Below are 41,167 nucleotides of genomic sequence, written 5' to 3' on the forward strand. Positions count from 1 at the left end.
GGCATCTCGATGCGCGTGTTGCTCTCGTGCTGCCCGTCCACAAAGAGCACCTCACCGGTGGTCCCGTCGAGGATGTAGAAGTTCTGCTCATCGGCGTAGACAACCTCGGCTTTGCCGTCGCCCTCGAAGTCGAAGACGCTGGAGGCGGTCGCGCGGCTGGAGCAGTCCTGGTTGGCCGTCTTCCAGAGGATGCCGCGATCGGAGCAGCCCAGATCTTGCCAGTCGTCGACGTCGCACTCCCGCTTGGCCACCACGTAGAAGTCTGCGCCGGCGGTGCCGATCTCGGGGATCCCGTCGCCGTCGAAGTCGGCGATCGTGGGCGGGCCGGCCTCATTGCCGTTGGTGCAGTTGTCCAGCGGCACGCCGATCTTCCAGACCTCCTGGCCCTGGTGATCGAGCACGATGATCTCTCCGCGACGCACCAGCACGATGTTAGGGTGGGGGCCGTCTTCAAAACGCGCCACGGCGTTGAACCCGTCGCAGCTTAAAGGCCCCTGACAGCTGGAGTTCTGCGAGGTGAAGGCGTAGGTCCACAACACCTCTCCGCGGTGGTTGTAGAGGGTGTTGCCGGCGATGACCTCCTGGGTGTCGTCGAGGGTCACGTCGGCCACCGTGGCCGCCGGTCCCAGAAACGCGTTGTTGCCGATGCCCCCCGGGCCGCCGGCGTGATCGGCGCTGGTGACCACGCCGTCCCATTTGAGCACGCCGCTCTGGCCGTTGAGCACGACGTTGCCGATGATGACCTCGGGTTGCCCGTCGGCGTCGAGATCGGCCACCGAGGCGTTGGCACCTCCACGGGTATGAACATCCCAGGTGGGATAGTCCTCATTATGCCACATCGGCTCCCACTGGCTGCCATCGTCGCTGATGCGCCGAAACGCCACGGTGCCCTGGGGACGCCCGGCGGCGTTGCGCGTCACGCCGATGATCTCGGCGACCTCGTCGCCATCCAGGTCCGCCAGCGCCAGGCCGGAGTCGTTGTTGATCGGCGGCTCGCTGATCGAGGCGATGGTGCGCATGGTGCCGTCTTCTGCGCAGCGCCCCTCCACCACGCGCACCGTGGCGTCGACGTTGCAGCAGCCCTGGCTGTTGCGGTTGAACGAGGGGAAGACGATGTCGGGGATGTCGTCGGTGTCGGTGACGCCGTCGCCATTATCATCGCTGAGGTTTGCGACAACCGGCACCGCCACCACATCGCCTCGATTTGCAAACTCCAGCCCGTCGGGCACCCAGGTGCAGCCGGGCGCAGGCTCCAGTTCACCGACCGGGGGTCGGTACTCGCAGACGGCAACCTGGTCGCGGGGAAGGCACTGCCCGATGGAAGGCTCGCAGATCTCGTCGAGCGCGCACTCTTCTGTGCGCTCACACGCCCCGCGCGTATCGACGCACGCCTCGCCAAGGCAGACCTGCGCGGCAGTGCAGCAGACGCCGGCGCAAGCGCTCTCCTCGGCGCCGCATTCCAGCGTGGCGTCGGCGTCATCCTGCGCGTCGACGCCGCTGTCTTCTCCACCGTCCAGGAAATCTGTGTCGCCACCGACGTCGGCATCCACGCAGCGATCGGCCACGCAACGCCCCGCCCCCTCGCAGTCTTCGTCGGCCACGCACGCGTGCGTCCCGCTGAGACCCTCATCATCACAGCCCGAGCAGGCCGTGGCCCCCAGGGCAAAAAGCAGCGAGAGGGCGCTGCCGGCGAGTCGAGTAGATAAAGATGCACGTCGAACCATAGAAACCTCGGAGAGCTACAGCGGTCGGTGAACGCTCTCAGAAGTAGCGAATGGTGGGGCTCGCGTCTAGCGCTGGTGAGATGCGTCACGTCGCGACAGCAAGACGAAGCGATCACTGCGGCACAAGCGCTGAAGATCGTCCAACCGAGGGTCGAGCATCCCCCGCATCGTTACTGAAGATCGTCCAACCGAGGGTCGAGCATCCCCCGCATCGTTACTGAAGATCGTCCAACCGAGGGTCGAGCATCCCCCGCATCGTTACTGAAGATCGTCCAACCGAGGGTCGAGCATCCCCCGCATCGTTACTGAAGATCGTCCAACCGAGGGTCGAGCATCCCCCGCATCGTTACTGAAGATCGTCCAACCGAGGGTCGAGCATCCCCCGCATCGTTACTGAAGATCGTCCAACCGAGGGTCGAACATCCCCCGCATCGTTACTGAAGATCGTCCAACCGAGGGTCGAGCATCCCCCGCATCGTTACTGAAGATCGTCCAACCGAGGGTCGAGCATCCCCCGCATCATCCCTGAAGATCGTCCAACCGAGGATCGGCCTCCCAACCGCATGATCGCTGAAAAACGTTCGACCGAGGGATGGTCAAATCACCTCAACTTCCCGGCACTTCCACCCAGAACCAACCCCGCAGATCGCCCTCGGCATAGCCGGTGGCCCGGTCTTCGGGATAGTAGGTCTCGATCGCCCGGGCGACCTGCGGCGCCAGCGACTCTCGCTCTCCGTGGCAGGTAAGACACGGCGCGGCGATGCGAATCGGGCTGAGCACCGCAAGCTCCTGCTGTGGCCCCACGCCCACCCGCTCCTCACCCGCCTCGTTGGCCATCGCGGCGGCCCACTGCGGCGGCTGGTTGTCGGCGTTTCGCAGCTTTTCGGAAAAACGTCCGATGCGCACCCCGTGCTCGCGGCCCACCTCCGCAGTCAGCACCCCCGCCTCACGATGACAGACCTCCACCGCCGCCGGCGCGCCCTTCTCCTGCACCACCCCCATCACTCGCCCCATCAGGGTGCTCGCCAGGGCCTGACGCGCTTGCCGGGCCCGCTCCAGCTGCGACTGCTGGTCGGGGCTCAGGCGCTCCGCTTCCAGCTGACTCCAGCCCGCGGGCAGCGTCTCGCCCCCCTCATCGCCCGCTTCTTGCGTGGTGGCCGGCGCAGAAGCGCCCTGCTGCTGTGCTTCACCCTCGGCGATCTCGGTCCCGGGAGCCTCCTCACCCTCCTGCGTTGATGCTGGCGAGCGCTCGCACGCGCCCAGCAGCAGCGCGCCTGCCAGCATCGCCACGCTCAAAAGCGACGATCGTTTCCACGCGTTTCCCGAACTTCCGCCAGCACGCTTCACGGGCATCTCCTCATAAAAATCCATCCCACACACCGTTCAAGAACTCGCCGACGTCACTCGCCAGGCAGCGCATGCCACCTAAAGCGCGCAGCCTCCGATCTCTTATAAGAAATAGAATGAAAAAGATCAGACGCCATGCAGGTCCCGTCGCATCCCTGGCCGGCCCACAACCTCAGCTCGCCAGCATCGCGGCAGCGGGCCTCAACGACCTCACCCGCCAAAGAGCTTTTTGAAAAATCCCGGCGGACGGTCCGGGTTGATGCGCTGCGCCAGAGACACGATCTGCGCGGCGCTCTTCGCCCCGATCGAGACCTCCTGGATCTGTCCCTCCCGCACCGCGATGAGTGTCGGAAGGCTGCGCACGTTAAACGCCCGGGCAAGCGCCGGGTAGGTCTCGGTATCGAGCTTGTAAAACGCCACCGGCTGGTCGGCCATCTGCTCGGCGGCCGCCTCAAACTGCGGGGCCATCATCTTGCAGGGGCCGCACCATCCCGCCCAGAAGTCGATCAGCGCGGCCGGACCGCCTGGCTCCATGATCGCCTCAACCTCGGCCTGCGTCGTCAGTTCTTTCACCGTCATGGCGTACTCTCCTTAAGGGGGATGAAGCTCAAGGCTTTTGAACTCAAGGATAGCGTTGAGCAAACTTCATACCACGACGCTCTTGAGCAGATCGCTCACCGGCGAGGGTCAAACACCTCGCCAGGTGAAAAAAGATGTGTGCGGGACGCAAAATCCCGTCAACACTCACGATACTAAGAGTACGGGCTCGTGATGGAACCACCTCTTATGCAGAAGAGGTGGAAGAGCGAGGACCGGAGAGCACCATCTGTAGCGCGCAGTTTTGAAACGTATGTCGCAGAATTGAAACAGTTTTGCGACGTGCGGGGCCTTCCACGGGGCTCTTGAAACAGGCCCGTTTCGGCCGACCTTCCCACCGCCTTCACCCACTCGGGGCAGGGGGTAGGCCGATGTAGGTAACATGTTGCAATTTCAGCGGGCTTTTGATTATGGTGCCCGGCACTTCGATGGACATCGACGCGCGGCGTCATGGCGTACCGCCGAGTCTGCGCGTTCCACGATAACCTGCGTTTTTTGCATCTTCTTTTGAGAGACTCTTTATGGCGATGAACACCAAGCAGTGGTGGTTGCTGGCGATCGGCGCGAGCCTCGTGCTGGCGAGCTGTGGCGAAGGCACCGAGGTCGAGGGGCCGAACACCGACAACGGCGCCGTCTTCGCGCCGCCGCTCGAAAACCTCGACACCCTCCTCGATGGCGCGCCCGAGAACGCCTCGCTTCAAAACGAAGCCAAGGGCGATGAGGTTTTTGCGCCGACCAACTACGATCTGATCGCGCTGCAGTCGCCCACCGCCAACCAGGGAAGCCGAGGGGTCTGCTCGATCTTTGCGGCCGTCGCCCTGATGGAGCACCTCTACATCAAGGAAGGCACCTACCCCGACAAAGACTTCTCCGAGCAGTACCTGCAGTGGTCGGCGAAGTTCGAGGTTAACTCCTTCCCCAACACCTCCGGCTCCAGCTCCACCTACAACCTGCGCGCGATCAGCGACTTCGGGATCGTCGAAGAGGCCTTCTGGCCCTACGAGTCGCGTCCCTGGGGCGCCTCCGACGATGAGCGCTGCGTGGGCGATGAGGCCGAGCGCCCCACCGAGTGCCACACCAACGGGCACCCGCCTCAGGAGGCCGTCGACGCCGAGAAGTGGAAGCTTCCCTCGAGTCGCTGGATCTCCACGCGTGAGCGCGACATCAAAGCGATCATGAAGAATAAGGGCACCGCGGTGGTCGCCGGCGGTGACTTCTTCTACCAGTCGTGGAACCACGGTGCCTCCTCGCTTCCGACCAACAGCGAGTACGCCCGCAAAGGCTACGTCCTCTACCCCAATGAGGCCGACAAGGCCGACAGCCGCGAGCGGCCGGCCGGTCACGCCTTCCTGCTGGTGGGCTGGGACGACACCCTGACCGTGGAGCGCCTCGATGAGAATGGCGAGGTGATGCTCGATGAGAATGGCGAGCCGCTCACCGAGACGGGCTTCTTCATCTTCAAAAACAGCTGGGGCACCGGCAGCTGGGGCACCGATCACGCCGACGAGCGCATGCCCGACGGCTACGGCTACATCTCCTACCGCTACGTCGAAGAGTTCTTGAGCGCTCGCGCCACCGACATCCCGGTGTTTGAAGAGCCGGAGCCCGAGCCCGAGCCCAACCCCGATGATGTCTGTGGCGAGACCCTCAGCTGCCGGGAGGATAGTTGCGTTGACTCTCCGCTCTGTGATGGGGAATGGGAGAGCTTCTCGAACCTTGATGAGTTCGAGATTCCCGACAACGATCCCAACGGCGTGATCAGCACCATCGAAGTTCCCGGCGAAGGTCCCGCTATGGAAGTTCAGGTCGATTACATCATCGAGCACTCCTACGCCGGGGATCTGGAAGTTCGTCTCTTCATCCCCAGTGGTGAGCATGTCGTTCTGCAGGAAGCCGACCAGGCTGCGGGTACCGAGCTTGAGGGCAGCTTTATTGTCACGAGTCTGCAAGGTGAGGAGACCGGAGGAAACTGGTCGTTGCAGGTGGTCGATAGCTTCGGCGCCGATACCGGCGTGGTTCTGGGATGGCAGTTGACCATCCTCCGCTAAACCCTGCTACGATCGTAGAATCGAAAACCCCGGAGCGGCTCGCCGCTCCGGGGTTTTTTATTGGGATTTTGGTGGGTTTGCACAACCGAGGGTTGGTCATCTCCGTCGCAGCATCGGGTCGAGATGCACGACCGGGGGTCGGTCATCTTCGTCGCAGCATCGGGTTGAAATGCACGACCGAGGGTTGGTCATCTCCGCCGCAGCATCACGTCGAAATGCACGACCGAGGGTTGGTCATCTTCGTCGCAGCATCGGGTCGAAATGCACGACCGAGGGGCGGTCATCTTCGTCGCAGCATCGCGTCGAAATGCACGACCGAGGGTCGTGCAACATCGCGAAAAATCACCGAAACGTCCGACCGAGGGACGGACATCTTCGCGGACGCTGGCGCGCGCGAGTCGGGCGATTTACACTCCCCCTATACGACACGCACCACAGCCCGGCTCGTTTGCAACCCCCGCCCCATCTGGAGGACGAAGATGCGCGACACGGTGATCGATCGCTTCTTTCAGCAAGTGGACCGTCGAGGTGACTCGCCGGCGATGTATTTCAACGAGAGGGGCGTCTGGCGGGCCATCTCGTGGGCGGAGTATGGCCGCCGCGCCCGAGACTTCGCCGGGGCGCTGGTCGCGCTGGGGGTTGAGGCCGGGGAGCGCATCAACATCTGTGGCTTCAACTGCCCGGAGTGGGTACTCGCGGATGTCGGCGCGATGATCGCCGGCGTGGTCCCCGCGGGCATCTACCACACCGACAGCGCCGAGCAGATGGCGTACATCGCCGACCACTGCCGCGCGCGGGTGCTCGTGCTTGAAGACAAGGTCCAGTGGGAGAAGGCCGCCGGGATCATCGACGAGCTGGAGCATCTTCTGCAGGTCGTGATGATCCGCGACGCCGAGTTGGTTGACGATGGGCGAGTGATCAGTTTCGACGCCTTTTTGAAGCGCGGGCGCGATTTTCAGGACGAGGTCGACCGCCGCATGGAGGCCCTGGTCGGCCAGGAACTGGCGACGTTGATCTACACCAGCGGCACAACCGGAGCGCCCAAGGGGGTGATGCTCAGCCACGACAACCTGGCCTCCACCGCCAACATGGCCTTTGAGGTCGTGGGCGACGCGCTCATCGGTGAGACCGGCGCCGGACCGGGCGACTGCGTCGTCTCCTACCTTCCGCTCTCGCACATCGCCGAGCAGATGTTCACCATTCACCTGGCCATAACCCTGGGCTACCCGGTCTACTTTGCCGAGAGCGTCGAGAAGTTGCGCGACGCGCTGGTGGAGGCGCGCCCCACGCTCTTCTTTGCCGTGCCGCGGGTCTGGGAGAAGTTCCGCGCGGTGCTCGAGAACCGCCTCAATGAGGCCACCGGGCTCAAGGCCTCGATCGTGCGCTGGTCGCGCGAGGCGGGCGTGGAGGCCGGGCACGACATTATCGAGCACGGCGCCCCCCGCGGCGTCACCGCGCTTCGCTACGCGGTGGCCCGAAAGCTCTTCTTCGACAAGGTCGCCGAGCCCATCGGGCTTGACCGCCTGCGCCTGGCGATCAGCGCGGCGGCCCCCATCGGCGCCGATGTGCTGGAGTTTTTTATGGGCCTGGGCATCGTCATCCGCGAGATCTACGGCCAGTCCGAGGGCACCGGCCCCACCACCATGAACTACCCCCGCGCCGGCCTGAGCAAGCTCGGCACGGTGGGGCGCGCGATGCCGCGGGTCGACATCGCGATCGCCGACGATGGCGAGATCCTTTTTCGCGGCCCCAACGTCTTCATGGGCTATTTTGAAGATCCCGAAAACACCGCCGAGACCCTCGTCGATGGCTGGCTGCACTCCGGCGACATCGGCAGCCTCGACGCCGACGGCTTTTTGAAAGTCACCGACCGAAAGAAGAACATCATCATCACCTCCGGCGGCAAGAACATCGCACCCGCCCCCCTGGAGGCTCGCCTCAAAGAGCTCGATGTGATCAGTCAGGCAGTCGTCATCGGCGACCAGCGCAAGTATCTAAGCGCTCTTCTGACCCTGGACCCCGATCTCGCACCGGCCTTTGCCAGAAAGCACGACCTCCCCACCGACCTCCGCCAGCTGGCCGACGACCCCGAGTTTCAAGCCCACATTCAGGGGCATATCGACCGCATCAACCGCAAGGTCGCCCGGGTGGAGACCATCAAACGCTTCACGCTGCTGCCCGATGATTTTGATGAGGCCCGCGGCGAGCTGACGCCGACGCGGAAGTTGAAACGTCGGGTGATCTCGGAGCGTTACGCGGCCCAGATCGACGCGATGTACGGGTAGAACGTCGAGGCGCGGCGTGGCAGATGCACGACCGAGGGTCGGACATCATCGCCACACAGCGCGGGCAAAGTGCACGACCGAGGGTCGGACATCATCGCGCATCATAGTACCGAGATGCACGACCGAGGGTCGGACATCATCGCGCTCAGATGAAGCGGTTGGCCCCTTTGACCTTGCCCTCATGACCTTCCAGGCGCTGGTGGCGCTCGTCGAGCAGGTCGTTGATGCGATCCATCACCAGATCGGTCATCCCCCGGAACGCCTCGGCGTGGTCGCGCTCGGCTTCCAGGGTGAAGGGGGTGTAGTCCTCCTCGATCGCAAAGGGCTTAAGATCGCCCTCGGGCGTCATCGGCTCGCCCAGGCGATACACGATCGTGCCGCCGCTGGAGAGGGGGCTGTTGCCCGGGTAGGCCAGGTCGGAGCCGTTGCAGCCCACCGGCACCACGGTCGCCTTCATGCGCAGCGCCATCTGCGCAAGACCGGTGCGGCCCTGCTGCAGGCGCACCGAGCGGGTGCCCTCGGGGAAGACGAGCACGTGCAGGCCGATGTCGAAGGCCTCTTCGTTCAGCTCAACGAAGCGATCCATCATCTGCTTAAACAGCTCCGCGATGCGTTCGAGGTAGTTGTGGGTCTGCGGATCGAAGTTCAGCCCGAGCAGGTCGCGGGGCGTATCGAGCAGGGCCACCACATCGGAGAGGACGCCTTCCTCGGCGGCCTTCTCACGCAGCGCGCGGGTGTCGGTGCTGCCGCTGTCCACCGCCTTACGCACCATGCGGTAGGCGCGCTCGGCCGGCGGCCTCCCCAGCAGGCGCACGGCGTCGGCGGTGATCAGGTAGCCGCGGGAGGGCACCGCCAGGTTGTTCATCTTGATCATGAAGGTCTGAATCGCCGGGTTGTTGTAGTACTTCCCCTTGACCCAGGTCGTGGTAAACATCCCCTCATCGCGCCAGAGCCGCCACTGGAAGGGCCAGTAGTTGTAGCGGTCGGTATGGTTCATCGCGAAAATCACCGGCCGGTCGCGCGGCAACTTCTCCATGCCCTCAATGCGGATGTCGGTGCGCGTCAGGGGATTTTTGAAGTTCGGCGTGAGCACGCCAGACGCAAAGATCACCTGGCCCATCGGTCGGCGAGTCAGGGAGATGGCGTTGAGGGTATCGAGGGTGAGCATGGGAACCGTGCGAAGGGGGAGGGGTAAATCGGGGGTGGACCCACGGGGGGAAAACGCGCGAAAGGTAGCACAGCCCCCGGCGCAAAAGTAGCCGCGCGAGGGCCATTCGGACCACCTTTGCCTCAACGAAAAGGAGCGGTATGCGAGCATTGATTCAACGCGTTCATCAGGCCCGGGTCGAGGTCGATGACGAGACGATCGGCCAGTGTGGGCGCGGACTTCTCGTCCTTCTGGGCTGTGGCGAGGGCGACACCGAGGAGGATCTCGATTACGTCTTTGAGAAGGTCATCAACCTGCGCATCTTCGAGGATGAGGCCGGCAAGATGAACCTCTCCTTGCTCGACATCGGCGGCGAACTTCTGGTGGTGAGCCAGTTTACGCTCTACGCCGACACTCGCCGCGGGCGCCGCCCCAGCTTCGTGGAGGCGATGAAGCCGGAGCCGGCCGAGGCGATGTACGAGGACTTCGTGGCCCGCGCTCGCCAGCGCGGCATCACCACCGGCACCGGGAAGTTCGGCGCGATGATGAACGTCTCGCTGACCAACGCCGGGCCGGTCACGATCATGATCGACAGCCGCGCGCGCTGAGTTTTTTCAACGCCAGCCTGGTCGCATCTCAGAAGGGGAGTTCCACCCGCAGACCGGCGCGCCAGGTCCCGAAGAAGGGGCTCTGGCCGGTCTCAAGCGGGCGGTAGTCGCGGGTGGTGTAGAGGGCGTCGATAAAGGGGCCGGCGACAAGCGGCGTTTCGCCAAAGGTGGCGAGTTTAAGATCGGCAGCGACTCCCCCGCGCACCTCATAGCGCCAACCCCCGGGCAGGCTCGCGAGCTGGGCGCTGGAGGCCCACAGGCGCAGCACGTTGGCGTAGCTTCCAAAAAGATGCACCTGCCCGCGAAGTTGCAGATCGGCGCCGAGCAGCGCGGTGTTTTCGCGGTGCGCGTCAAAGCCCAGGTAGGCTCCCAGGCCCACGACCAGGTGGTTGACGTCGTTACTGTCGCGCCACACCGGCATCAAGAGGGTGGGCGTGGCGGTGAGCGCAAAGTAGAGGTCGCGCCGACCATCGTGGCTGACCCGAAGATCAAGTCCCCAGCCGGCCGCATCGAGGAAGCTGCGCCGCACCGCCCCGTAGGTGCGCTGGAGGCTGGCGTAGCGGAAGATCACCAGATCGGCCTGCAGGCTCTCGGCCGTTTTGCGCAGGTCCGGCCCGATCTCGGCGGCCAGGTCCAGCCCGAAGACCCGCGACTCAATGTCGCCCCGGTAGCCGCGCTGGCGAACCTCTCCCAGACGATCTTCGATGGGCGAGTAGGAGAGCTCCAGGTGCGTGCGGAGCTGGTCGGTGGCGCCGCCCCCCAGGGTGAGGCGGTGGCGGCCTGAGGGGGCCTTGGAGCGCGCGTCCAGGGCCTGCATCCGCTCCAGATAGCGTTGCGCACGCGTGTCCAGGTAGGCCACGCCGTCCCAGTCGGGAAGATGCGCGTCGATGAGCGAGGATTGGGCCTGCAGCGCGCGCAGGTAACTTGCGCGGGTCTGAGCCTCGTGGTCGAGCACGGCCTGCTGATCGGGGTTCCACGTGACGGTGGCCGGATCGATGTTGATGGTGGTTTGCGCCGCCCAGTGCGCCTGAGCCTCGGCGCGGGCGACCAGATCTTCGTGGCGGTAGAGCTCTCGCCGGCGCGCGATCAGCTCCTGCGCGCTTAAGCGGGGGCGCGGCCCCTGGGCGGCGAAGAGCAGCGCGCGGCGCGCGTAGTGGGCGTTGTCCATGAAGAAGCGCTCGACGAGCACGCTGTTGTAGAGCGTGTCGACGAGCAGCTGTGCCTGGTCGGGATGCTCGGCGGCCAACCCCGAGAAGATCGCTTCGGCGTTGGCGTAGGCGCGCTCGCGCACGGTCGGTTCGGGATCTTCGAGCGCCTCAAGCAGCGCGTCAAAGCTTGCGCGGGTGGGGCGGTCGGCGTCGATGGCGTCAGCCAGGCTGAGCAGCAGCGCGCGTCGTTTGCGCGCGCCTTCCTGCGCAACCTCTCGCCCGCTGCGAAGCGTGTCGGGGCGCTTGATCAGAAGTCGCCCCTGCTCGCCATTGTCGACCGACGCCAGCAGATCGAGCACGTCGGTGGGCATGATGATCGCCGCGTCGCGCTCGGGAAGCTCCAGCCCCAGCGCCGGCTCCATCAGGTCGACCAGAAAAGACGCGCAGTTCGCGTTGAGGAATCGGTACGGGTAGAGCGTTCGCCGTTCGCTCTCCCAGAGCCGCTCCAGCAGCCGCTGGGATTGCTCCCGGTTAAGCTGCAGCGTGTAGCGGCGCAGGTTGCGCTGCTCATACTGCAAAAAGAGCCGGTCGACGCCGCGGAAGGTGTTGAGCTCCAGCACCGTCGGAAAGCCCCCGACGACGCCCTTGATCAGGTAGTCGATGGGGTCGACGTCGCTGTCGGTGAGCGCGCCGAACTGGTAGACAGGCTCAAAGCCCACCCCGCGCACAAGGCCACCGCCGCGGTATTTGACGTGCAGGAGCAGGTGCCCGTAGAGCGACTGCGGGCGAGAGGTTGCCGCCGCAAGAAGCACATCGAAGCCATCGAGGTCGTCGAGGCGCGCCCAGGTTTCAAAGGCCGGGCAGCGCGCGCCCGCCATCGCCGCCTGCGGCAGCACGCGCGCCGGCTCCTCCCACTCCGGCGAACTCTCGGACAGAAAACTCCGCAGCGCGCGCGAGGCGGTAAAGGACTGGCAGCCCAACGTGGTGTTCGGGTCGAGCTCTTCGAGCCGGCGCGCCACCGGGGGCTGATCCTGGCGCTCCAGCAGAAGATCTTCGGGGCGCACAAAGTAGGCCTCGGCAAAGGTCACCAGATCCAGGTGCGCGCTGCGCATGCCCATCGGCCGCGCATAGCCCCAGACGTCCTGGTTGTGCGGGCCGCGCAGCGCCAGGTGCCAGCCGTTAACCTGCTGCCAGCGCGCATCCTCCGACCAGCCCCGCGCCCGATCTTCGAGCGTCATCGCCAGGTGCACCACCGCTCGTCGAAGTTGCAGCTCGCGCTGCTCCTCGCGAGTGAGCACGGCGTACTCCTCCACCGGACCTTCTCCCAGGAGGGGCGGGCTCTCGTAGATATAAAATTCGCGGTGTTTTTTACCGAAGGTCGGACAGCTCTCGCTGTATCGCCCCACGCCGTAAAGACAGGCGGTGTTGCGACGCACCAGTCGGACCGGCTTCTGGCGAAGCTGCGCGAAGAGGGCACGGGGCAGGGCGTCTGCTCCCTTAAGAAGGATCGCGAGTTCTCCGGGGTGCCAGGCGTCGGGTGCGGCGACGATCATCCCAAACTCGCGACGAAGTCGCTCGACGATCGCCTCGGAGCGGCGAGGTTCCTCACGCGGCCCGTCGTCAACGACGATTACAGAGGTGGCCTCGCCGGCCTCAGACTCACTGGCCTGCGCGGGCGTGCTCGCCATCAACGTGATTGTGAGCGCCATCAGCGCGCCGAGCCGGCACGCGCGCGTGCGCTCCCTGATTAGAATCCACGACTTCAACGTCACGTCGCCTGCGTCCGGGGAAAGAGTTCAAAATTCCGCGGAACCTTAGCATCGATGGCGTGGGCTCGCAGCAGCAGTCTGCATTCTGGATTCGACCGAGTTGGGATGAAGGCTGTGATCAGGCTCCGGCGACGACGCCCGCATCGCTCAGTGTGCTCAGAAATCGCGTGGCCTCTTCGACGCCCACACGCTCTCCGGAGAGGGCTTCTTGAAGTGAGGTCCGTTGTTCAAAGAGCGCGCGGCTAAACGCCTGACGATTTTCGGAGGGAATCTCCATCATCGCGGCCAGCGCGTCGATCGCGGCGCCGCCGCCTAACGCCAGGTCTTGCTGGAGGTCGCGCTGGTGGTCGTCGAGAAAGGCCACCATCACATCGGACGCTTCACCGTTGTCGGCAAAGAGTTTTACCGTGGTGAACATCGGCGCGAAAAACGCCGCGCTGACCGTCGAGGTCGATGAGGTCAGCGTCATAAAAGGGCCGGGGAAAAAGATGACCGAGGTCGTGGTCGACGAGTGGCCGTGGTCCGCACTGGCCACCGAGGGCAGCGCCAGGCTCAGCGCCACCATTCCCACCATCATCACGTATGTTGCACTGCGTGCGCGTAACAATCGCATCATAAACCTCCCAGGGGGCATTCATCGGTGAATGTCGGGAAGTTAGTCGCGAACGCGCGAAGTTTTTGTGCATTTTTTATTCAGAATAGTTTTTTGATGGAAAAAACAGCTCCAGGCTCAGCTGTTCGCCGGGCCGTATCTAAGTCGCGGCACCACGCGCTCCCCCATCCGCACACACGAATCGACCCACGCCGGCCAAGCCCCACAACCACCTAGCCACATAACCACCCAACCACCCCCGCACACCTCCATCCCCCCACCCGAAGCTCCCCACTCCGCACACCCCCCACGTCGCACAGCCCCTTACTTCCCCACGCAAAACTCCGAAAAAATGCGCTGCAGAATATCGTCGGTGCGCACCTTCCCGGTGATATCACCCAGCGCGTCGAGGGCTTCGCGAAGATCGATGGCGATGAGCTCGTGCTCCATCTCCATCTCCAGGGCCTGGCGGGCGCGGGCCAGGGCGTCGATCGCGGCGATGACGCCCTGAAGATGGCGTGCGCGGCTGAGCAGCACGCCCTCGCCAGAGGTCAGCTCGCGTGCCAGGGCCGCCAGGCTGTCGATGAGCGCGTCGGTGCCCAGGGCCGGCGAGGCACCCAGGGCGCAGTCGACGCGATGGTCGAAGCGGGCGCAGAGCGTGTGGTCTTCGTCGCTTCGCCCGTCCGGAAGATCGCTCTTGTTGCAGATCAGCAGCACCGGACGCCCCGAGCGAAGATCGCCCTTCAGGGCCTCGCGCTCCTCGGCGCGCAGCGGGCGGCTGCGGTCGATGACGCGCAGGAGAAGATCGGCCCGTTCGCCAAGCTCCCGGCTTCGCTCGATGCCGATGGCCTCCACGCGATCTTCGGTCTCGCGCAGCCCGGCGGTGTCGATCAGCCGCAGCGCGACGCCCTCAAGCTGGATCTCCTCTTCGAGGAAGTCGCGGGTCGTGCCCTCAATCTCGGTGACGATGGCGCGGTCGGTGCCGTGTAAGGTGTTGAAAAGAGTGGACTTTCCGGCGTTTGTGGCGCCCAGGATCACCACGCGCACGCCCTCGCGCTGGCGGCGTCCCTGATCGAATTTTGCGCGCAGCTGGCGAAGTCGCGCGCTGGCCCCGTCGATACGCTGGCCGATCTCGTCGCGCTCGATCTGGTAGACGTGCTCCTCGTGGCTGAAGTCGAGCGCGGCCTCAATGAGCACCGCCGCCACGGTGAGGCTCTCGACGATGCCGCGGATCTCCTCGCCAAGCGATCCCTGCAGATGCTCCAGCGCCAGGCGGTGGGCCGCATCGGTGGTGGCGTTGACCAGGTCGGCCACCGCCTCGGCCTGCGTGAGATCGAGGCGCCCGTTCAAAAACGCTCGTCGCGTAAACTCCCCGGGCTCAGCGATACGCGCGCCCAGCTCCAGCGCTCGGTCGAGCACGCGCCGCAACACAATCGGCCCCCCGTGGCATTGCAGCTCCACGACGTCTTCGCCGGTGTAGCTGCGCGGCCCGCGCATAATCACCGCCAGCGCCTCATCGATCAGCTGGCCATCACCATCGACCAGGCGGCTTAAGCGCATCAGGTGGGTGGGGTGGGCCTGAGGCCAGCCAGGCACCATCTGCTCAAGAATCGCCTCGGCCTTTCCCCCGCTGATGCGCACAATCCCCACGCCTCCGCTGCCCGCGGGTGTGGCGATCGCGGCGATGGTCGGCGCGTTGCCTGTCATCGTCTTTCCTCAAAGTAAAAAGCGCCCCCCGCAGGGGGCGCTCATAAGATCGTTTGGTTAGCTCGGGTCGATCTTCAGCTTGCGGAAGATCCCAAAGTCGGTGCTCTCGCTTTTGACGCCGTCCATATCGTCGATGCGCTTGTGGATCACGCGGCGATCAAAGGCGCTGAGTCCGGCCACCAGCAGCGGGCGACCCACCTTGATGGCGGCCTCACCGAGACGCGCACCCACATGGCTCAAGTGCGACTGGCGCTTCTGCTTGAACCCGCCGATGTCCACCACGACGTTGCCGCGCGCCTCGCGTCCCAGGTACTCCGAGAGCATCGTCTGCATCCCGGTCAGCACCCGCGGCGACTGGCTGGAACGCCCCACCATCAGCTCGGTGTCCGCGCCGCTGATGTTGAAGATGTAGTTGTCGCCATCAAAACTTCCCGAGGCGCTCAGATCCAGCTGCATCTTCTCAAAAAGTTCGGCAAGCCAGGTTTCGCCACGCGTGACAATGGGATCTTCGACGTCGCCGCGACGAGTAGCCGTGGGCTCTTCGTCCTTCTTGGACTTTTTGGACTTCTTCTCGTCCTTGTCGTCGTCCTTCTTAGATTTCTTGGACTTAGACTTCTTCTCGTCTTTGTCGTCGTCCTTCTTGTCGGACTTCTTCTTGGACTTCTTCTCGTCTTTGTCGTCGTCCTTCTTGTCGGACTTCTTCTTGGACTTCTTGTCGTCTTTGTCGTCGTCCTTTTTGTCGGACTTCTTCTTGGACTTCTTCTCGTCCTTGTCGTCGTCCTTGTCGTCGTCCTTGTCGTCGTCCTTTTTGTCGGACTTCTTCTTGGACTTCTTCTCGTCTTTGTCGTCGTCCTTCTTGGACTTCTTGGACTTCTTCTCGTCCTTGTCGTCCTTGTCGGACTTCTTCGCCTTCGGGGCCTCTTCTGCCGCCGCGCTCACCTCTTCTTTCTTTTTAGAGCGGGTGCGACGGGGCTTTTTCTCGGTGGCCTCGGCCTTCTCCGCGGCAGCGGTGTCGGCGCTGGCCTCCACGCTGGTCTCGTCCTTCTTTTTGGAGCGGGTGCGGCGGGGCTTTTTCTCGGTGGCCTCGGCTTTTTCCGCCGCGGGCTTCTCGGCGGGCTCCTCTTTTTTGGCGGACGCTTTTTTCGAGGCCGCCTTCTTCACCGGCGCAGCGGTCTCTTCGGCCACGGCCACCTTCTTATCTTCGTCGAGTTTGGTGGCGCGGCGGCCACGGGCCGAGCGGCGTCCGCCGGAGGCGTCCTTCGTCTTCTTATCGTCAGCCATAACATTCATCCTTGGAAGGTGGCCGCCCGATGCGGCCTCAACGTCGAGTAGGGGAGCAAACTCAGGTGGTGGTGGCGCCTTCATCGGTCGCCGCGAACTGCCGCTTGATCATGTACTGCTGCAGAAGCCCCAGCACCAGGTTGAGCAGGTAGTAGAGCACCAGACCGGAGGGCAAAAAGAGCATGAAAGCGGTGAACATGATGGGCATGATCTTCATCATCATCGCCATCTGCGGGTTGCTCTGATCGACCATCGTCAGACGCTGCTGGAGCACCATCACCGCCCCCATGATGATCGGGAGCAGGAAGATGGGGTCGGGCGCCGAGAGGTCGGTGTACCACAGGAAGTCGGCCTGATAGAGCTCCACCGAGTTGTAGATCATGACGAAGAGGCCGTAGAGGATCGGCATCTGCAGGAGCATCGGCAAACAACCCAGGGGGCTGACGTTATGCTCCTTGAAGACCTTCATGGTCTCTTCGGTCATGCGCTGCTGGTCGTTCTCGTACTTCTCGCGGATCTCTTTGATGATGGGCTGGATCTGCTTCATGCGCTCAGCGCTGACGTAGGCCTTCTGGGTCAGCGGCCAGCTCAAAAGCTTGATGAGCAGGGTGAGCAGAATGATGGCGATGCCCCAGTTGCCGGTGAAGCCGAAGAAGAACACCAGGAGCGCGCGCAGCGGGCGAGCCAGCACGGTGAGGAGCCCGTAATCGACGGCCTCTTCGATCTTGTAGCCCACATCTTTGAGCACGCCGAAGTCTTTGGGGCCCAGGTAGAGCAGGTGGCTCTCGGTGTAGCGCTCATTCGGGGCGATCGAGAAGCCCTCATAGGTCAGGTTGGTGCGCAGGTAGTCGCCCTCGAGGCGCTCAAAGACGCAGGACTTGGCGCCTTTCTCGGGGATCGCCGCCATCAGGAAGTAGCGGGTGTCGGCGCCGGCCCAGATCACCGGGTACTGGCTAAAGGTCGTCGTCTCTTCGAGCTGCTCAAAGAGGGTGCGCTCCATATCGTCGCTGTTGCGGCAGACGGCTTCGAGCTGGTCGGGGCGGAAGTCCAGGAAGTTGGACTTGCGGTTGGGATCGTCTTTGCCGATCACATCGACGAGCAGTGTGTCGACCAGGCGCACATCTTCGAGGCGGTTGTGCACGACCACGTCGAAGTCCACCACGTAGGGCTGCTCACCGTTGATGGCGTAGATCTTGTCGACGCTGAAGCGGCCGCGGGGATCGGTGTAGCGGTAGGTGATCTTCTTAAACGTCTTACCGTCGGCGTTGAGCTCGCTTAAGTCTTCGATGAGCTCGTAGCCGGCGTCGGGGGCGACCTGAACGTTCTCGGCGCGAAAGCGCGTGGTGAAGGGGTAGGCCGGCGCGTTTTCCTCAAAGGAGCGCAGCAGATCGCCACCCTCACCGGCGTACTGATCCGGGGAGGTCACCTGAATATCGGTGGCGACCGCGCCCTGGTTGTTCAGGGTCACGCTGACCTTATCGCTGGCCAGCACATCGGAGCGCTCTTCGATCACCGGCGCTTCGACCGGGGCGTCGTCGGGCTCAGCGGCAGGCATCGCCCGGGCGGCCTCGGACTCATCGCCCTCGCTCTCAGCCGGTGCTGCGGCGTCTTCGCCTCCCGGCCCCGCAGCCTGCTCGGTGACGGCCTCGCCGCCCTCCGGGGCAAGCTCGTCGGGACCGGGGCCCATGACGGCCTGCCAGACAATGAAGACGACGGTGATCAGGCTCATCGCCAGAATGAAGCGTTTTTGTTCCATGACGCGTTCGCAGTTTGAGGTCCGGGGGGCTTTAGGAGGCCCGTCCGATCAGGGGACGGGATCGTAGCCGCCCGGGCGTAAGGGATGGCAGCGCAGCAGGCGTTTCAGCCCCAGGTAGCCGCCTTTAAAGAAGCCATAGCGCCGCAGCGCCTCGACCATATACGAGGAGCAGGTCGGCCGGTATCGGCACATCGGGGGGAGCAGCGGGGAGATCGCGCGCTGGTAAAAACGCACCATCGCGATGCCCCACACAGCCAGCAGACCCGGACGCACCAGAGCCTGCGCATCCCGAAGCTCACCATCGCTGGTGCGCTCAAGATCCTCAGGCCCTGAGAGGTTCCCCTGGTCGTGTGTGGCGTGCTCCTGGCACATCAGCGACGCTCCGCGCGGGGGCGGCGCGGCTTTTGAGCCCGCGCCACCGATTGGAGCAGGTCGGCGACCAGCTCCTCAAACGCCGGATGCTCGCTGCCCGCTTTGACGATCACCACCGTATCGTGGCTCTCGCCAAAGAGCGCCTTGTTGCGCCGAAAGATCTCGCGCAGGCGTCGCTTCCAGCGGTTGCGGCAGACGGCGTTGCCAACCTTCTTGCTCACCGTCACCCCCAGACGGGGATGACCGAGCGAGTTGGCCTTGCAATACACAACCGTCCAACGCCCTTCATAGCGGCGTCCTTTGCGGCGAGTGTGCAAAAAGTCGGAGCGCTTAAGAAGACGCTCCGACTTTCGCAGTCGCTGATCGTGTCCCTCCGCCCCGGGAGCGGGTTCACCTTGATTCGAGGGTGTGATCAATGCGCTCACTGGCCGGCCTGGAGTGGGAGTGAAGGCCTCGCGTTGAGCCCGCGCTCATCCCTCCTGCGCGCGAGTGTGGCGCAGAGAGGGTGAGGCAAAAGGCGTCGAAGCGAGAGACTCATTCTTCGTCCAGGCGTGGGACGCTCAAGTCTTACTTCTTGTGCTTGGTCACAGCGAGCTGCTTGCGGCCACGAGAGCGGCGACGCTTGACGGTCAGACGGCCGCCGACGGTCTTCATGCGCTTGCGGAATCCGTGGGTGCGGCGGCGCTTCACTTTGCTCGGTTGGTAGGTACGCTTGGTCATCTTAAACCTCTGAAGTTCAATGTATGCGTTGCAGTGAGTCTCAATGCTACGTGGATTAAGGCGCCCTAACCCCGCTTCGATGCTCGGATTTCGGGGTGGGGCGCGTGCGCAGCGTCGGTCCCCATTTTTGGCCGGGGACCAGAGCGCGGCAAATAAACATCACCGATGGCCTAAAGTCAAGCTGGGCCCGGGTGATCGTGTGGATGCCTCGGCGATCTTCAGCGGAGCAGCAGCGCTTCGAGCTCCGCGATGGCGGTGGCGAACTCGTTATTACCCATCTCCACCAGGTCTTCGATCTTGCGAAAGGCGGTGAGTACGGTGGTGTGATCCTTGCCCCCGAACTTGCGTCCCAGCTCCGGGTAGCTCTCGCCGGTGTGCTTACGGCTTAAGTACATCGCCATCTGGCGCGGCTCGCTGATGGCGCGGGTGCGCCGGCTGCCTTTGATGTCGGAGGGCTTGATGTCGAAGTGAGAGGCCACCATGCGGATGATCTGCTCGACGCCCAGGCTGCGCTCATGCTGGATGTTCATGCGCTTGAGCAGCTGGCGGGCCAGATCGGTGTTGAGGGGCACGTTCATCAGCTTGGCCTGGGCGACCATGCGCACCAGGGTGCCCTCGAGCTCGCGCACGTTGCTACGGATCGCGGTGGCCAGGAGCAACACGACCTCTTTGCTCAGCTCGATCTGGCTCTCTTCGGCCTTCTTCTCCAGGATCGCCACCCGGGTCTCGATCTCGGGGGCCTGCACATCGGCGATCAACCCCCAGGCAAAGCGGCTGGCCAGGCGCTCCTCAATGCCGGGCAGCTCCTGCGGGGTCTTATCGGAGGTCATTACGATCTGCTTGCCGCTCTGATAGAGGGCGTTGAAGGTGTGGAAGAACTCCTCCTGGGTGGAGTCCTTGCCGCCGATGAACTGGATGTCATCGATCAGGAGCAGATCGCAGTCGTTTCTAAACTGGTTGCGGAACTCGGCCATCGTCTTCTGGCGCAGGCTTCCGATGAGCTCGTTCATGAAGACTTCGGCCGAGAGGTAGCGCACGCGGGTGCGGGGATCGCGGCGCAGCATCTCCACGCCGATCGCCTGCAAAAGGTGCGTCTTGCCCAGGCCCACCCCGCCGAAGATGAAGAGGGGGTTGTAGGTCTGGCCACTGCCCGAGGCTACCGCCTGACAGGCCGCGTGCGTAAACTGGTTGGAGGGCCCGACCACGAACTCATCGAAGGTGTAGCGCGGGTTCATGCCCGCCGCGCTCACCAGCTCGCTGAGATCGGCCGCTGAGGGCGGCTCGATGATCCCGAAGTCAAAGAGTGCGGCCTGACCATGCTCGCCATCGAGGCGCGCGGATCGCGCGGCCATTGGCTCGGCATCAAGGTCGATGTTCTCCACCTCGATGGGCTCATCCTGGCCGCTCTCAACGATCTCGATCTTCAGGGGCTGGCCGGCGGCGTGGGCGACGGCCTCCTCGATCAGATCCATGTAGTTGTCGTTGATCCAGACCTGCACGAAGGGATCGTCGACTCCGAGGACGATCGTCTCGTCGCTGCATTCCCGCAGGCGCAGCTTTTCAAACCAGGTCTTAAAGTTGTGCGCATTGACCTTGGTCTTGAGTTCGAGCAGGGCGGCGTTCCAGATCTCTTGCATGGGCAGCATCGCTTGGGGCAGGGAGGAGCTCATCACTAAACAACATCTCGAGAGGCACATCTCGACAGGCGGCAGACTCATCCGTGAGTAGCCAGGGGATCGCGACAAGCGCGAGGACCTCAACCCGTCGATGTGGTGTTGCCACAGGCAGCGCGTCTTCAGCGTCGCCCGGGCCCCTCAGGTTATGGGGGATGGGCCGGGCAAAGGGAAGACAATTTCGAATGTGCCGAGGCCTCAGTATGGCCATTTTGACGCGCTGCGGCCAGCGGAGAAGCGGGGGGATTCAATCCGAAGATATTTTTCCACAGGGGTGTGGAAAAAAAGAGGTTGAAGCGCATGCTGCCGATCGCGGCGATCGTCGGAAAATTTTGCGTTTTTCAAAAAATGAAAGGATTTCGGGAGGATAGGCTGTGGAAAGAGGGGGGCGGTGAGACGATCGTCGGGGTGATCGGTCGGTGATCACGATCGCCCCCTGTGGATCGCGGCGCGATCGCCCTGTGAAAGACCTGTGGAAAACTCTGGGGAAAACTCCGAACGCGCGGCAGTTGCTTGCGATCTCAGGCCGAGCCGGAGCGGGCCATCATCATGAAGGCCGTCGGGTTGACGCCGATGCGCGCGAGCGCCTCGTCCCACTGGGCGTCGAAGCGGGTATGAAAGAAGCTCTCGGCGTGGAAGTCGTCGAGCAGCCAGCTGCCCTCCTCGATCTCCTGCTCCAGCTGGCCGGGGCCCCAGCCGGCGTAGCCGATGAAGGGTCGGTAGTCGCCGGCCTGCATGCCCTGCGCAAACCCCTCGATGATCTCGCCACTGGCCGCCAGGTACCAGCCCTGGTTAAAGGTAAGCTCATCCTCATCGCCGCGCTGGCGCATGCGACGAAGACGGCGCCGTTGCTCGGCCTCCTCGCTGTTGTCGACCTCAAGGCGACGGTACATCACCCAGAGTTGCTCAATGCGTACCGGCCCCCCGAAATACACCGGCATCTCAAAGCAGGCCGGGCTGAGCTGTGGGGTGATCTCTTCATTGACGCTCTGAATCAGCGATCCAAAGTCGATCTCCAGGGGTTTGTTGATGATAAAGCCCATCGCCCCCTCTTCGTCATGATGGACCATCGCGACGACGGCGCGCTCAAATGGTGAGCCATCGAGGCGAGGGGAGGCGATCAGAAATCCGGGCGCCGAGGAGCGGGGAGCGGGGTTGGGAGGCTCGGACATAAGCGTTGGCTCTCGACAGAGGTCGCAAAAGGTCAGTTGGCGAGGTGGAGATTCGGGCGTGCCCCGGGCGGCACACAATCGCCCGCAGCGGCGTTTCCCCTCAGAGTGTACCAGAAGTAGGTGGGCCGAGCTTCAGCGGCCCGCCACCGGCTCTAAACGTAGCGCGGTGAAGGCAAAGTCAACGCCGGAGCGAGGGTGGCGTGGGGCATCTGTAAAAAAAACGCGTTTCACCCCTCAGGAATCGCTTGACAGAGGCCTCAACGCTCATTAACTTCCCGGCCTGTTCGACGCCCAACCTTTTTGGGCCGGTGTCGGCACGGTGGGTATAGCTCAGTCGGTTAGAGCGCTGGCTTGTGGTGCCAGAGGTCACGGGTTCAAATCCCGTTATCCACCCTCAAAAAAACGCCTTATCGCAGTCGTGCGGTGAGGCGTTTTTTCGTTGGTGCGCGATCGAGGGGCGGCCGGCGTCTCGCAGTGCTCCGAAGATGGTGGCGAAGGGGTTGGGGGGCAGCCTAAAAAGGGCAAAAAAACACTTGAACGATAGGGGTGGGGGTGGCATAAGACGCTTCGTTTCGCGGTTTGGGCCGCGAAATCAGCGCCCGTAGCTCAGCTGGATAGAGCGCCGGACTTCGAATCCGTAGGTCGCAGGTTCGAATCCTGCCGGGCGCGCTCAACGTGACGGGACGCGCCGGCCCAGCGCGCGTGCCAGACGGGGCCAGTAGCTCAATCGGTAGAGCAACGGACTCTTAATCCGCAGGTTGAAGGTTCGATTCCTTCCTGGCCCATAATGAGAGTAAGGCGGCGCGCCGACGTCGCCTGCGATGACGGCCAAAGCCGGGTCGAGGCGTCTGCCCGGCTCGGCTTTTATCGTTTGTACGCGTTTTCATCGTTGGAACGACAGGCACCGCACGCGAGAGTGGCGGAATTGGTAGACGCGCTGGATTTAGGTTCCAGTGGGGTAACCCGTGGGGGTTCGAGTCCCCCCTCTCGTATGGAGGTTTGCCGCGCCTTTATAAAGGGCGGCAGCCCGCTGCATCACCGGCGCTCGCAGTGGCGAGTCGCCACCACAAACACCAGGCGTTTTGGCCCTGCATGATAAGGGGCTTAAGGCGCCGATGATCAGGCCGATCCCCACCCCCAACCCGGGGTGTAAACGAGGACGGCAGCACTGCTTAAGGAGAGCAAGCCGATGGCACATCAGGTCGAAGAGACTGGCGAGTTGACGCGTAGCGCGACGATCACGGTAGAGGCGGAAGAGTACAATCGTCAGGTCAATAAGGCCCTGCGTCAGCTCTCGAACCGCGTCAAAATTTCGGGCTTCCGCAAGGGGAAGATCCCGCTCTCGGTGATGAAGCAGCGCTACGGGCAGGCGGTGATGCGCGACGTGATCGAAGATCTCGTCAGCGATAACGTCAACAAGATGCTCAAAGAGACCGAGAACGTCCTGCACGTGGGCGTGCCCCAGGTCACCGACATTCCCCTGGAAGATGGCGGTGAGCTGAAGTTCACGGTGGATTACGAGCTGCGCCCCGAGATCGATCCGATAGGATATATGGGTGTGAAGGTCGAGAAGCCCAAGGCGGAGATCGCCAATGAGGCCGTCGACGCCGAGCTTGAGAACCTGCGTCAGAACAACTCGAAGCTCGAGCCGGTGGTCACCCGTGAGGTCATCGAGACGGGCGACATCGTCACCGTGGACTTTGAGGCCGTGGGCGATCACCCCGAACTTCAAGATATGCGTTCGACTGGCGTGCAGGTTGAGATCGGCTCGGGTCAGACCCTGCCGGGCATCGAAGATGCGCTCACCGGCAAGGGCTTCGACGCGGTGGTCGACTCCGAGATCGACGCTCAGGACGACTTCCCGGTCGAAGAGCTGCGTGGCCAGAAGTTGCCGATCCGCCTGACCGTGACCAAGGTCGAGCGTAAGGTGCTTCCGGAGCTCGACGATGAGTTCGCCAAGACCACCGGTCAGGGCGAGACGCTTCTGGAGGTTCGCTCGGCGATCCGCGCGCGGCTCGAAGAGCAGCGTCAGAAAGAGGCTGAGCAGCTGGCGATCGACTCGATGATGACGTCGCTTCTGGAGCAGAACAGCTTTGAGCTGCCGCCGAGCTTCCTCGATGAGCAGGTCACCCAGGCGGCGCGCCAGCGTCTGCAGATGTTCGCGCAGCAGGGCATCGATCCGGCGCAGTTCGGGTTGAGCGTGGAGGCCATCGCCGAGAGCATCCGCGAGGATGTCGTCGAGCAGATCAAGCGTGAGTTCTTGCTCATGGAGATCGCCCGCAAAGAGAACCTCAAGGTCGAAGAAGAGGATCTCTCCGCTTACTTTGAGCGCCGCGGTGCCGAGGTTGGAGCCAACGCCCAGCAGTACCGGGCTTTTGTGATGCAGAACCAGGATCGCTTCCGCCAGGCTCAGGCCTCCGCGCTGCTCGAGAAGGTGCGCGCGAAGTTGCTGGCCGACGCCGAGATCGTGGACGTGGAGTGGCCCACCGAAGAGGCTGAAGAAGCCGAAGCGGCGCCGGCGGAAGAGGTCGAGGCCAAGCCGAAGAAGAAGGCGACCAAGAAGAAGAGCACCAAGAAGGACGAGGGCGCTGACGATGGCGAGGCCGAGGCCAAGCCGAAGAAGAAGGCGACCAAGAAGAAGAGCACCAAGAAAGACGACGACGCGGAAGCCTCCGAATAAGCATCACGAATAGGCGGAGCCGCGTGTCGGTTGAGCAGTCGAATGATGTGTGCGTCGAAACGTTAAGCAGTACCACGAGGAGCGAGTCATGGCCTTTATCCCCAACGTCGTCGAACAAACCCACCGCGGAGAGCGTGGCTGGGACATCTTCAGTCGACTGCTCAAAGACCGGATTATCTTTCTGGGTACTCAGGTCAACGATCAGATCGCCAACTCCATCATCGCCCAGTTGCTCTTTCTGGAGAGCGATGATCCCGAAAAGGAGATCTCGCTCTACATCAACTCCCCGGGCGGGAGTGTGACGGCGGGGTTGGCGATCTACGACACCATGCAGTACGTCAAAGCGCCGGTGACCACGATCTGTCTGGGGCAGGCCGCCTCGATGGGCGCGGTGCTGCTGGCGGCCGGCGAGCCGGGGCGGCGCTTTAGCCTGCCCAACTCGCGGATCTTGATTCACCAGCCTCTGATGGGGGGCTTGAGTGGTCAGGCGACCGACATTGATATTCAGGCCCGCGAGATCTTGAAGTTGCGCGAGACGCTCAACGGGATCCTGGCTCGCCACACCGGCCAGAGCCTGGAGAATATTGAGCGCGATACCGATCGCGACTTCTTCATGAGCGCCGAAGACGCCCGGGAGTACGGGCTTGTCGATGAGGTGATCAGCCCGCGGGCCAAGCAGGATCAGCCCGAGAAGTAAGGGGGCGCCGGCTGCGGCGTCGTCAGGAGGTTGAAGTCGGTACGGCGCGCTCGATAAGATGCGTGACGTGCCCCGGTGGGTTTCGGGGAATGCCTCCCCGAAACCCACCGTTTTTCGAGGGTAGAAGCAGCCCGAGCGTGAAGGCACAAGGTCTTCGCGATGAAGCGGGCGCAGCATGACCAGTGACACCAGGATATCTCATGGCGAAGAAAGGCAGCGGCGGTCACGCCAACTTGTGCTGTTCGTTCTGCGGGAAGAGTCAGCGCGACGTGCAGAAGCTGATTGCCGGCCCCACCGTCTACATCTGCGATGAATGCATCGGGCTGTGCGGCGACATCATCGACCAGGAGGTCGAGCGAGAGGGCCGCTCCAGCGGCATCGCCAACGTGCCCAAGCCTATCGAGATCAAAGAGATCCTCGATCAGTATGTGATCGGCCAGGAGAAGGCCAAGCGCAACCTGGCGGTGGCCGTGCACAACCATTACAAGCGCATCGACAGCGTCGTCGACAGCGATGGGGTGGAGCTGCAGAAGTCGAACATTCTGCTCATCGGCCCCACCGGCAGCGGTAAGACGCTGCTGGCGCAGACGCTGGCGCGCATCCTGGATGTGCCCTTCACCATCGCGGACGCGACCAGCCTCACCGAGGCCGGTTATGTTGGCGAGGATGTGGAGAACATCATCGTGAACCTGCTTCAGGCCGCCGATGGCGACGTGGAGAAGGCCAGCCGCGGGATCATCTACATCGATGAGATCGATAAGATCTCGCGCAAGGGCGAGAACCCCTCGATCACGCGCGACGTCTCCGGTGAAGGTGTGCAGCAGGCGCTTTTGAAGATCATCGAGGGCACGGTGGCGTCTGTGCCGCCCAAGGGTGGGCGTAAGCATCCGCAGCAGGACTTTTTGCAGATCGACACCACCAACATCCTCTTTATCTGCGGCGGTGCCTTCTCGGGGCTGGAGCAGATCATCGCGCAGCGTGTGGGCGATAAGCGCATGGGCTTTGGCGGCGACATCAGCAAGGTCGACGATCGCTCCGCCAGCGAGCTCTTTGCCACCCTGCAGCCCGAAGATCTGATGCGCTTTGGTCTGATCCCCGAGTTTGTGGGCCGCGTGCCGGTGATCGCCACCCTGGAAGAGCTCGATGAGGAGGCCCTCGTCGAGATCCTCACCTCGCCGAAGAACGCGCTGGTCAAGCAGTACCGCAAGCTCTTCCGCATCGATGGTGTGCAGGTGGAGTTCGAGCCCGACGCGTTGCGCTCGGTGGCGCGTGCCGCCCTGGCGCATAAGACCGGGGCCCGCGGGCTGCGTTCGATCCTTGAGACCTTGATGATGGATCTTATGTACGATCTGCCCGATCGCGAAGACGTTAAAGAGCTCACGATCACCGATGAGATGGTCAACCGGGCAAGCGGCGCACAGATTCAACTTGACCCCACGACGGCCGAGTCGGCCTGAGGGGCAGCTGAGCAGCATGTCGCATCGGGCATGTGCTGAAAGCGGGTAGGATTCAAAGAAGCTGCGGTCGGGCCCGGTGTCGGGCCGCACTGACGCACCACACACGAGAGCGATATGGCGTCTTCCAATGAGCAGCGTTCTGGCGAGGAGTCTCAGGCCACGCTTCCGCTTTTGCCACTGCGCGACATCCTGGTCTTTCCGGCGATGAAGGTGCCGCTCTTCGTGGGGCGCGACAAAAGCATCGCCGCGCTCGATGAGGCGATGAAGCGCGACCGTCAAATCGTGCTCGCCGCGCAGAAGAAGGCCAAGACCAACGAGCCGACCTCCGATGATATCTACGAGGTGGCGACGCTGGCGACGATCGACCAGCTCTTTCGCCTGCCCGACGGCACGGTGAAGGTGCGGGTGATCGGCCAGCAGCGCGTGAAGCTGGAGACGTACCTGGAGAATGAGGACTTCTTTGAGGTGCGTTTCTCGCTGCTCGAAGATCAGACCTCACCGCTCGATGACGAGCTTCAGGCGCTCCTGCAGACGTTGCGCACGTCTTTTGCGGAGTACGTCGATCTGAACAAGCGCATCCCCTCGGAGATGATCGAGGAGATCGCGCGGGTCAAAGACCCCTCGCTGCTGGCCGACACCATTGCGGCTCAGCTGGCGCTCAAGCTCAGCGACAAACAATCCATCCTGGAGATGCTCGATGTATCGGAGCGTCTGCGCCAGCTCTATGAGCTGATGCAGGAAGAGATTGAGCTGTTGAAGGTTGAAAAGAAGATCCGCTCGCGTGTGAAGAAGCAGATGGAGCGCACGCAGAACGACTACTACCTCAACGACATGCAGGGTGCGATGCCTAAAGATCCCAACGATCAGAACGAGTTCAAAAACGAGATCGATGAACTCGAAGAGCGCATTCAGCAAAAAGACATCTCCGAGGAGGCCCAGGAGAAGCTGGAGCGGGAGCTCAAAAAGCTCAAGATGATGAGCCCGATGAGCGCCGAAGCCACAGTGGTGCGCAACTACATCGACTGGGTGCTCAGCCTTCCCTGGGGCGAATACACCGAGGATCGCCTGGACGTGAAGGTGGCCGAGGAGACGCTGGAGGCGGACCACTACGGGTTGGAGAAGCCCAAAGACCGCATCCTTGAGTACCTGGCGGTCAAGGCGCTGATCCGCAAGCCGCGCGGTCCGATCCTGTGTCTGGTGGGGCCGCCCGGGGTGGGTAAGACCTCGCTGGGGCGCTCGATCGCCAAGGCCATCAACCGCAAGTTTGTGCGCCTGAGCCTGGGTGGTGTGCGCGATGAGGCCGAGATTCGCGGCCACCGCCGCACCTACATCGGGGCGCTGCCGGGCAAGATCATTCAGTCCCTACGCAAGGCCGGCAGCTCCAACCCTGTGCTGCTGCTCGATGAGGTCGATAAGATGTCGACCGACTTCCGCGGCGACCCCTCCAGCGCGCTTCTGGAGGTGCTGGACCCGGAGCAGAACGCGACCTTCAACGATCACTACCTGGATCTGGACTACGACCTCTCGGACGTGATGTTTTTGTGCACGGCCAACAACCTGGGTCAGATTCCGGCGCCGCTTCGCGATCGTATGGAGATCATTCAGATCCCGGGCTACACCGACTACGAGAAGTTGCAGATCTCCAGGCATTACCTGGTGCCCAAGCAGCTGGAGAACAACGGCATCGACGATGTCGACGTGCACTTCACCGAGAGCGCGATCAGCCAGATCATCAACCATTACACGCGTGAGGCCGGGGTTCGTAACCTGGAGCGGGAGATCGGCACGGTGTGTCGTAAGATCGCGCGTAAGGTTGTGGAAGATGGGAAAGACCAGTCCTTTAACGTCAACGCGCGCGCGGTGACGCATTACCTGGGGCATCATAAGTTCACCCAGGGGCGGATCGAGGAGCGCGACGAGGTCGGTATGACCAACGGCGTGGCCTGGACGCAGTACGGCGGCGTGATGCTGGTCAGCGAGGTCACGGTGATGCCCGGTAAGGGCAAGTTCATCATCACCGGTAAGCTCGGCGATGTGATGCAGGAGTCGGCGCAGGCGGCGATGAGTTATGTGCGCTCCCGGGCAATGAACTTAGGCTTGAGCCCGGACTTCCATCAGAAGGTCGACCTGCACATTCACTTCCCGGAAGGCGCGCTTCCCAAGGACGGTCCCTCAGCCGGTATCACCATGGCGACGAGCATCGTCAGTGCGCTCACCCGCATCCCGGTGCAGCATGATGTGGCGATGACCGGCGAGATCACGCTTCGCGGCCGGGTGCTGCCGATTGGCGGGCTTAAAGAGAAGGTGATCGCGGCGCATCGCGGGGGCATTCGCAAGGTGATCGCGCCGATGGAGAACAAGCGCGACTGGCCCGAGGTGCCCAAGAAAGTGCGTAAGCAGCTTGAGGTGGTCTGGGTGGAGCATATGGACGAGGTGCTCGCGCATGCGCTTCGGCTGGAGGATCGCGAGGCCTTCCAGGAGGCGCTCAAGCAGCCGCTCTTGCCGCCGGATATCATGCTGAACCCGCCGACGGGCAGTGGTGATGGCGCCACCCCGGTGCATTGAGGTTGAGGTCACGCTTCTGCGGAAGATGCGATGTTGAGGACGCAGCGAACGTGTAAGCGAGGTCGCGCGTAGAAGAGTGTGACAGGTTTGAGGAAAAAGCCCGGGCGGATGCCCGGGCTTTTTTCGTTCCCGGGCTGGGAGTCGGATGCCCCCTGGAGCAGGAAGTTGTCGAACCCTCGGTCGTCCGAAGACCGCATAAACGCTGGCTGATGTTCGACCCTGGGACGAGCAAGGACCGTATAAACGCTGTTCGATGTTCGACCCGGGGACAAGTAAAGACCTCATAAACTGCGGGTGATGTCAGGCCCACGGAGGTGCGCGTTTTCGGGTCTTTTTCGAGGTCAACGAAGCCAACGCAGGAGCGGTGCGGGTTGACTTTGAGGCGTAGGGCACAAGGCTTTCAGGCCGAAGCAGTCACCTCAACGATGTTCTGGAGGATGCCATGATGAAGCGATGGATGGGTTTGTTTGCGGCGGTGCTGTTGACCTTTTCGCTGCTTGGAGAGCAGGAAGCCTGGGCGCAGCGCAACACCGGGTTGGGCGTGGGCGTGGGGTCGGCGACGGTGGCCTCCGGGCTCTCGTTGAAGTTGCCCGCGGGACCGACCGCCTTTCAGCTCACGGCGGGGTGCTGGGGAGGATGTGATGGGGTGGCGGCTTCGTTGGATCTGTTGTTCAACATGCCGGCGATCGCGTCGGCGGATGTGCTAACGCTGGCGTGGAACTTCGGCGGTGGTGGCGCCCTGGGCGTTGGCGATGGCGGGTTGGGAGCGGGCGCGGCCTTTGTGGCGGGGCTCGAGTTTCATTTCCAGCCGGTGCCCGTCGACCTGGTGCTCGAGTGGCGTCCGGGGCTCACTATTCTGCCGGATGTGGATATCGAGCTTGTGAACTTCGGTGGGCACGCGCGGTGGTATTTCTGAGCGCGTGACACACCTTTAGTCGTGTGAGAGAACGCCGGCCCTTTTGAGGGCTGGCGTTTTTTTGTGGGGTGAACTGAGCGCGCGGGATAAAAAAAAAAGGGGTTCAACCTAGGGTCGAGCTGTCCTCGGGTCAGTGTTTGCGGGTGTCGATCGTCAGCCTGACGAGAGCGCCAAATTTGGAGGGGGCAATACTTCTGTGCGGCGGATGTCGAATCCGAGCGTTGTGAAACGACCATGGTATGAAGCGACGCCTGTTGCGTCGGATGTGATGCCCGGCGTTTTGCCGCCGGGGTCGAAGGAGTGAAGATGATGGAGGTGGATGTGAGCCATGTTTCGTGCAGGTGTGGGAAGGTGGAGTTGGGTTTAAGTGGGAAAGCGATCGCCTGTTTGTCCTGCTACTGCGACGACTGCCAGGCCGGTGCTCGCCAGATCGAGGCGCTGCCCGGCGCCGAAGAGGTCACGAAGGACGGGGGAGGAACCGAGTACGTGATGTACCGCGAAGATCGTATGGCGATTCGAAAGGGCGCGGCACATCTGAACGACGTGAAACTCCGCGAAGACTCTGCGACGTTGCGCGTGGTGGCGAGCTGCTGCAACTCGCCGATGTATCTGAATTTTTCGGATTCGCGGCATTGGGTCTCACTCTATCGCGCGCGTTTTAAAGACGATGCGCCGCCACTGGAGGTGCGGATGTGCACTAAATTTAAGCCTGAGGGGGCGGTGCTCCCGGACGATGTTCCGAGTCTTTCATCCTACTCGATTAAGTTTATGGGCAAGCTGCTGGCGTCGCGGGTTGCGATGATGTTCGGGCGATAAGTTTGGCGTGAGCAGCAATCGATGAAGCCGGGGGCGTCGAAAGAGCAGTGGGGTGGAGGGGGATGCAGGCGATGATTGCGACGATGGTGCGTGACCCCGGGGCGCACGAAGACCGCATAAACGCTGGCCGATGTCCGTCCCCGGGTCGGACATAATGCCCGCGCCGCGCCAAAAAATTGCGCCCTCTCCTTCCCTTGCTACGCTTGCCACCTGTTGGCTCGTGAATGTGAGTGGCAAACCTGCGACCAGGGAAGGACGCAATGATGAATCTCGAAGAACTCGATCGCCCCGACATCTCCACCGCCGAGCAGCCGGAGCGACGCCGGCGCCGCGCCGAGCGTCCGGAGCTGGCGCTGGGCTACCAGCTCGACCAGGTGGTGCGCGACTTTGAGCTTCGCTGCTGCGTGCTCATCGATGAGCAGGGGAAGATGGTGGCGGCCTCCCCCGATTGCCCCACGCCATTTATGCAGGCGCTGGTGGGGCTGGCGCCGACGATGGCGGTGGTGCCCGAGCATCGGGAGGCGCATCTGGAGACTTTGCGCCGTCATAACCCGCTTCTGACCGGCGAGGAGCTGGCGGTGTGCGCGTTTCGCGCCGGCGGGCGGCGTCTCTTTATCGCGGCGGTGGGGCAGGAGGCGGTGATGAATGAGGTGGCGATTTTTCGGGCGATCACCGGGGCGCGTCGGATTCTTTGAGGGGGGCTTGGGGGGCGCCGGGGGGGCGCGATGTTGGGAGTTGGTGCGTGGGGTGGGGGTTCGCGTGTTGAGGTTGGGTGGTTAGGTGGTTGGGTGGTTGAGGGGCGCCGGTGGTTCGCGATGTGGGTCGATTCGTGAGGGCGTTGGGGGGAGTGCGGGTTTTGGTGGGGCGCCGGTGGTTCGCGATGTTGGGAGTTGTCGCGTGAGGTGGGGGTTCGCGTGTTGTGGTTGGGTGGTTGGGTGGTTGGGTGGTTGTGGGGCGCCGGTGGTTCGCGAAGTGGGTCGATTCGTGAGGGCGTTGGGGGGAGTGCGGGTTTTGGTGGGGCGCCGGTGGTTCGCGATGTTGGGAGTTGTTCCGGGCGTTGGGGGGTGTGCGTTTTGGTGAGGCTGCGCGGCATTATGCGTTCGTCGTGCCGATGCGTGTCGATGTGAAGCGGCGACGGCCGACCTCGGGGGGGAGGATGGAGCCGATCGCGTAGCCAGAGCCGATGTGGGGGTTGGCGAGGCGGCCGCGGACCTGGCCGAGCTCGTGTTCGCGGCGGGCCAGGGCGATGAAGACGCCGTAGCTCCCGAGGCTGGCGGCGTTGAGGCGAGCGCGGGCGAGGAGGGTGGCGGCTTCGCTGAGGTCGTTGCGGGCCAGGGCCACGTCGGCGCGGAAGAGGTCGCAGAGCACGTTGGACGCCAGCACGCGCTCCCCCGGGCCGGCGACCAGCAAAGACGTGAAGAACTCGCCGCGCGCCTTAAAGCCGCTGCCGAGAAGTTGCAGGTAGATGATGTGGGCGCGGGCCACCGCGGTCTGCTCGGCGTCGACGACTTCGTCGGCGAAGGTGACCGCGTCGGAGAGGGCTTCGAAGGCGGCGGCGTCTTCGCCCTGGTCGAAGCAGGCGTAGGCCTGACGCACCAGCGCGTTGAAGGCCAGCTCGCGCTGGCCGGTCTCCTCGCCGACGTAGAAGACGTGCTCGTAATGCTCGTGGGCGATCTGGGGGCGACCCATCGCCAGGTAGAGGTCGCCCAGGTGAAACTGCACCCGGGCGCGGCGCAGCGCGTCGTTGCGGGTGCCGTAGAAGCTCATCGCTTCGACCAGGTGGAGCTCGGCCTGCTGAAGGCTCTCAAGTGCCGCAAGCGCGCGCGCCAGGCCCACGTGCGGGGTGTGCTCGTCGTGCAGGTGATGCGTGGAGGTCAGGGCCAGCGCCCGGGTGAAGTTGTCGCGGGAGGCCTCGAAGAGGCCGGCTGCGAAGTGCGCGCGGCCGAGCTCCTGGAGGCAGGCGACGACGTCGCGGGGGTGATCGTCGTCGTCGAAGATCTCCATGGCGCGTTTGAGGTGGTCGACGGCCTCTAAGAACCGCCCCTGGCGGGTGAGCACATCACCCATGTAGCGGTGCTGGCGGGCGCGCAGGGCGTCGTCCTGCAACTTCTCGGCCTTGTCGATGCTCTGCAGCAGGATGCCCTCGGCCTGGCGGGGGCGGCCAAGCAGCACGGCGCAGCGGCCGATCTCGGCAAGCGTTGCGACGTAGGGGCGGGCCAGCGCCGTCTTTTTAAAGAGGTCGCGGGCGGCCTCGTAGTGGTGCAGCGCGTCTTCATAACGGGTCTGGCTCATGGCCAGGTCCGCCAGGAGTTTGTGGGCGTTGGCGCGCAGGGTGTGATCCTCATCGCGGGCCTCGCGGATCGCGCGCAGGAGCGCGTCTTCGGCGGCGCCGTGCTCGCCAAGCGCGCCCTGCACTTCGCCCAGGCGCAGCCACACGCCGGGGTGGGGCACATAGGCCGCCGCCGGGGTGGGGGAGCGCATGGACAGGTCGTCGAGCAGGGCTTTGAACTGCAAAAAATGCTCGCGCGCCGAGTCCAGGTCGAGTTCCTCGTAGGCCGACTCGCCAGCCTCGACCAGAAGGCTGATGGCGCGCTCAAAGTCGTGGCCCTTGATGGCGTGATGCACAATGCGGCGAAGGTCGCGCGGGGTGGGCCGGGGCGCAAACTCGTGCAAGAGCTTTGCCAGGTTGAGATGGGCCTCAATGGCGTCTTCGCGCTCGGCGAAGAGCTGGCGCAGGTTGTGGGCGTACTCCTGGTCACTGAACGCGATGGCGTCGTCGGTGAGGCGGATGATGCCAAAGCGCTCGGCGTGCTCGAGGATCACGCCCATCACGCGGGTGGTCTCAAAGGGGAGCACGCGATGATAGACGAACTCCCAGAGGGGGCGCTCGATGGCGCGCTCGTCGAGCTGGGCCAGGTAGCCGAGCACGCCGTCGAAGGCCTGATGAATCTCGGCCGGGGGCGCTTCTGAGGGTTGGTCGGGGGAGGTGAAGAGCTCGACGCGCTCGGTGCGCGGCGAGTCGTCGCGGGTCGGTGCGGCGGGCGCTGCGGGCTCGGGGATCAGAGGCTGGGCGCCGTCGGCTATGGCCGCCCAGCGGGCGATCTCCTCGTCGGTGGGATCGGCGGTGGGCACCGGCTCGCGCGTGGTCGACGAAGCGTCGGCCGAAGTTGTTTCGTCGCTTTCCGAAGATCGAAGAGGGCTCGGGGAGCTGCCAAGATACGAGCCGTCGACGGTGGCGCCGGAGCTGATGTCGGCCAGCTCCTGCAAGACCTCGCTCGACTCGGCGTGGCCCTCTTTGCGGGCGCCGGGTTCCAGCAGACGCAGCTGGCGTGCGTAGGTCGCCGGGGCCTCCACGATGGCGTCGGTGTAGCGCATCATGCCCGGGCGGCGGCTCAAGGCGTCGGGGTGCACGGTGACGACCACAAGGATGGGGGCCGGATGCACCTGAAGTTCGCGCAGAAAGCGGTCGAGGAAGGCCAGGGTGAGGGTGTCGAGGGTCTCTAAATTCTCGATGCCCCAGATCAGCGAGCCGACGCGGGAGGCGCGCCGAAAGGGCTCGACCATGCGACTTAAAAAGGCGTCGCGCAGCGAGGTGAGCTCGCTCAAGGGGTTGGAGTCGATGCGCACCGGCATCAGCTCGGTGAGGGTGGCGTCGTCCTGCTCCCCGTGAAGCTCACGCAGCAGGCGGTTGACCTCTTTGATGCCCTCGCCGCGCAGGCGCAGCCCGGCGACCTGCGCCAGATCGGTCTCCAGCCCGGCGGTGGGGCTTGTGGCCGAGGGGTTGGATTCACGGTGGATCAGGCGCACGCCGAGCTGGTTTTTCTGCTGGCGCAGAAAGGCGCGAAGGAGGTTGCTGCGCCCGGTGCCGGGGTTGCCGCGAATGACCGCCAGGCGAAGTTGGGCCGACTCCTGGACCTCGCGCAACATCTCGGAGAGCACCGAGAGCTCCCAGCGGTAGACCTCTTCGGCCAGGCCCGGTTGCTCCAGCTCGTCGCCGGCGGCCGGCAGCGCGACCAGGGGGCGGGGCTGGTTGGATGTGCGCAGGCTGGGCGGCACTTCCCGAAGATCCATATAAGGCAGAAACGCCTCCTGCATCAGCGCTTCCAAGAGCTCGCCGGCGTTGCGGATGCGCCGGTAGGGATCTTTGTGGGTGCAGCTTTTGATGAGCTCAAAAAAGGGCAGATCGGCAAAGGGCGGGGGGAGCTCCAGGGGGGGATCGTTGATCTGTTTGAGCATCACGTCCATCGGGCTCATCTGCCCGTCGTAGGCCGCGCGCCCGGTGATCATCTCAAAGGCGATGTGGCCCAGGGCGTAGACGTCGACCGCCGGGCTGATGTCTTCGGCCATGGCCTGCTCCGGGGCCATGTACAGCGGCGTGCCGAAGACGGTGCCCTCCTGGGTGAGCGGGGCCAGCGAGCTTGCGCGGGCGTCGCCAAAATCGCTCAGGGCCTTGGAGACGCCGAAATCGAGGACTTTGACGTGGTCGTGGCCGTCGCGGTCGACCAGAAAGATGTTCTCGGGCTTAAGGTCGCGGTGGATCAGCCCCATGCGGTGGGCTTCGGCCAGGCTGCGGCAGACCTGGGTGAGGATGGACCAGACCCGCTTGAGATCCATCGGCCGGCCGTGCTGGACCTCATCGCTTAAGTCGCGCCCGCGCAGAAACTCCATGGCGATGTAGCACAGACCCTCTTCGGTCTGGCCGTAGTCGAAGAGGGTGATGGTGTTGGCGTGGGTGAGCTGGCTTGCGAAGAGGGCCTCGCGGCGGAAGCGCTCCACGATCTTGGCGTCGGCCGAGGCCCGCGGCTTGAGCACCTTGAGCGCCACAAAGCGGTTCATGCCCTCCTGGTGGGCACGGTAGACGACGGAGAAGCCCCCGGAGCCGATGATCTCGACGATGCGAAAGCGGCCGGCGACCAGATCGCCGGGTTTGAGCGCCGGAAGATCGCCTTTTTGTGCGTTGGCGAGGGCCTGCATGAAGGGGTCCCTGGTTGGAAGCGTTGCCTGGCGCGGGCCGCGTCAAGCTTTACCTCAACTCATACCAACCGCGCGGCGTCGCGAAAAGTTGCATTTAAGGGGTAGGAGGATGAGTATGCCGCCTGAGCCGGCCATCTGAGGGTCGGGCGTGATGTCTATTGCAAGTGGTTTTGAGCTATGGCGGATCTGGGCACGAGCGCCGAGCGGCGGTTGGCCGCGGCGAGGTTTATGGGGGCAAATATCTTCTCGGCCTTTGCGCAGCTGGCCGTGGATATGCCCAATGGCTACTTCGGTGGGGCCGACGAGATCACCGAGTGGGGACGGCTCTACGCGATGGTGCTGCTGGGCTCGACCCTGCTGGCGCTGTGGGGTTACGGGCGCAACCACCCGCGGGTGGTGTGGCTGGTGGGGCTGACCTGCTCGCTCTCGATCGGGGTGTTTATGGCCGCGCTGGCGGTCAGCCCGATCATCCCGGCCGGGGCGATGATCTGGAACCTGGTGGTGCTGGCCTGGACGCTCTTTCCGCTGAAGTTGAGCGGGCCCCGATCCCGGGCGACGGTGGGGATGGAGCAGCGCGAGAGCCGGCTCGATCGCTGGAGTCGCAAAAACGGCGCCGGGGTGCGCCACCTGCTCTGGGTCTCATTGATCCTCAACGTGGGGGTGGTGGGCTTTGAGCTCAGCGGTCAGAACTTTGTGGTGCTCGCCACAATGACCTTTGCGCTGGTGGTCAGTGCGCTGACGGCGCCGGCGGTGGGCACGATGGTGCGGGAGCGGCGGCTCTGGGTGATCCTGATCCTGGTGCCACTTTTCTTGATGGCGTTTTTCCTGGGGAGCCCCCAGGTGCTCTTGCTTTTGCTGAGCCTCTATCAGTTCGCGATGCTCTTTGTGCTCTCGGCGCGCGAGCCGATCTTCAACGACGTGCTCGACTACTTTTATGAGTATCCGGCGCTCCTGGTGCTGACGACTTTCGCCACGCTCACGGCGGTGGGCACGCTCCTGTTGAGCCTTCCGGCGGCCTCGGCCACCGGGGTGCCGGTGAGCCCGATCGATGCGTTTTTTACGGCGACGAGCGCCTCCTGCATCACGGGTTTGATCGTGTTGGATACGCCGGAGGCGTTCTCCTTTTTCGGGCATGTGGTCATCCTGGTGCTCTTTCAGATGGGGGGCATCGGGATCCTTGTGCTCTCTACCTTTGCGACGCTTTTGCTGGGGAGCCGGCTGGGGATGCGCGCGGAGCGGGCGCTTGAAGAGGTGCTCGATCTGCCGGGTTCGCAGAGCTCGTACAGCCTGGCGAAGTTCATTGTGGGCTCCACCCTGGCCATTGAGGGGCTGGGGGCGGCGGGGCTCACGGTGGTGTATATGCGCCACGGCTACCTCTTTGATGAGGCGCTGTGGATGGGGATCTTTCATGCGGTCTCGGCCTTCTGCCACGCCGGTTTTGCGCTGCAATCGGACTCGCTGATGATGTTCCAGGATGATCCGCTGGCGCTGACGATCTTCTCGGTGCTGGTGACCCTGGGGAGCGTGGGTTTTCTGGTGTTGGCGGTGGCCTGGCAGTGGCTGCGCGGGGAGCGTCGGCGCGTCAATGTGCAGGCCCGGCTCATCGCTATCGGCACCGTCGCGCTGATCCTGGCCGGGATGGTGCTCTTCTTCATCTGCGAGTGGAACGGGGTGCTGGCCGACATGACCTGGCGCGAGCGCTTCTTTAACGCGCTGATGCAGAGCGTGACCTTGCGCTCTTCGGGCTTTAACTCGGTGGACACCACGATCCTGAGCCCGGCGACGCAGTGGTTTATGATCTTCTTTATGTTCATCGGCGGCGCGCCCGGCTCCACCGCGGGGGGCATCAAGTTGACCACGCTTGTGGTGCTGCTCTTTGCGGTGCGCGGCATCGCCAGCGGTACGCCGCGGGTGGTGCTTTTTCGCCGAGAGATCCCCCAGGAGATCGTGTACCGCTCGGCGGGCATCACCGTGATCAGCCTGGTGCTGGGGTTTGTGCTGCTCTTTTTGCTCTTGTTGACCCAGTCGATCCCCTTCGACATGTTGGCCTTTGAGGCGGCCAGCGCGCTGGGGACGGTGGGGCTCTCGGTGGGGGCGACAAGCCAGCTCAATGACATCGGTAAGCTCTTGATCGTGCTGGTGATTTTCATCGGTCGTGTGGGCCCGCTGGCGCTGGCGCTGGTGCTGGGACGCGGCCAACCCAGCCGTCTCTCGTACCCGGAGGCCCGCATCATGGTGGGTTGATGGGCGCGTGGGCGGTGTGTGTGTCAGCGGTAGAACTTCTGGAGAGGTCGCGCTTTTGAGGCGCGAAGACGTGAGCAGTTATGAGTCAGTTTGCGGTGATTGGTCTGGGGCAGTTTGGCATGAGCGTGGCGCGTAACCTGGCGCATCAGGGCGAGTCGGTGATGGCCATCGACCTGGACGCGGAGCTGGTGGAGAACGCCTCGCAGGATGCCGACGTGGCCATTCGCGCCGATGCCACCGATGAGCGCACCTTACAAGAATTGCAGCTCGAGACGATGAGCTGCGTGGTGGTCGCCATTGGCGCGCACTCGATTGAGGCGTCCGTGCTCACGACAGCGCTCCTCAAACAGGTGGGGGTGCCGCGCATTGTGGCGCGCGCCATGAGCGATCTGCACGCGCGGGTCTTGCGCGCCATCGGCGCCGATGAGGTCGTTAACCCCGAAGAGGAGATGGGGCGAAGGTTGGCCGCGCGCTTAAGCCAGCCCAGCATCCTGGAGCAGGTGGAGCTCGGCGACAGCAACCTGGCCGAGGTCGAGGCCCCGGAGGCGTTTGTGGGCAAGACGCTGGCCGATCTCGACATTCGCAACCGCTACGCCGTCTCGATCATGGCGATTCAGCGGGGCGATGAGGTGATCGCCAACCCTATGGGCGCCGAGTCGCTGCAGAGCGGCGATGTGCTGGTGGTGGTGGGTTCGGTGAACTCCATCCGCAACCTGGCCTCGCTGGCCTGAGCCGGTGGTGATGCCCTCGGGCGGCCCGCGCCGCGCCTGGAACCTCTCTTTGAGCAGTAGGCTGAAGCCATGATGAAACTTCGTACACGCTTGTTGCTGGGCTACGGCTACATGGCCGTGCTCGTGCTTTTGACGGCCGGGGGGGCGGCGTTCGGGTTTTTCAGCATCAGCGAGGCCATCGACCGCATCCTGAGCGAGAACTTCCGCAGCGTGACCGCCTCGGTGGAGATGATGGAGGCGCTGGAGCATCAGAACACGATGACGATGAGCGCGCTGGTCACCGGCGAAAACATCGAGGAGGGGATGCAGCTCAGCGACCAGGCCTTTTATGCAGCGCTGGGGCGGGCGGAGGCCAACGCCACGATCGAGGGGGAAGGCGAGCTGCTGGAGGAGATTCGCGCGAATTATGCCGGTTATACCGAGGTGCGAAACACCACGCTTTCGCAGCGTCACGAGCAGCCGCTTCGGGCGTTCAGCGAGGAGATTTTTCCCTCGTACATTCAGGCCCGCCAGCAGACCTTTGAGCTCCTCGATCGCAACCACCAGGCCATCATTGAGGCCGATCAGGCCGCGCGCATGACGGCCCTGCAGACAGCAGGCTGGCTGGGTCTTCTGGTCACCGTGGCGCTGGTCTCGATGGTCTTTCTGGCGCGGGCGCTCCAGTCGAAAATCCTGCTGCGTCTGGAGGAGCTCAACGAGGTGGCCGAGGCGATCCTGGTCGGGGAACACTGGAGGCGTTTTGATATGCGGGAGAACGATGAGCTGGGGGTGGTGTCTCGCCAGCTCAACGCCGCCCTCGACGCCCGCGATGAGCTTCAGGCGGAGATGCGCGGGCGCATCAACCAGCAAAAACAGCTGGTGCTCGGGCTCATCTGGGGCATCCCTGGAGAGCGTATGCTGGTGGGGCTGGACAGCCACCTGATCGCCTCGACCTGGACCGTCGAGCATCACGAGGTGGTCGAGGCGACGCTGGGCTGGGTGCGGGAGCGGCGGCGCGAGATCCTGGAGGCCTTTCGCGAGACGCACGAGGCGGCGGTGATCGAGGCGCAGTTTGAAGGGGTGGACGTGGAGATTCGTCTGCTTGCGACTCAGGACGGGCGGCCGGTGGGGTGGCTGGTGCAGAGGATGGATATTGGCGACGAGGCCTCAACGTCTGAGGAAGAGCCGGATGGTGGGGGGGCGGTGGGGAGGAGTTCGGTGGATTGAGAGGGGCGCGTTGTGGAGAGGTTTGTGCGGGCGTTGGGGGGGGACGTGGTTTGTGGTTAGGTGGTTGGGTGGTTGGGTGGTTTTGGGGCGCTCGGGTTTATGGTGTGGGTCGATTTGTGAGGGCGTCGGGGGGGATGCGGGTTGTGGTTTTGGGGCGCTGGGGTTGATGGTGTGGGTCGATTTTTGAGGGCGTGGGGTGGTATGCGTCTGGGGATATGGATTCGTGATGTGGTGGATAAACAGGATGTGCAGGAGGGAAGGATGAAGAGTCATTCGAAAGCAGCGGTGGCGTTGGTGGCGATGTGTGCGGTGATGGGAGTGGCGAGCCTGGCGAGCGCGCAGGGGAGCGTGGTCAATAAGGAGGAGTTTGAGCTGACCAAGACCAGCCAGCGGGTGCATATGCCCGGGCTGCGTTTTGATTACGGCTTTTCGGAGGTACTGGGACTGGGTGTGGGCTATATGTACGCCTACGAGACGACCTTTGCGTTCGCCGGCGTGGAGACCCTCTTTCGGGCGGGAGGCGGGGCCGACCTGAGCTTTGTGGTGCCCTCGGACTGGGGTGGGTTGGAGGCTATTACGCTCTACGGTCGCGGACGCGTGTCCGGCGTGGGGCCCTCCGGGGGTGTGACGCTGGAGCTGGGGCTGGGCGGGGGGATCGAGAGCCGCGGGGTGGTGCCGGGCGCGACCATCGGGGCGTATTACGCCGGGAAGCAGTTTGAGATCGGGTACTTTTATCAGGCGGTGCTGCAGAGTTATCGGCCGGCGTGGATGAGTACGCACAACGTGGGGTTGAGACTCCATATACCACTTTTCCCGCATTGAGGGGCGTGCGGTGTGGTTAGGTGGTTAAGGGGTTAGTACTACTTGATCAGTTCACCCAGAAACCGCTTGAAACGTAGACGATCGACCAGCCATTCACGGGCAAGTTGTGCTCG

General features: G+C 63.6%; 29 protein-coding genes and 4 tRNA genes (1 of these 33 running past the window's edge). 18 read left to right on the forward strand and 15 right to left on the reverse strand.

Going from position 1 to position 41,167, the window contains the following annotated elements; genetic code table 11:
• The 3 genes from FRC98_RS18565 to FRC98_RS18575 all read right to left on the reverse strand — a co-directional run.
• Positions 1–1,724, reverse strand: the 5' portion of a protein-coding gene (locus tag FRC98_RS18565) for an FG-GAP-like repeat-containing protein (RefSeq protein WP_146982925.1). 628 nt of this gene lie to the left of the window's left edge; 1,724 of the gene's 2,352 nt are visible here — the first part of the coding sequence; the start codon lies at positions 1,722–1,724; its stop codon lies off the left edge, out of view.
• Positions 1,725–2,330: 606 nt separating this feature from the next.
• Positions 2,331–3,071, reverse strand: coding sequence for a c-type heme family protein (locus tag FRC98_RS18570; protein ID WP_230467782.1), 741 nt, complete (start codon positions 3,069–3,071; stop codon positions 2,331–2,333).
• Positions 3,072–3,281: 210 nt separating this feature from the next.
• Complete coding sequence (locus FRC98_RS18575) at positions 3,282–3,650, reverse strand: thioredoxin family protein (RefSeq protein ID WP_230467783.1); 369 nt, start codon at positions 3,648–3,650, stop codon at positions 3,282–3,284.
• Between the two features lie 539 nt (positions 3,651–4,189).
• Here FRC98_RS18575 and FRC98_RS18580 point away from each other — a divergent pair.
• Together FRC98_RS18580 and FRC98_RS18585 are read left to right on the forward strand one after the other, a co-directional pair.
• Complete coding sequence (locus tag FRC98_RS18580) at positions 4,190–5,716, forward strand: proprotein convertase P-domain-containing protein (RefSeq protein ID WP_146982927.1); 1,527 nt, start codon at positions 4,190–4,192, stop codon at positions 5,714–5,716.
• Between the two features lie 479 nt (positions 5,717–6,195).
• Positions 6,196–8,001 (forward strand): AMP-dependent synthetase/ligase, encoded by a 1,806-nt coding sequence (locus FRC98_RS18585; protein ID WP_230467784.1) that lies wholly within the window; start codon positions 6,196–6,198, stop codon positions 7,999–8,001.
• Positions 8,002–8,146: 145 nt separating this feature from the next.
• Here the strand turns inward: FRC98_RS18585 and FRC98_RS18590 are convergent, their stop codons facing one another.
• A complete protein-coding gene (locus FRC98_RS18590) occupies positions 8,147–9,169 on the reverse strand; it encodes a lysophospholipid acyltransferase family protein (RefSeq protein WP_230467785.1) in 1,023 nt (340 codons plus the stop codon).
• 140 nt (positions 9,170–9,309) lie between these two features.
• Between FRC98_RS18590 and dtd the strand changes: the two genes are divergently transcribed.
• The gene (gene dtd, locus FRC98_RS18595) at positions 9,310–9,756 is read left to right on the forward strand and encodes a D-aminoacyl-tRNA deacylase (RefSeq protein WP_146982930.1); all 447 of its coding nucleotides are present in this window, start codon (positions 9,310–9,312) and stop codon (positions 9,754–9,756) included.
• A 28-nt stretch (positions 9,757–9,784) separates the two neighbouring features.
• On the opposite strand, the gene FRC98_RS18600 is transcribed toward dtd, so the two are convergent.
• The 10 genes from FRC98_RS18600 to FRC98_RS18650 form a co-directional block, all read right to left on the reverse strand.
• On the reverse strand, positions 9,785–12,613 hold the full coding sequence (locus tag FRC98_RS18600) for a lipoprotein N-acyltransferase Lnb domain-containing protein (protein WP_146982931.1): 2,829 nt from the start codon (positions 12,611–12,613) through the stop codon (positions 9,785–9,787).
• A 178-nt stretch (positions 12,614–12,791) separates the two neighbouring features.
• On the reverse strand, positions 12,792–13,286 hold the full coding sequence (locus tag FRC98_RS18605; protein ID WP_230467786.1) for a DUF3015 family protein: 495 nt from the start codon (positions 13,284–13,286) through the stop codon (positions 12,792–12,794).
• A gap of 303 nt (positions 13,287–13,589) precedes the next feature.
• Positions 13,590–14,972, reverse strand: coding sequence for a tRNA uridine-5-carboxymethylaminomethyl(34) synthesis GTPase MnmE (gene mnmE, locus FRC98_RS18615; RefSeq protein ID WP_146982933.1), 1,383 nt, complete (start codon positions 14,970–14,972; stop codon positions 13,590–13,592).
• A 57-nt stretch (positions 14,973–15,029) separates the two neighbouring features.
• Positions 15,030–16,253 (reverse strand): hypothetical protein, encoded by a 1,224-nt coding sequence (locus tag FRC98_RS18620; RefSeq protein WP_146982934.1) that lies wholly within the window; start codon positions 16,251–16,253, stop codon positions 15,030–15,032.
• Positions 16,254–16,314: 61 nt separating this feature from the next.
• Positions 16,315–18,009 carry a membrane protein insertase YidC gene (yidC, locus tag FRC98_RS18625; protein ID WP_146982935.1) on the reverse strand — a complete coding sequence of 565 codons (1,695 nt, stop codon included), beginning with the start codon at positions 18,007–18,009 and terminating at the stop codon, positions 16,315–16,317.
• A 48-nt stretch (positions 18,010–18,057) separates the two neighbouring features.
• The gene (gene yidD, locus FRC98_RS21770) at positions 18,058–18,246 is read right to left on the reverse strand and encodes a membrane protein insertion efficiency factor YidD (RefSeq protein WP_230467789.1); all 189 of its coding nucleotides are present in this window, start codon (positions 18,244–18,246) and stop codon (positions 18,058–18,060) included.
• Between the two features lie 134 nt (positions 18,247–18,380).
• Positions 18,381–18,806, reverse strand: a complete 426-nt coding sequence (gene rnpA, locus FRC98_RS18635) for a ribonuclease P protein component (protein WP_230467787.1) — start codon at positions 18,804–18,806, stop codon at positions 18,381–18,383.
• Between the two features lie 142 nt (positions 18,807–18,948).
• Positions 18,949–19,101: a 50S ribosomal protein L34 gene (gene rpmH, locus FRC98_RS18640; RefSeq protein WP_146972593.1), complete on the reverse strand. Its 153-nt coding sequence runs from the start codon at positions 19,099–19,101 to the stop codon at positions 18,949–18,951.
• Positions 19,102–19,319: 218 nt separating this feature from the next.
• Entirely contained in the window at positions 19,320–20,738 is a 1,419-nt protein-coding gene (gene dnaA, locus FRC98_RS18645; RefSeq protein WP_230467788.1) for a chromosomal replication initiator protein DnaA, read from the reverse strand.
• A gap of 557 nt (positions 20,739–21,295) precedes the next feature.
• Positions 21,296–21,946, reverse strand: coding sequence for a YqgE/AlgH family protein (locus FRC98_RS18650; protein ID WP_146982938.1), 651 nt, complete (start codon positions 21,944–21,946; stop codon positions 21,296–21,298).
• A 319-nt stretch (positions 21,947–22,265) separates the two neighbouring features.
• Between FRC98_RS18650 and FRC98_RS18655 the strand changes: the two genes are divergently transcribed.
• From FRC98_RS18655 to FRC98_RS18705, 11 genes are all read left to right on the forward strand, one after another.
• Positions 22,266–22,339 (forward strand) — tRNA-His (locus FRC98_RS18655).
• A gap of 202 nt (positions 22,340–22,541) precedes the next feature.
• A tRNA-Arg gene (locus tag FRC98_RS18660) sits at positions 22,542–22,615 on the forward strand.
• A gap of 43 nt (positions 22,616–22,658) precedes the next feature.
• Positions 22,659–22,731: transfer RNA gene (locus FRC98_RS18665), tRNA-Lys, on the forward strand.
• A gap of 125 nt (positions 22,732–22,856) precedes the next feature.
• A tRNA-Leu gene (locus tag FRC98_RS18670) sits at positions 22,857–22,938 on the forward strand.
• A gap of 197 nt (positions 22,939–23,135) precedes the next feature.
• Positions 23,136–24,626 (forward strand): trigger factor, encoded by a 1,491-nt coding sequence (gene tig / locus FRC98_RS18675; RefSeq protein ID WP_146982939.1) that lies wholly within the window; start codon positions 23,136–23,138, stop codon positions 24,624–24,626.
• Between the two features lie 49 nt (positions 24,627–24,675).
• A complete protein-coding gene (gene clpP, locus FRC98_RS18680) occupies positions 24,676–25,323 on the forward strand; it encodes an ATP-dependent Clp endopeptidase proteolytic subunit ClpP (RefSeq protein WP_283809659.1) in 648 nt (215 codons plus the stop codon).
• A 200-nt stretch (positions 25,324–25,523) separates the two neighbouring features.
• Positions 25,524–26,780, forward strand: coding sequence for an ATP-dependent Clp protease ATP-binding subunit ClpX (gene clpX, locus FRC98_RS18685; RefSeq protein WP_146982941.1), 1,257 nt, complete (start codon positions 25,524–25,526; stop codon positions 26,778–26,780).
• A gap of 114 nt (positions 26,781–26,894) precedes the next feature.
• The gene (lon, locus tag FRC98_RS18690; RefSeq protein ID WP_146982942.1) at positions 26,895–29,345 is read left to right on the forward strand and encodes an endopeptidase La; all 2,451 of its coding nucleotides are present in this window, start codon (positions 26,895–26,897) and stop codon (positions 29,343–29,345) included.
• Positions 29,346–29,787: 442 nt separating this feature from the next.
• The gene (locus tag FRC98_RS18695; protein WP_146982943.1) at positions 29,788–30,261 is read left to right on the forward strand and encodes a hypothetical protein; all 474 of its coding nucleotides are present in this window, start codon (positions 29,788–29,790) and stop codon (positions 30,259–30,261) included.
• A 309-nt stretch (positions 30,262–30,570) separates the two neighbouring features.
• The gene (locus FRC98_RS18700) at positions 30,571–31,077 is read left to right on the forward strand and encodes a GFA family protein (protein ID WP_230467790.1); all 507 of its coding nucleotides are present in this window, start codon (positions 30,571–30,573) and stop codon (positions 31,075–31,077) included.
• A 263-nt stretch (positions 31,078–31,340) separates the two neighbouring features.
• Entirely contained in the window at positions 31,341–31,772 is a 432-nt protein-coding gene (locus FRC98_RS18705; RefSeq protein WP_146982945.1) for a hypothetical protein, read from the forward strand.
• A 397-nt stretch (positions 31,773–32,169) separates the two neighbouring features.
• Here FRC98_RS18705 and FRC98_RS18710 read toward each other — a convergent pair whose 3' ends face one another.
• Entirely contained in the window at positions 32,170–36,051 is a 3,882-nt protein-coding gene (locus FRC98_RS18710; RefSeq protein ID WP_146982946.1) for a serine/threonine-protein kinase, read from the reverse strand.
• Positions 36,052–36,228: 177 nt separating this feature from the next.
• Between FRC98_RS18710 and FRC98_RS18715 the strand changes: the two genes are divergently transcribed.
• From FRC98_RS18715 to FRC98_RS18730, 4 genes are all read left to right on the forward strand, one after another.
• Positions 36,229–38,295, forward strand: coding sequence for a TrkH family potassium uptake protein (locus FRC98_RS18715; protein ID WP_146982947.1), 2,067 nt, complete (start codon positions 36,229–36,231; stop codon positions 38,293–38,295).
• Between the two features lie 80 nt (positions 38,296–38,375).
• Positions 38,376–39,026 (forward strand): potassium channel family protein, encoded by a 651-nt coding sequence (locus FRC98_RS18720; RefSeq protein ID WP_146982948.1) that lies wholly within the window; start codon positions 38,376–38,378, stop codon positions 39,024–39,026.
• 72 nt (positions 39,027–39,098) lie between these two features.
• The gene (locus FRC98_RS18725) at positions 39,099–40,232 is read left to right on the forward strand and encodes a methyl-accepting chemotaxis protein (protein WP_146982949.1); all 1,134 of its coding nucleotides are present in this window, start codon (positions 39,099–39,101) and stop codon (positions 40,230–40,232) included.
• A gap of 261 nt (positions 40,233–40,493) precedes the next feature.
• A complete protein-coding gene (locus tag FRC98_RS18730; protein ID WP_146982950.1) occupies positions 40,494–41,054 on the forward strand; it encodes a hypothetical protein in 561 nt (186 codons plus the stop codon).
• Positions 41,055–41,167: the final 113 nt, after the last annotated feature.

Origin of the sequence: Lujinxingia vulgaris, assembly GCF_007997015.1 — a bacterium.
In the GTDB taxonomy this organism is placed as follows: Bacteria; Myxococcota_A; Bradymonadia; order Bradymonadales; family Bradymonadaceae; genus Lujinxingia; species Lujinxingia vulgaris.

Excerpts from the sequence above, each read along its gene's own strand:
- FRC98_RS18575 (WP_230467783.1), bottom strand. The coding sequence starts at position 3,650 with ATGACGGTGAAAGAACTGACGACGCAGGCCGAGGTTGAGGCGATCATG.
- FRC98_RS18580 (WP_146982927.1), top strand. The coding sequence starts at position 4,190 with ATGGCGATGAACACCAAGCAGTGGTGGTTGCTGGCGATCGGCGCGAGC.
- FRC98_RS18585 (WP_230467784.1), top strand. The coding sequence starts at position 6,196 with ATGCGCGACACGGTGATCGATCGCTTCTTTCAGCAAGTGGACCGTCGA.
- FRC98_RS18590 (WP_230467785.1), bottom strand. The coding sequence starts at position 9,169 with ATGCTCACCCTCGATACCCTCAACGCCATCTCCCTGACTCGCCGACCG.
- dtd (WP_146982930.1), top strand. The coding sequence starts at position 9,310 with ATGCGAGCATTGATTCAACGCGTTCATCAGGCCCGGGTCGAGGTCGAT.
- FRC98_RS18600 (WP_146982931.1), bottom strand. The coding sequence starts at position 12,613 with ATGGCGCTCACAATCACGTTGATGGCGAGCACGCCCGCGCAGGCCAGT.
- FRC98_RS18605 (WP_230467786.1), bottom strand. The coding sequence starts at position 13,286 with ATGCGATTGTTACGCGCACGCAGTGCAACATACGTGATGATGGTGGGA.
- mnmE (WP_146982933.1), bottom strand. The coding sequence starts at position 14,972 with ATGACAGGCAACGCGCCGACCATCGCCGCGATCGCCACACCCGCGGGC.
- FRC98_RS18620 (WP_146982934.1), bottom strand. The coding sequence starts at position 16,253 with ATGGCTGACGATAAGAAGACGAAGGACGCCTCCGGCGGACGCCGCTCG.
- yidC (WP_146982935.1), bottom strand. The coding sequence starts at position 18,009 with ATGGAACAAAAACGCTTCATTCTGGCGATGAGCCTGATCACCGTCGTC.
- yidD (WP_230467789.1), bottom strand. The coding sequence starts at position 18,246 with ATGGTGCGTTTTTACCAGCGCGCGATCTCCCCGCTGCTCCCCCCGATG.
- rpmH (WP_146972593.1), bottom strand. The coding sequence starts at position 19,101 with ATGACCAAGCGTACCTACCAACCGAGCAAAGTGAAGCGCCGCCGCACC.
- dnaA (WP_230467788.1), bottom strand. The coding sequence starts at position 20,738 with ATGCAAGAGATCTGGAACGCCGCCCTGCTCGAACTCAAGACCAAGGTC.
- FRC98_RS18650 (WP_146982938.1), bottom strand. The coding sequence starts at position 21,946 with ATGTCCGAGCCTCCCAACCCCGCTCCCCGCTCCTCGGCGCCCGGATTT.
- tig (WP_146982939.1), top strand. The coding sequence starts at position 23,136 with ATGGCACATCAGGTCGAAGAGACTGGCGAGTTGACGCGTAGCGCGACG.
- clpX (WP_146982941.1), top strand. The coding sequence starts at position 25,524 with ATGGCGAAGAAAGGCAGCGGCGGTCACGCCAACTTGTGCTGTTCGTTC.
- lon (WP_146982942.1), top strand. The coding sequence starts at position 26,895 with ATGGCGTCTTCCAATGAGCAGCGTTCTGGCGAGGAGTCTCAGGCCACG.
- FRC98_RS18695 (WP_146982943.1), top strand. The coding sequence starts at position 29,788 with ATGATGAAGCGATGGATGGGTTTGTTTGCGGCGGTGCTGTTGACCTTT.
- FRC98_RS18700 (WP_230467790.1), top strand. The coding sequence starts at position 30,571 with ATGGAGGTGGATGTGAGCCATGTTTCGTGCAGGTGTGGGAAGGTGGAG.
- FRC98_RS18705 (WP_146982945.1), top strand. The coding sequence starts at position 31,341 with ATGAATCTCGAAGAACTCGATCGCCCCGACATCTCCACCGCCGAGCAG.
- FRC98_RS18710 (WP_146982946.1), bottom strand. The coding sequence starts at position 36,051 with ATGCAGGCCCTCGCCAACGCACAAAAAGGCGATCTTCCGGCGCTCAAA.
- FRC98_RS18715 (WP_146982947.1), top strand. The coding sequence starts at position 36,229 with ATGGCGGATCTGGGCACGAGCGCCGAGCGGCGGTTGGCCGCGGCGAGG.
- FRC98_RS18720 (WP_146982948.1), top strand. The coding sequence starts at position 38,376 with ATGAGTCAGTTTGCGGTGATTGGTCTGGGGCAGTTTGGCATGAGCGTG.
- FRC98_RS18725 (WP_146982949.1), top strand. The coding sequence starts at position 39,099 with ATGAAACTTCGTACACGCTTGTTGCTGGGCTACGGCTACATGGCCGTG.
- FRC98_RS18730 (WP_146982950.1), top strand. The coding sequence starts at position 40,494 with ATGAAGAGTCATTCGAAAGCAGCGGTGGCGTTGGTGGCGATGTGTGCG.